Annotated in this window: 44 protein-coding genes; 25 read left to right on the top strand and 19 right to left on the bottom strand. The window is 43.8% G+C overall.

Annotation, left to right across the window (positions count from 1 at the left end; genetic code table 11):
- Positions 1–422: 422 nt before the first annotated feature.
- The 7 genes from AACT52_RS35775 to AACT52_RS35745 all read right to left on the bottom strand — a co-directional run bounded on the left by AACT52_RS35775 (position 423) and on the right by AACT52_RS35745 (position 5895).
- The gene (locus tag AACT52_RS35775; RefSeq protein ID WP_073635167.1) at positions 423–1820 is read right to left on the bottom strand and encodes an ATP-binding protein; all 1398 of its coding nucleotides are present in this window, start codon (positions 1818–1820) and stop codon (positions 423–425) included.
- A 130-nt stretch (positions 1821–1950) separates the two neighbouring features.
- The gene (locus AACT52_RS35770; RefSeq protein WP_073635166.1) at positions 1951–2832 is read right to left on the bottom strand and encodes an aspartoacylase; all 882 of its coding nucleotides are present in this window, start codon (positions 2830–2832) and stop codon (positions 1951–1953) included.
- Between the two features lie 119 nt (positions 2833–2951).
- Complete coding sequence (locus AACT52_RS35765) at positions 2952–3767, bottom strand: class I SAM-dependent methyltransferase (protein ID WP_073635165.1); 816 nt, start codon at positions 3765–3767, stop codon at positions 2952–2954.
- A gap of 26 nt (positions 3768–3793) precedes the next feature.
- Positions 3794–4123 (bottom strand): zinc-binding dehydrogenase, encoded by a 330-nt coding sequence (locus AACT52_RS35760; RefSeq protein ID WP_073635164.1) that lies wholly within the window; start codon positions 4121–4123, stop codon positions 3794–3796.
- Positions 4124–4317: 194 nt separating this feature from the next.
- Positions 4318–4959 carry an HAD-IA family hydrolase gene (locus AACT52_RS35755; RefSeq protein WP_083630734.1) on the bottom strand — a complete coding sequence of 214 codons (642 nt, stop codon included), beginning with the start codon at positions 4957–4959 and terminating at the stop codon, positions 4318–4320.
- Positions 4960–4981: 22 nt separating this feature from the next.
- Entirely contained in the window at positions 4982–5371 is a 390-nt protein-coding gene (locus tag AACT52_RS35750; RefSeq protein ID WP_073635162.1) for a VOC family protein, read from the bottom strand.
- Positions 5372–5391: 20 nt separating this feature from the next.
- The gene (locus AACT52_RS35745) at positions 5392–5895 is read right to left on the bottom strand and encodes a GNAT family acetyltransferase (RefSeq protein WP_073635161.1); all 504 of its coding nucleotides are present in this window, start codon (positions 5893–5895) and stop codon (positions 5392–5394) included.
- Between the two features lie 101 nt (positions 5896–5996).
- Between AACT52_RS35745 and AACT52_RS35740 the strand changes: the two genes are divergently transcribed.
- Together AACT52_RS35740 and AACT52_RS35735 are read left to right on the top strand one after the other, a co-directional pair.
- The gene (locus tag AACT52_RS35740; RefSeq protein WP_073635160.1) at positions 5997–6743 is read left to right on the top strand and encodes a dienelactone hydrolase family protein; all 747 of its coding nucleotides are present in this window, start codon (positions 5997–5999) and stop codon (positions 6741–6743) included.
- Between the two features lie 210 nt (positions 6744–6953).
- On the top strand, positions 6954–7646 hold the full coding sequence (locus tag AACT52_RS35735) for a class I SAM-dependent methyltransferase (RefSeq protein ID WP_073635159.1): 693 nt from the start codon (positions 6954–6956) through the stop codon (positions 7644–7646).
- Between the two features lie 44 nt (positions 7647–7690).
- Here the strand turns inward: AACT52_RS35735 and AACT52_RS35730 are convergent, their stop codons facing one another.
- A complete protein-coding gene (locus tag AACT52_RS35730; RefSeq protein WP_073635158.1) occupies positions 7691–8122 on the bottom strand; it encodes a VOC family protein in 432 nt (143 codons plus the stop codon).
- Positions 8123–8218: 96 nt separating this feature from the next.
- Positions 8219–9013: a class I SAM-dependent methyltransferase gene (locus tag AACT52_RS35725; protein ID WP_073635157.1), complete on the bottom strand. Its 795-nt coding sequence runs from the start codon at positions 9011–9013 to the stop codon at positions 8219–8221.
- Between the two features lie 104 nt (positions 9014–9117).
- On the opposite strand from AACT52_RS35725, the gene AACT52_RS35720 reads away from it, so the two are divergent.
- Complete coding sequence (locus AACT52_RS35720) at positions 9118–10077, top strand: LysR family transcriptional regulator (RefSeq protein WP_073635156.1); 960 nt, start codon at positions 9118–9120, stop codon at positions 10075–10077.
- 103 nt (positions 10078–10180) lie between these two features.
- On the opposite strand, the gene AACT52_RS35715 is transcribed toward AACT52_RS35720, so the two are convergent.
- Positions 10181–11569 (bottom strand): RNA-guided endonuclease InsQ/TnpB family protein, encoded by a 1389-nt coding sequence (locus AACT52_RS35715; RefSeq protein WP_073635171.1) that lies wholly within the window; start codon positions 11567–11569, stop codon positions 10181–10183.
- A 562-nt stretch (positions 11570–12131) separates the two neighbouring features.
- Between AACT52_RS35715 and AACT52_RS35710 the strand changes: the two genes are divergently transcribed.
- On the top strand, positions 12132–12935 hold the full coding sequence (locus AACT52_RS35710; RefSeq protein WP_073635154.1) for an SDR family NAD(P)-dependent oxidoreductase: 804 nt from the start codon (positions 12132–12134) through the stop codon (positions 12933–12935).
- A 75-nt stretch (positions 12936–13010) separates the two neighbouring features.
- Here AACT52_RS35710 and AACT52_RS35705 read toward each other — a convergent pair whose 3' ends face one another.
- Together AACT52_RS35705 and AACT52_RS35700 are read right to left on the bottom strand one after the other, a co-directional pair.
- Positions 13011–13709, bottom strand: coding sequence for a class I SAM-dependent methyltransferase (locus AACT52_RS35705; RefSeq protein WP_073635170.1), 699 nt, complete (start codon positions 13707–13709; stop codon positions 13011–13013).
- Between the two features lie 11 nt (positions 13710–13720).
- Complete coding sequence (locus tag AACT52_RS35700) at positions 13721–14458, bottom strand: class I SAM-dependent methyltransferase (RefSeq protein ID WP_073635153.1); 738 nt, start codon at positions 14456–14458, stop codon at positions 13721–13723.
- A gap of 199 nt (positions 14459–14657) precedes the next feature.
- On the opposite strand from AACT52_RS35700, the gene AACT52_RS35695 reads away from it, so the two are divergent.
- The 12 genes from AACT52_RS35695 (at position 14658) to AACT52_RS35640 (ending at position 24348) form a co-directional block, all read left to right on the top strand.
- A complete protein-coding gene (locus tag AACT52_RS35695; protein ID WP_073635169.1) occupies positions 14658–15737 on the top strand; it encodes a sulfonate ABC transporter substrate-binding protein in 1080 nt (359 codons plus the stop codon).
- Positions 15738–15867: 130 nt separating this feature from the next.
- Positions 15868–15990, top strand: a complete 123-nt coding sequence (locus AACT52_RS35690; RefSeq protein WP_272937131.1) for a hypothetical protein — start codon at positions 15868–15870, stop codon at positions 15988–15990.
- Entirely contained in the window at positions 15987–17696 is a 1710-nt protein-coding gene (locus tag AACT52_RS35685) for a fumarate reductase/succinate dehydrogenase flavoprotein subunit (protein WP_073635152.1), read from the top strand. The genes AACT52_RS35690 and AACT52_RS35685 overlap by 4 nt, the downstream gene beginning before the upstream one ends.
- Positions 17697–17823: 127 nt before the next feature.
- Positions 17824–18387, top strand: a complete 564-nt coding sequence (locus tag AACT52_RS35680; protein ID WP_073635151.1) for a histidine phosphatase family protein — start codon at positions 17824–17826, stop codon at positions 18385–18387.
- A 48-nt stretch (positions 18388–18435) separates the two neighbouring features.
- Positions 18436–18648: a hypothetical protein gene (locus AACT52_RS35675; RefSeq protein ID WP_073635150.1), complete on the top strand. Its 213-nt coding sequence runs from the start codon at positions 18436–18438 to the stop codon at positions 18646–18648.
- Between the two features lie 125 nt (positions 18649–18773).
- A complete protein-coding gene (maiA, locus tag AACT52_RS35670; RefSeq protein WP_073635149.1) occupies positions 18774–19445 on the top strand; it encodes a maleylacetoacetate isomerase in 672 nt (223 codons plus the stop codon).
- A 60-nt stretch (positions 19446–19505) separates the two neighbouring features.
- Positions 19506–19967: a GNAT family N-acetyltransferase gene (locus AACT52_RS35665; protein WP_073635148.1), complete on the top strand. Its 462-nt coding sequence runs from the start codon at positions 19506–19508 to the stop codon at positions 19965–19967.
- A gap of 21 nt (positions 19968–19988) precedes the next feature.
- On the top strand, positions 19989–20720 hold the full coding sequence (locus tag AACT52_RS35660) for a pyridoxine 5'-phosphate synthase (RefSeq protein WP_073635147.1): 732 nt from the start codon (positions 19989–19991) through the stop codon (positions 20718–20720).
- Positions 20721–20910: 190 nt separating this feature from the next.
- The gene (argJ, locus tag AACT52_RS35655; protein WP_073635146.1) at positions 20911–22074 is read left to right on the top strand and encodes a bifunctional glutamate N-acetyltransferase/amino-acid acetyltransferase ArgJ; all 1164 of its coding nucleotides are present in this window, start codon (positions 20911–20913) and stop codon (positions 22072–22074) included.
- Between the two features lie 24 nt (positions 22075–22098).
- The gene (locus tag AACT52_RS35650; protein WP_073635145.1) at positions 22099–22881 is read left to right on the top strand and encodes a class I SAM-dependent methyltransferase; all 783 of its coding nucleotides are present in this window, start codon (positions 22099–22101) and stop codon (positions 22879–22881) included.
- Between the two features lie 50 nt (positions 22882–22931).
- Positions 22932–23159 (top strand): 4Fe-4S dicluster domain-containing protein, encoded by a 228-nt coding sequence (locus AACT52_RS35645; RefSeq protein ID WP_073635144.1) that lies wholly within the window; start codon positions 22932–22934, stop codon positions 23157–23159.
- Positions 23160–23391: 232 nt separating this feature from the next.
- Positions 23392–24348, top strand: a complete 957-nt coding sequence (locus AACT52_RS35640; protein ID WP_073635143.1) for a HEAT repeat domain-containing protein — start codon at positions 23392–23394, stop codon at positions 24346–24348.
- 50 nt (positions 24349–24398) lie between these two features.
- Here AACT52_RS35640 and AACT52_RS35635 read toward each other — a convergent pair whose 3' ends face one another.
- A complete protein-coding gene (locus AACT52_RS35635) occupies positions 24399–28067 on the bottom strand; it encodes an NB-ARC domain-containing protein (RefSeq protein WP_073635142.1) in 3669 nt (1222 codons plus the stop codon).
- A 295-nt stretch (positions 28068–28362) separates the two neighbouring features.
- On the opposite strand from AACT52_RS35635, the gene pgr5 reads away from it, so the two are divergent.
- The 5 genes from pgr5 to AACT52_RS35610 all read left to right on the top strand — a co-directional run bounded on the left by pgr5 (position 28363) and on the right by AACT52_RS35610 (position 32834).
- Positions 28363–28560 carry a cyclic electron transport protein PGR5 gene (gene pgr5, locus AACT52_RS35630; protein WP_073635141.1) on the top strand — a complete coding sequence of 66 codons (198 nt, stop codon included), beginning with the start codon at positions 28363–28365 and terminating at the stop codon, positions 28558–28560.
- 423 nt (positions 28561–28983) lie between these two features.
- Positions 28984–29676 carry an NADH-quinone oxidoreductase subunit NuoB gene (gene nuoB / locus AACT52_RS35625; RefSeq protein ID WP_073635140.1) on the top strand — a complete coding sequence of 231 codons (693 nt, stop codon included), beginning with the start codon at positions 28984–28986 and terminating at the stop codon, positions 29674–29676.
- Between the two features lie 120 nt (positions 29677–29796).
- Complete coding sequence (locus tag AACT52_RS35620) at positions 29797–30744, top strand: hypothetical protein (protein ID WP_073635139.1); 948 nt, start codon at positions 29797–29799, stop codon at positions 30742–30744.
- 29 nt (positions 30745–30773) lie between these two features.
- Complete coding sequence (locus AACT52_RS35615; protein WP_073635138.1) at positions 30774–31415, top strand: Coq4 family protein; 642 nt, start codon at positions 30774–30776, stop codon at positions 31413–31415.
- A 36-nt stretch (positions 31416–31451) separates the two neighbouring features.
- Positions 31452–32834, top strand: coding sequence for a cytochrome P450 (locus AACT52_RS35610; protein ID WP_073635137.1), 1383 nt, complete (start codon positions 31452–31454; stop codon positions 32832–32834).
- Here the strand turns inward: AACT52_RS35610 and AACT52_RS35605 are convergent.
- Positions 32831–33322 carry a TIGR00725 family protein gene (locus AACT52_RS35605; RefSeq protein WP_073635136.1) on the bottom strand — a complete coding sequence of 164 codons (492 nt, stop codon included), beginning with the start codon at positions 33320–33322 and terminating at the stop codon, positions 32831–32833. The genes AACT52_RS35610 and AACT52_RS35605 overlap by 4 nt on opposite strands.
- A 134-nt stretch (positions 33323–33456) precedes the next feature.
- Positions 33457–34338 carry a 4-hydroxybenzoate solanesyltransferase gene (locus AACT52_RS35600; protein WP_073635135.1) on the bottom strand — a complete coding sequence of 294 codons (882 nt, stop codon included), beginning with the start codon at positions 34336–34338 and terminating at the stop codon, positions 33457–33459.
- A gap of 273 nt (positions 34339–34611) precedes the next feature.
- On the opposite strand from AACT52_RS35600, the gene AACT52_RS35595 reads away from it, so the two are divergent.
- Positions 34612–36258: a Ppx/GppA phosphatase family protein gene (locus tag AACT52_RS35595; RefSeq protein ID WP_073635134.1), complete on the top strand. Its 1647-nt coding sequence runs from the start codon at positions 34612–34614 to the stop codon at positions 36256–36258.
- A gap of 47 nt (positions 36259–36305) precedes the next feature.
- On the opposite strand, the gene AACT52_RS35590 is transcribed toward AACT52_RS35595, so the two are convergent.
- The 4 genes from AACT52_RS35590 to AACT52_RS35575 all read right to left on the bottom strand — a co-directional run bounded on the left by AACT52_RS35590 (position 36306) and on the right by AACT52_RS35575 (position 39915).
- On the bottom strand, positions 36306–37088 hold the full coding sequence (locus AACT52_RS35590) for an ATP-binding cassette domain-containing protein (RefSeq protein WP_073635133.1): 783 nt from the start codon (positions 37086–37088) through the stop codon (positions 36306–36308).
- Between the two features lie 55 nt (positions 37089–37143).
- Positions 37144–37926, bottom strand: coding sequence for an aliphatic sulfonate ABC transporter permease SsuC (gene ssuC / locus AACT52_RS35585; protein WP_073635132.1), 783 nt, complete (start codon positions 37924–37926; stop codon positions 37144–37146).
- 49 nt (positions 37927–37975) lie between these two features.
- The gene (locus AACT52_RS35580; RefSeq protein ID WP_083630733.1) at positions 37976–39070 is read right to left on the bottom strand and encodes a sulfonate ABC transporter substrate-binding protein; all 1095 of its coding nucleotides are present in this window, start codon (positions 39068–39070) and stop codon (positions 37976–37978) included.
- Between the two features lie 299 nt (positions 39071–39369).
- On the bottom strand, positions 39370–39915 hold the full coding sequence (locus AACT52_RS35575; RefSeq protein ID WP_073635131.1) for a GNAT family N-acetyltransferase: 546 nt from the start codon (positions 39913–39915) through the stop codon (positions 39370–39372).
- 324 nt (positions 39916–40239) lie between these two features.
- Between AACT52_RS35575 and AACT52_RS35570 the strand changes: the two genes are divergently transcribed.
- The 3 genes from AACT52_RS35570 to AACT52_RS35560 form a co-directional block, all read left to right on the top strand.
- Positions 40240–41322, top strand: a complete 1083-nt coding sequence (locus tag AACT52_RS35570; RefSeq protein ID WP_073635130.1) for a DMT family transporter — start codon at positions 40240–40242, stop codon at positions 41320–41322.
- 207 nt (positions 41323–41529) lie between these two features.
- Positions 41530–42696 (top strand): peptidoglycan-binding protein, encoded by a 1167-nt coding sequence (locus tag AACT52_RS35565; protein ID WP_073635129.1) that lies wholly within the window; start codon positions 41530–41532, stop codon positions 42694–42696.
- 286 nt (positions 42697–42982) lie between these two features.
- Positions 42983–45517 (top strand): NB-ARC domain-containing protein (locus tag AACT52_RS35560; protein ID WP_233154157.1); only part of this gene is annotated, 2535 nt, incomplete at its 3' end.

Below are 45517 nucleotides of genomic sequence, written 5' to 3'. Positions count from 1 at the left end.
CAAGGTTAGAAAATAACCGAGTGACTTGTGGGGTATCCGACTTCACAACAGCCTTCATATGGGTTTTACTAAGATACGCACATTCTGAAACAATATGAAACAGAATATAAACTAATGTAAATTATCTTATACCAATTCGGTATGAAGATGCACTTAATATTTTTAAACGAACCACAAAGACGCAAAGAACACGAAGGAAGAAGGAATAATTATTAAGTGCAAGTTTACGGAGAATTGGTATTAGCAAAAACTCTTTCAGGACTTCTGCCCTAAGTACAACTTTTCATAAATTCATAACGTTATCGTAAATTAGGGGGTTTAAGACCCCTTTGTCTATAGGTAATCTCAGTCTCAAACGGGGATTTCAACCCCGACTGAAACTGTCTTTAATTTTGAATTTTGAATGAGCGAATTTTGAATTGTTATTGGGTGGGCAACCAGACGGTAAAGCAAGTTCTTCCGGGGACAGACTCAACTAAAATGCTGCCGCGATGACGATTTTCTACAATTCGCCGGACAGTTTCTAAGCCAAGACCCGATCCCTTACCTACGGGTTTGGTCGTAAAGAATGGTTCAAAGATGCGGGATTGGATATCTGCTGGGATGCCTGAACCTGAATCGATAATTTCAACCCGGACATGATTTTTTTTAGAGAATGTGGTAATTTCCAAGGTGCCTTGACCGTTCATTGCGTCAATGGCGTTGTCAATGAGATTGGTCCAGACTTGGTTGAGTTCGCTGCCGTAGGCTAAAATTTTGGGAAGCGAAGGATCGTAGGAGCGATAGACCGTAATGCCGTATTTCAGCTTATGGCAGAATAACTGCAAGGTGTCTTCTAGTCCTTCATGAATGTTGACAATTTGTTGTGCGCCTTGATCTAGATAGGTATAGGATTTCATGGCACTGACAAGCGTAGCAATCCGTTCAGCTCCACGTAGTCCGCCACGAATCATAGACAAGACCTCAAAGGATAATGCCAGCCAGCGAAGTCCTTGATCACGCAGTTCTGTGGGGTCATTTTTCCAGGGCTGAGTTAGTTCCTCAAGGCTCTGAATTTCGATCCCTGCGGCTGCTAAAGGTGCTGCTAGTTTCCACGCTTGGTTAACTCCGTAGTTTTCTAGCCATTCCAACAGTTCCTCTTCGCGATCGCTTAAACTAATCAGGTCAACACGATTATTGGCAATAGCATCAAACCCAGCGTCTCGCACTGCTAGCCATCGCTGGCTATCTTCAGGCGCTACTTGGCGTTGCCCATAGATCAGGTTCATCCGCTCGAGTTCCCGTATAGCTGGAATGATCCCATTGAGCGATCGCACCAGGGCTGCTGCTGGATTGTTGAGTTCATGCGCTAATCCCGCAGCTAGAGTTCCCAGTGCAGCCATCTTCTCGCGAACGCGAATAAAGGACTCCAGACCCCGCAACCGTCGTTGAAAGGTGCGAAAGACAGCTCGCTCGAAATCGCGACACTCGTGCAGCAGCGTTAGGAAGTCAACAGCAGAAACTTCGTGAAGCTGACAGTCGGTTACGGCTCGCATGGTCACCAGCACTGGTTCTTCGGTCAACACCGGAACTTCCCCAAAATAATTAGGAGCATCCTGCTGTCCAATGGGCATTTCGACTCCATCCTGCAAACGAGTCATGCTCATTCGTCCTTTAGCCAAAATAAACACGCCTCTTGTACTTCTCTTGTCACCTTCTGGAAACAGTATTTCTCCTTGGAGCAAATGGATAGGTTTAACGCGATCGCACACCCATTCCAGTTGCGCTTGCGGAAGCTGCCGAAAGGCATCCAGTGTCAGCAAATCATCCACGCACAGCATTAGGTTATCTCCCTCTGAATATGAAGGCTTGAAGTCTTATCGCACATCACTAAGTACAAGATTGCACAAGTTCGTAACGATTTCCATCTCAATGCAATTGCGTTTCGTCATCAGCACTGACTAACAATTTTTACCCTGAGACTTGCTCTTTCCTTGTAAAACACATTGCTATGCCTTTTTCATAATAAGCAGCTTCATTAATAAACACGGGATAAACCGATGATTCTTCTTCATAGTAAATAGTTTTGCCATCAAAAGTGAGAAACAGAGGGTCTCCTGGTTTCAATTCTTCATAATCTCTACCTTGAAGCTGAGGATGAATCATACCTTGAATTTCCCCATTTTCATTTTTGGGATAATCCACGACTTTTAAGTGCTGATAAATAGTTACACTATGACTGACTTGTGGAATTTCGCCTTGATTATATTTTTCCAAATAATCCAGAATGGCATGAATAAGCTCTTCAGTTTTTTGAAACAGACTTGCTTGGAGAGTTCCCTGTGGGATGGGACCAACTTCAATACCAAAACCTTTGTCACATATAGAATTTAAAAAAGATGATTCTTTATCTGGTTCAATCCAACTATATATTTTCACTGTAGGTTCGATTGAATTCAAATAAGTTGCCAATTTTCTGTTAAATGGGTTGTCATCCAAAAGGACGATACTTAGTCCCATGTTAGCTGTAGAACTATGTAAATCCATGATAAAATCAACTTGAGGATTACCTTTTGGTCCTAAAAATTTATTGATAAATTTTGCTCTATTTTCTTCATAGGTAGACCCGAGAGAATTATTCAAGTCTTCTATAGAAAAGCAGCGGTTTAAGTCTTTGTCAAGATATCTCCTGTTCGCTTGAAAAGCCTGCGGATTAGCAAGCATTACCAGTGTTTCAAAGCTAGGTCTTTTAACAAGTTGTCGAAATGTCTCAAATTTTTTGATGAGATATGCACCTGTAAATTCATTTCCGTGGGTTCCTCCCACAATGGCAACCTGTCTGAATTTTTCCATGATTGTTGTAGAGGGCTTGGGGTAAATAAATGAAATACTTTAGATATTGTCCCAGCATTATAAGTAGATGGGCAGAAATAAACGCCCTAAATGTAGTAAGGGCTAATATTTTCGTCTCCCTACAGCAGCCGTAGCCGCACGACCAAAGCTGGGGGAATTTCTGTAATATACTTCCAAGAGAGACGTCCGTCTGGTGGCACTTCTGCGGCAAAAGCTGGTTCTTCAATTCCATCTAGGACAAAACCTGCTGCAAAGCAAGTGTTGAGAAGATGACTGACAGACCGATGAAAGTAGTAATGGGTAGTAGGCTGTCCTGGTATTCCAATTCCTTTTTCTGTACTTGGAGTCAAATACTCAGTTACTTTCACTGAGTACACAGTCGTCAGCGCTTCCTTTTTGATGACTTGCTCTGCCATCATGTGGCTACCATTGGAATTGAAACAAGGATGGAGAACTGAGAAGACAAAACGTCCACCTGTTTTTAATAATTGCGAAAGGGCGTTGAGCAAAGGTTTAATAGTTGGTATGTCCATCAGCGCCATGTTTGCAACAGCCGCATCAAACTGTCTGTGACCTAATGAGAGCAGTTGCGCTTCATTAGTCGCGTCGATATGCTGATAGACAATATTCATCTGCATCGGTGTGCGTTTACGGGCGCGTTCTAAAAAACTTTGTGAGAAATCGAACGCCACCACCTCAGCTCCCATCGCCGCTAAATGTCGGGAAAATTGACCGTTACCGCAAGCCACGTCCAATACTTTGTCACCAGGTTTTAGACCTAGTAAGCGCTCTGTCGCTGGAGCAATTAGAATCCGGTGAAAGTCATTACCATCTTCCCCCACTTGGTCATCCCACCAACCCCCAAGCTGATTCCAAATCTCTTGGCTCTCTTGTACCAATGCTTCTTGATCGGGCGCTGTATTATGATTGTTCATTTTTGTTATGTTCGCAACTACGACAACTACTTCGCTGTTGGGTCATCACTCACGTAAACAATTAGCTTGCCAAAGTTCTCACCGCGAAGCAAATCGGTAAAGGCACGCGGGGCGTTCTCCAAACCAACAACCACGTCTTCTCTGTACTTGAGCTTACCTTCTTTTAACCACTGGGAGACGTCACGCAAGAAATCTTCCTGCTGATGTTGGTAATGCCCTACAAGAAAACCTTTGATTGATGCACGCTTAATGAGCACTGGTCTTAAATTTGGACCAGCAGCAGGATTTACGGCGTTATACTCTGATATCAGACCCACCAGTGCAATCCTTGCCCCAAGATTAATCTGTTGCAACACAGCTTCTAAAATAGAACCAGCGGTGTTGTCAAACTAATATTGAATGTAAAGTCCCACTCCACATTCCCTCACGATAACCAAGCGTATTGTCAAAATCCCATAATAAATATTTCATTTTTTTTAATCATGGCAGCATAAGGTCAAAACTCTGTCGTAGGTTGGATTGAGGTAAGGAAACCCAACCTACAAACTTTCTAATGGTGTGACAGCAAAGAAGGTAGTTGGTACATGGAGTGGAAGACACGCGCTCCACATGCCTGAAGTGGAGTAGCCTCACTCTGCTTGGTGTAACCTAAAACTCTCATACCACCAGCAACACCTGCACGCACACCCAAAACGCTATCTTCTACAACAGTGCAAGAGGTCGCTTGAACTCCCATATTTTTAGCTGCATATAAGAATATGTCGGGTGCTGGCTTCCAGCTGCCAATTTCATACGAGCTAAAGATACGTCCTTCAAATCGAGGCAACAGGTTAGTGACACGCAGAGCTAACTTAATTTTTTCCACCGGACCACTGGAAGCAACGCAGATAGGTAAATTAATGTTGTCTAGAGCCGCCTCTATCCCGTCCACAGGACGTAGTTCACGCTCGAATGCTTCGGCAGTGCGGGCACGAAGCTGAGTCACAAAATCGTGCGGCATCTTTTTCCCAAGCCTTTGCTCAATAACAGCAACACAATCAGCCATTTTGCAACCTTTGAATAACAAAATGGCTTCTTCAAGTTCCAGTGCAAGTCCGAACTCTGCGACAAATTCGACAAGAACGCGATTGCCCAATGCCTCGCTGTCTACCAACACTCCATCACAATCAAAAATAACCAGTTCTGTTTGCACTTGTATTATTGTTCTTGATCAACTATGCTTTGACAACAAAATCCTGCGTAAACTCTGCTATCTCTATACGATTTCCAGCAGGATCACGGAGGAAAAACCTTTTGCATCCTGGAATGGGATTTTGATCGGGAAAGATTTCTACACCATGAGCTTCGATGTGCTGCCCAAAAGCATTCAAGTCATGGACTTGGTAACAAATGTGGCGTCTAGATGTTTCATTGTCAGGATTTTTCTCTACAGTGACGTGAATTTGGATGTCTCCTAACGAATACCATGCTCCTCCAAAAGCTTTGATAGGTTCTGGTTTGGGAATTTCCTCTAGTCCCAAAACTTTACTGTAGAAAAACACTGTTGCATCTTCCTTTTCGGGAGGCGATGTAATTTGAATATGATTAACTCCGTCGATCCACATTTTTTATCTCCTAGTTGGGGTTATACTGGCACGTCGGTTAATTTAGGCGGTAAAGATAGATATTCTAAGATTGACCAACAAGCTATTTGAGAAGCTTTCCCATGAGTAATGCGTTCTTCGGTGAAATAGCCAAGTTTTTTATAAAACGCTACTACCTCTGCATTAGAAGCACGAACCTGTAGATTAATTTTTGGACATTCCATTGCTATCAGTACACTTTCTGCGTGTTGCACTAGTTTGCTACCAATACCTTGACGCCGATGCTGGGGAGTAACTGCAACTGTGTACAGCCAACCGCGATGTCCGTCATATCCTGCCATTATCGTGCCAACGATTGCCCGAAGGGCAGTGCCCTCGTGCCCAATCGCACTATCTTTCTCAGCCACGAAAAACAATGGCTGTACTTTGAGCTTCTTTGTGATTACCAGTCTTGGGGCGTTGTGCGATGGGTTATCAGGAAATACCTGATTCCAAAGGTAACTGACAGATTTGGCATCGGATTCTTGGTAGAGTCTAATATTCATCGATTTTTTAATTGCTTTAAATCGATAGAATTACCGTAGTATTATACGAGAGATATCTTAAAAAATTTCGTTCTGCAATAAATTGCAAGCTAATTACTAAGATGACAAACGCCGGAATACGCACCCTCAACGTTAAAGTGCCTAACGGAAATTTGCAAATTCATGCTTATTTGGCTGAACCAGGAAATGAAGGGACTCATCCAGCCGTGATCGTGATTCAGGAAATCTTTGGAGTCAACATTCACATTCGAGACGTGACTGAACGACTTGCCAAAGAAGGGTATGTGGCGATCGCACCTGCTCTGTTTCAACGCACTGCACCTGGTTTCGAGGCTGGATACACGCCTGAAGATGTCCAGGTGGGTAGGAAATATAAAGACCAGACCAAAGCAGATGAATTGTTGAGCGATATTCAAGCGACCATCGCCTATTTGAGAACCTTACCATATGTGAAAGCAGATGCTATTGGTTCTATTGGTTTCTGCTTTGGCGGTCATGTCGTTTACCTAGCTGCGACACTTCCGGAAATCAAAGCCACAGCTTCTTTCTACGGCGGTGGGATTGTAACCTCAACTCCGGGTGGTGGTGCTCCTACCATTACTCGTACTTCAGAAATTAAGGGTCCGATTTACGCCTTCTTTGGCACCAAAGACACAGGAATCCCCATCGAGCAAACCGAGCAGGTTGAAGCGGAACTGCAAAAACATCAGATTCCCCATCAAGTCTTTCGCTATGAGGCAGAACACGGTTTCTTCTGCGATCGCCGCGCCAGCTACAACCCGGAAGCGGCTGCTGATGCATGGAAACACGTTCTGGAACTGTTCCAACAGAACCTTCAGAAAATCTAAATTCCTCATTAATTACTCCCTTTCCAGTCTAGAATTACCTAAATTTCTCTAACTCTTACCTCTGTGTCCTCTCTTGCCTCGTGCGGTTTTTTAATTAAGTAATCTTCGGGCGGGAAGGGAGTAGTTAATTCCATAAGCTAAAGATATTTAGAAGAAGTTTTCTGCCAAACAAAACTTAATTTGTCTGCCAGATAAGGCAAAAGGACACACATGAGTTTTGACACTATTGACTCTCAAGTAGAGTATTGGGATAATGTCGGTCTAACAAAAACCTTCCAGCATTCCGTTAATTTTGAGTGTTTGGATCAACTTCTCGACCAGGATGCCAAAATTCTAGATTACGGTTGCGGCTACGGTCGTATCACTCATGCTCTGACAGAACATGGTTATCAACGTGTAGAGGGTGTGGATTCCTCACAGCGCATGATTGAAAAGGCTTGTTGCATATATCCAAATCTCAATTTCAAATTCATCACATCGCCGCAGCTACCTTATGCAGATGGGGAATTTGATGCGGTACTGTTATTCACGGTTTTGACTTGTATTCCTCGCAATCAGGCTCAGATTGCATTAATCCAAGAGCTAAAACGCATCCTCAGAAGCGGAGGGTTACTTTATGTCAGCGATCTTTGTTTGCAGACCGATGAGCGTAACCTTAAACGCTATCGTGACTTCCAAGATAAGTATGGGATTTATGGCGTCTTTGAACTGTCGGAAGGTGTTATCCTGCGACATCATGATAGGACTTGGATTGAATCTCTCACATCAGACTTTGAGGAGATAAGGTTTGAGGAATTTGATGCTGTGACAATGAACAATAACTACGCCAAAGCATTTCAGTTGTTTGCGCGTAAACCTAAGACAGAATCGCTTGAAGCAGAATTTTCAAGGCTTAACATCTAATACAGTCATCGCGGTGATGCTTGCAACTAAGCAGACGAGGCGGGTTAAGCTGCGGTTGCTGAACACTCTTCCAAGTCTTCCATTTCCAAGGCGACAGATGGATTTCTGTATGCCTTTATTTCGATCACATTTCCACTCGGATCACTTAATAGCATCTTCGCTTGCTCTGCGTCAGTACCCACGCCAGAAACATTTGGCTTGACCTTGAACTGAACGCTCATTTCATCAAGGCGATTCGCAAGAGTTTCCCAATCACGCCACGCCAAAACCGCGCCAAAGTGACGCACGCCATGTTGTCCTGCTGGTAACACCTCAGAGGGTCGTTCGTGCAAAGTAATCTGACCTTCAAAGAGAAATATGTCGATCCACTTGTCACGGACACGACCGACCCTAGCATTGAAGGTGGTGACATAAAAGTTCTTGGCTTCTTCAAGGTCTCGGACGGGGAACGCAAGATGAAAAATTGGGCGAAACATTACGAGAGTTCCTTCTGGTCAAAGGGCTTGGGAGCTTTTAAGTAAGAAACTACCACCAAATATTGCCTACGTCAAAGCAATCAGGGGATTAAGCAGCTAACTTTTTTGACCTACTACTTCACACCAGCTTTGGGCAAAAAATCCATCTGGGTGCTGGCTCCATTCCCGCAAAGCCCTGCTCATCATCGTAATTGATTGCACATCAGCCCATCCCTTTTCCACCGCTTGCTCAACCTTTTGAGAAGCCTCAATTCGCAATGCCAGATATTCTGTAGCCAAACTTAACGGCTCATAGCACTGGTAGGAAGCAGAAACTTTGATTTGAGTAAACCCAGCTTGTCGTAGCAAAGCACGTAACTCTCTTCCCACATAGACATTACCGCCATTGTGCTGCTGAAGAAACTTGTAATACGAAAGTGCTTGCTCCAATTCCGGCGTAGAAGGCGCAATCAAAAAACCTCCCCAATCTGGACTGCGAATCCCCACCTCCCCTCCAGGTTTGAGAACTCGCAACAGTTCCCGCAGCGCCTGTAAAGGTTGTTGAAGATGCTCGAATAAAGCATGAGAAAAGACTGCATCAAAGGAATTATCAGGGAAGGGTAAGGTATAAACACTTGCCTCGATAAAATCAACATTATTAATCGCTTGCTTTGCAGCATTTTCGCGGGCAATGCAAATTTGAGAAGCTTCCTGATCAATTCCCGTTACTGTACCAGGAAAGATTGCTTGCGCCAAACCCAAAGTTATCGTACCAGGACCGCAACCGCAATCGAGCAATTTCATCCCCGGACGCAGATAAGGCATGAAAAACGCTCCATGAAATTGTGCTGTGCGATGCATCATAAACTCAGTTGCATTGGCTGAATAGCCTGGAGTGTAATTCTCGGGCATCGTTTTGATTCCTGAATTGTCCTTGTATGAGCATCATAGGTAGACGCTTTTCAGATGTCCAATATATATTTGTTTGTATTTGAAACTTTTAAAGTATCAAAATTATGGAACTGCGACACCTGCGCTACTTTATTGCTGTGGCTGAAGAACTGCACTTCAGTCGAGCTGCTGAGCGGGTGCATATAGCTCAACCACCCTTGAGTCAACAAATTCAGCAGTTGGAAGCAGAATTAGGAGTCGAATTATTTCATCGCAAAACTAAGCGACAGGTGCAGCTTACAGAGGCTGGACGGGTGTTTTTACGAGAAGCTTATCAACTGTTGGCGCATTTGGAGGTGGCAATTCAGGTGACTCAACGTACGGGACGAGGAGAAATCGGACAACTGCGGGTAGGGTTTATCAGTCCAGTCACTTATGATTTATTGCCTGGTATTCTGCAACAATTTCGGCAACAGTTTCCAGAGGTGGAATTGGTGTTGCAGGAGTTAACGACGGCTGAGCAGGAGCAAGCGCTTCGCGATCGCCGCATTCATGTTGGCTTTGTGCATCTACCTTTAGAAGATGACACCCTAAATTGGGAGTGCATTCAGCAAGAAACTCTGATTGTAGCGTTAGCCCAAACTCATCCTTTAGCGCAACAAGAGCGTATCGCAGTGCAATCTTTAGCGAATGAGCAGTTTATTTTATTTCCTCGTTATCTAGGAGTCGGACTTTATGACAAGATTATGGCTCTTTGTCAGCAAGGCAATTTCACTCCGAAGGTAGCACAAGAAGCAATCCAGATGCAGACAATTATTGGACTAGTTTCAGCCGGAATTGGAATTGCAATTGTGCCGTCCTCTTTGCAAAATCTTCAGCGTACTGGCGTAGTTTACCGAGCGATCGCGCAGAGCACAGTGCCATTCGCGCAGCGTCTCCGTCAGGAGAAGGCGATCGCACAAAAAACACCTTTAATCGAAACTGCGGTAGTGTGGCGAGGTGAGGAAGAAATACCAGTGTTGCGGGAATTCCTCAAAGTTGTTATGCCGTTTCCTGCAATCTCTCACCTTAAAGTAGATGATTGACATCTCCTTATCTGAGGAATCTGCGCTAGCAGCAACCATCCAAGCAATCTCTCACCTTAAAGTAGATGATTGACATCTCCCCCGGTTGGAAACACTGGGGATTCTAAACTGTTGTTGCTCCGAGGGCTTTTAGCCCATCTACGCAACGTTTACGATATGATTTATTTAATCGAGTAAACAAATCAATTCGTTGTGGCACTGTCAAAGATGCCCTACCCACCTCGACTAGGTTTAAACCTAGCTGTGTGGCTATTTTTCTCATGATGTTGGCGCTCCCATTGCAATCTGCATTAATGAGATGACCATCACGACTGCGGTACAGCCCGCGCTTCACCCTATCACCCGATGGTTTCCACCCCACGGGTTTTTCACCGTATTTAGGCAAAGAATCACCGTCAAGAAATGACGCTTTTGATGTGTACGCTTCTTCCGTAACTGTTAAGACTATTCCGTATTCTTTCGAGAGTTGTTTAAGTCGCTCAATTAACCGTCCTGTAGGGATGACAACAAAGTTTTGATTGTTGCGCTTGCCCATATTAGAACCACTTTTTTGTCCTTCGTTCCAACCAATGACAAGGTTCCCGACTCTGTCATTCAAGCACTGGTTGATGATGAACCGTGCTGCTTTGTTTACCGCGTCACGCATTTGGTTATTACGTTTACGCTGCACTCGGTCAAGGTTAGAATCCCAGTAAAGGTCTGCAAAACCTTGTTTGTACTTGGCGACAAGGCGACAGTACCCTTGGTTCATGTTCCTCAGCTTGCGCCCATCCAAAATTAAGCTTTTTCCACGAGTTGAGACACCTGTTAGCCAGTTTGTTCCACCATGATCAAACGACCATGCCTGGGTGTAGTCAAGATTGGGATTAATATCAATTGATTGCTTACCATCGTCAATAACCCAATCAATCCATAACTCGCCCAAATAAGGACGTACTGTCACTTCCTTGACCCAGTCCGAATCAATAAAATCAGGCAGATGCAAGCATACTTCAATTAACAGATGCGGCTTGGTTTCGCGGCTAATTGATGGGTAGAAGCAACTATCTCTATAGTTGAGCGCCTGACGTGGAAACGTTACTGCTGCAAGTCCTCCCTTTTTGCGGTATTTAGGCAACGAAGGCTTGTCAACTTCACCTTTGTAATAAGCGTTGACCAACCGGTTGTAACTAGTAATCGACTCGCCTACAGTCTTTAATGTTTGCTGGGCTGACTGTGCAGCCATTGATTTGTAATGCGGATTCTCTTTAAGGGCTTTGTCTAATTCTGGGTAGGCTGTACTGCACTTATATGTTTTCCACCCGTAGCGCAATTCATCACCACGCCAGTAAAGCGTAAATACCTCCCCTTGTTGTTCCTGCTTACTGTAATGGGTTTGACGGGTATGGTAGATTGCTGAATTTATCAGGCTATTAGCGTGTTCACACTGGTCAACCCAGAACGCTTTTTCCTCATCAGTAAACTTTGCTCTAACTGGAATTGTCCTGTACAGTTGACTCACCTCGTGTTGCTTTGTTAGTATACGCTCAGCTTACACTGCGCACCTAAAATATCTCAATAAGAAAAGGTCAAAAAGGACAAAAAAATATCCCGTACTTGCACGATGAAGTCAAAACAAAACGCACTGTTTTATTAACTCCAACTGCTTGGGACATACTAAAAACAAAAGCAAAAACCAAAAATATTAGTATCAGTGAATTAATGGAACAGTGGGCAAGAGACACTTTGGACTAAAGTCCTCTGTGTCGGGTTTCATCCCCTTCTTAAAAGGCTTGTCATTACCCACATTTTTCTCAAACAATGCGAGCACCAAAAATTTGATTCTAGACCGCTGATTCTGACGTTGTCATTCTCAATAATTTTGATTTAATGAGAATTCAAATAAATGACTTAAACAGAGTAAAACCAAGTTCTAGTAAAGCTTTCAAGAGATATGGGTAATGACAAGTCTTAAAAGGTAGGGGTTCTCACCCTCCCGCCCTTATATGATAGATCGAGGAAGTAACGCTCTACTTTTAATTAAATCAGGCATCAAAACCCTAAAGTGAAAGTCTATGACTAACAAAAAGGTCGCCCTAGTGACAGGAGCATCATCCGGGTTTGGGGAGTTAACAGCTCACCTACTGGCTCAAAAGGGATATCTTGTCTTCGGCACGAGTCGCAAGGAACATTCAGCATCTGAAGGGGTAGAAATGCTGACCTTGGATGTTAAATATGACTCCTCAGTGCAATCGTGCATCAAACAGTTGCTCGCACGGACTAACCACATTGATTTGCTCGTCAATAATGCTGGAGAAATACACGCCAGCATGCTTGAGGAAACTTCTTTAGAACAAGCCAAGGATATTTTTGAAACAAATTTTTGGGGTGTTGTCCGTCTCACTAATGCCGTTTTGCCAATCATGAGACAGCAACGTAGTGGGCATATTATCAATATGAGTTCAGTAGCGGGATTGATAGGCGCACCCGGTCAAGGTTTTTACTCAGCCAGTAAATTTGCACTCGAAGGTTATAGCGAAGCACTGAGCGTGGAACTAGATCCGTTCAATATCAAAGTCTCTTTAATTGAGCCTGGTTATTTCAAGACCAACTTCAACGACGCTATGTTGCAACCCACCTCCACTTATGCTGATTACGACACTGTACGTGATGTCATTCGCTCATCAGTCAGTCAGGCAATTGGACAGGGTGACAATCCTGAAAAAGTTGCACAGATGATTGTCTCGGTAGCACAAAACCAGTCGCCGCGATTACGGTATCGTGTTGGCTATGAGGCGCAATGGTTGCCTCGGCTGAAAGCGATACTACCAGATAAGCTGTTTCGATTTGGTGCCCGCAAGCGGTTGAACCTGCCATAACCACAAGTCTGATTTAAAAATCCCCTACGGGCTTATCCCCATAAATAGAATTTAGAGGCTTGCGCCCTCCGATTTTTAGTCAGGCGATCGCTTTATCGCATTTGCATAAATAAAATAATTATCCGTCACCTTCACCTCAGCATCAAATCCTACTTGCGTTAGCTTGTCGCGCAGTTCTTCCGGCTGATAAAAAATTTTAACTATCTTAAATTCTTGCTCATTATTTAACTTTCGTGTGATGTAAATATCGCCGTTGTTTTCTAGAATATGGTTCTTCGCTGTTGATGTTGGTTCAAAGCGAGAGTCAAGGATAAAAACTTGTCCACCAACGCGAACCGATTTATAGACTTTTGCTAAAAACGAATCAACTAATGTTGGTGGTACATGAGACAACCAAAAGGAGAAAAATACTAAATCATATTCAGCATCCGGTTCCCATGAGAATAAATCGACTTGTCGATATTCGATGTTAGCAGCACCTAACTTTCTGCGGTTAATTTCAATCACTTCTTGCGAAGCATCAAGCGCTGTAATTTTCTTGCCAATATTTAAAAGTTCCTGCGTCCAAATACCTGTCCCACACGCTAATTCTAAGATATTTTCTACCCCACCAATTTGGTATAATTCACTTTTGACTACAGCAGCTTCATTGAACCAACGCTGATTGATTTCCTCCCCACGGTCATAGCGTCCAGTTCTGTAGAACCATTCATCATATTCCTCGGCTCTGGCGCTATAATATTCAATTTGTTGTTGAATGATATTATTTGTCATGGGGTATTCCCTCATTTAGTTGTCCTAGAAGTCTTGTTCTTAATCCCTGCAATCAGTGTCCGATCCATCTGTAAATATAAACAGGATGCATGAAACCCAGCCTCTCGCAACCAAGTGAGAAGTTCTTCAAGGGTGGCGGGATAATCTGCTTTTTGTGGCAATCGCTGCAGATAATATTCCCCACTCCATCCACTCTTAATCTGAGCCTGTTGCTCTAAACGCTCCCAAAGAGTGATGTAAAGATGAGATAAGTGTGCTGTATCTATAGCAATCCGGTCTGAGAGTAGGAAGATTCCATCATCTTCAAGGATGCGATAAACATATTTGAACAGTTCCAGCTTGTTCTGATGTGGAATATGGTGCAAAGCTTGAACACTTATGGCAATTTGATACTGCCTTTGAGGCAAATAAAGCTTCTCTAAATCCCTAAAATCATGTTGAATGATCACACAGTGGTCTAAAAAGGAACCCAATCGTTTCTGTGCCAGTTCCAGCATGGCGGGAGAATAATCAACACCAACGATGTCTGCTTCAGGTCTTTGAGCAAAGATTGTCGCTTCAATTTGTCCTGAACCAATACCCAAGTCAAGAATCGTTTTTCCGGCTTGGTATTCTTTGCTCACAATAGATAATAAAATATCTAGATGTTCTGCTCGTGTATGATTGCCTGCAAGTGCTGTTTTATCCCATTGTTCAGCAAAGTCTCGATTGAACCACTCATCTGGAATAGAGCTTAATTTATCTGGCATAACGGCGGTAACTCCTAGTCTTGCACTCGTTATTGCTTACCTCACTTTTATATTTTCTTTAATATACGGTAGTTTGATAAAAATTGCGTAGTATAATCCGAATGATTTTATTAAAATTGCTTGCAATAGCAATATTTTCCTAGATTGACAAGCGATCGCCTTTGACGAGTTCAACATTGTGGGGTGTCAGTTGTATCCAATCCGAGTGTTAAGCGTTTTTAGAAACTTTTTTGGTATTTTCAGATGGCAAAGAATTCGCACCTTTTCCCTACTGTTTGCCGTGGGATTGGGCTTGAGTCTAGCTATCTCTGCTTATGCTCCAAGCGCAAACGGCAGTAGCAGTCATTCTGGAACAATACCGATACCCCAGACAAGACAAACATCTTATGAGACTTCTCAGACTGTAGCAGCAAATAATGTGGTTCGCATTGGCTATCAAAAGGCAGCGACTATCCTCAATGCGCTGAAGAATAGAGGGGAATTGGAGAAAGCTTTGGCAAGTTCCGGTTTTTCTGTGACGTGGAATGAATTTCCCTCAGGTCCCCCCTTGTTAGAAGCAATAAACTCTGGGAGCGTTGACTTTGGCTACACAGGAGAATCACCGCCCATCTTTGCCCAAGCTGCAGGCACTCCTTTAGTTTATGTTGCTTACGATCCCTGGAGTCCTAAAGCTGAAGCTATCCTTGTTCCCAAAAATTCACCCATCAAAACGATCGCTGACCTCAAAGGTAAAAAAGTTGCCTTTGCCAAAGGCTCAAACACCAACTATCTGGTGGTGAAAGCATTAGAAAAGGCAGGATTACAGTATAGTGACATCAAACCAGCATTTCTCCAACCGGCTGATGCTCGTGCCGCGTTTGAGGGAGGAAACGTTGATGCTTGGGCAATTTGGGACCCGTACTTAGCCGTAGCAGAGAAAGCAACAGGCGCACGTATCCTAACCGATGCAACAGGACTGGCTCCCAATCGCGGATATTATCTTGCTGCGAAATCTTTTGTGCAAGCTCATCCTGACACCTTGAAAAAGCTTCTAGAACAGGTCAGAAAAACGACCGACTGGGCGAAGAAGAATTCTGCAGAAGTGGCAAAATTTCTCTCTTCTGAGTTAAAGATTGATGCTGGTGCATTGGAAGTTGCAGAAAAGCGACGCGACTATGGAGTGCTTCCCATCACTAATGAAGTGATTGCTGCACAGCAAAAGATTGCTGATACCTTCTACAAAATCAAACTGGTGCCGAAACAAGTCAGTATCAAGGAAATTGTTTGGAAAAGCAGTTGAACACAGATAGAGGCACGGCATTGTGCCTCTACATAAATTTTGGCTTGGTGCAATTAATCTCGTTTCCAGGTTCCACCTGGAAATGCCCTTCAAGCGGCTTTGCCGCAAGTAAGGCAGGCAGAGCCTCCCAATGGTATTCCCAGCCAGAGACTGGGAACAAGGCAATGTCTTAAAGCAAGGAGTGGAACTAGATGAGGGAGTGAGGAAGCGAGAAATCGTTTGTTTGGTAAGGCTTTTGGGAAGAGAAACATGAACATAAATACTCAGTTAATCAAAACAGATGTGCTGGTCATTGGGGGCGGTACAGCAGGGACAATGGCAGGGATCAAGGCAAAACAGGCGAATCCTGATGCAGACGTGTTGATTTTGGAAAAAGCAAATATTCGTCGCAGTGGTGCGATCGCCATGGGAATGGATGGGGTCAACACAGCCGTGATTCCCGGTCATTCCACGCCAGAACAGTACGTCCGCGAAGTCACAATTGCCAACGATGGCATTCTCAACCAAAAAACCGTCTATCAAACAGCAAAGCTAGGTTACGAAACCATTCAAGAACTGGAAAGTTGGGGCGTTCAGTTCCAAAAAGACGCTCAAGGCAACTACGATGTGAAACAGGTGCATCGGGTAGGAAAGTACGTGCTACCCATGCCAGAAGGTAAAGACCTTAAACCAATTCTCACGCGACAAGTCAAGCGGCATAAAGTCAATGTGACCAATCGCGTTATGGCAACTCGCGTTTTGGTAAAAGACGGACGAGCAATTGGTGCAGTTGGGTTTGATGGGCGCAGTGGTGATTTTGTTGTCATCCAAGCAAAAGCAGTCATCCTCTGCACAGGGGCTTGCGGGCGGTTGGGACTTCCTGCATCCGGCTACCTGTACGGCACTTACGAAAACCCCACCAATGCGGGGGATGGTTACTCAATGGCGTACCATGCGGGGGCAGAACTGACTAACATCGAATGCTTCCAAATTAACCCCCTGATTAAGGACTATAACGGTCCCGCCTGTGCATACGTTGCAGGTCCCTTTGGCGCATACACCGCCAACGCTGAAGGATACCGCTTCATTAATTGTGATTATTGGAGCGGTCAAATGATGCTAGAAGTGTGGAAGGAATTAAATTCCGGCAGAGGTCCAATTCAACTGAAAATGACTCATTTGGATGAAGATACAATTTCTGAAATTGAGTCGATTTTATGGTCAAACGAGCGACCTAGCCGAGAACGCTTTCACGAAGGTAGGGGCGAAGATTACCGCACCCACGGCATTGAGATGAATATCTCAGAGATTGGGTTATGCAGTGGACATAGTGCTTCTGGTGTTTGGGTGAATGAGAAAGCCGAAACGAGTGTACCGGGACTGTATGCAGCGGGAGACATGGCAAGTGTTCCCCACAATTATATGATTGGGGCATTTGTGTTTGGCAGGATAGCAGGAACTCATGCTGTTGAGTACATCAAAGACTTAGAGCATACCGAACCCGATCCCGAGTTTTTAGAAGCAGAAAAAGCTCGCATCTATGCACCCCTGAACCAACCCAATGGCATTCCCCACACACAAGTAGAGTATAAGCTGCGACGACTGGTGAATGATTATCTGCAACCGCCGAAATCTGGTCACAAGATGGAAATTGGGTTAAGGCATTTTGTTCGCTATCATGAAACTCTGGCTCAAATGGGGGCGCGTGATCCTCATGAACTTATGCGCTGCATAGAGGTGCATTTCATTCGCGACTGCGCTGAAATGGCAGCAAAAGCATCACTTTATCGTCGCGAAAGTCGTTGGGGTCTTTATCACTATCGTCTGGATTTTCCAGAGAAGAACAACGATGAATGGTTTTGCCATGTCAATTTGAGAAAGGATGAGTCTGGGGAGATGGTGCTGTTTAAGCGTCCCGTTGAGCCTTATGTTGTGGAGGTGGATTTAGATAAAGAAGTTTATAATGTGGCGGTTCAGTGAAGTTAATTTGTAAAAAGTTTCTTGTTCAACTCGAATTTAATAAGCAAAAAGGCATATTGCTTTCTCAAAATGCTTGATTGATTTCTCATTTGAGTCGTTCACGCATTATTCACTTGGAGATAGCTTAATGAGTAAGACATTGTATTTAGTGCGACATTGCCAAGCAATGGGGCAAGAACCCGATGCTACATTGACAGCACAAGGACATCAGCAAGCGATCGCGTTAGTTGATCTGCTGTACAATCGCAACATTGAGCGAATTATTTCTAGTCCGTTTGTCAGAGCCTGTCAATCCATCGCTCCCCTTGCAGAACGTCTGGGTTTGCACATTGAGATTGATGAACGGCTTACCGAACGGGTACTGGCTTCAACTCCACGAGCTGATTGGCGGGAACGATTGGCTGAGACATTTGTCGATCTGGATTTGTATTTGGAAGGTGGTGAGTCAAGTCGAACTGCAATGATGCGTGGAGTTGCTGTGGTTAGTGAAGTATTGCAACAGGCAGCAAGCACAATCGTCATCGTTACCCATGGCAATTTAATGACATTAGTCTTAAAGTATTTTGACGATCGCATTGGCTATGCCGAATGGGAGCAATTGAGCAATCCAGATGTGTACCGCGTGTATATTCTTGCTGCTGAAACGCACATAGAGCGATTGAGTCAATCGTTATCATCTGTGAACTTTTAACTCGCTAGGATAACTACGGTGAACACCCAACCCGTGAAGAACCCAACTATGAAAGCAAAAGAATGGATACTGCTGTTCATCCTGTCTTTATTGTGGGGTGCTTCTTTCTTTTTCAGCAAGATTCTTCTTAGTGCGCTTTTTCTCGGTGTATTTGTCCTCGGTGAAAGGTTGGATTCGACTGATTTTGCAGGTATGGCACTTATTTTCACAGGTCTTGCCGCCATTGATGGAAGGCTCTTTTCCCGAATTTGGCGGCGTTAGCAAACTTCCGTTCAGTTAAGATGCCATTGCTTTGGTACTTATGACATTTTTAACCAGCTAAAAGTTTCTTGTATCAGGCATTAGACTTCTGTGACAACTGTAACAATTCCTCAAAAAAGGTATCTGTGTTAGAACTTTACAGTTATTATCGTTCAACGGCTTCATACAGAGTGCGAATTGCACTAGAGTTGAAGAAAATTACCTACCTTTACAAAAGTGTCTCCAACTTAAGAAAAGGTGAGTTGCAATTCACAGATGAATACTACAAAATTAACCCTCAAAAAATGGTTCCTACCCTGATTGATGGTGAAGCTGTTATCAGTCAGTCTTTAGCTATCATCGAGTATCTTGAAGAACGTTATCCTCAACCTGCACTCTTACCAAAGCATAGTTTTGCAAGAGCTTATTCACGCCAAATTGCGCTTTTGGTAGCATGCGATATTCATCCTTTAAATATTAAGAGAGTCCGGCAGTATTTGACTTCACCAATGGGTCATAATCACTCTGAGAAAATGGATTGGTATCGCCACTGGGTAGACGAAGGCTTAACAGCGATAGAGTACCTTCTCACCAACAGTAAATTTCGTGGCAGTTTCTGTTATGGTAATGAGCCAACAATAGCAGATTTGTTCCTTGTCCCTCAAGTTTATAATGCCGAGCGATTTGGATGTCCACTACAGCCATATCCAACTATTTACAAAATTTACGAAGTATGTATGAATCATCCAGCGTTTATTGCAGCACAACCACACTTGCAACCTGATGTTTCAGAGTACAGTCCTGACGATGAATATTAAGAATAAATGCTGTCACAGTTGAATGATATCAAAACTTAAATTAGAAGCTGAGTTAGTTGCATGATTACTGAATTGACTACTCATCCTCAAGTTAAAATCAGACCAGCCGAGAGCCAAGATGCACAGCGGATTGCTATCCTTTGCGAGCAACTCGGGTATTCTGCCACGCAACAACAAATACAGCAACGCCTCGCCCAAATTCAACACAATGTAGCTCACGTTGTCTATGTCGCAACCTTAGCAAATGATTATGTTATTGGCTGGGCACACGCCCATACTTGTGACCTAATAATTATGCCCACCCAGGCGATACTCTTTGGGTTAGTTGTGGACGAGGATCATCGTCACAGTGGGATTGGACGTCTTTTGATGGAACACATTGAACAGTGGGCTTCTCTGCTTGGTTGTCAAGGAGTTCTCTTCCGTTCTAATGTTAAACGTAAAGAAGCTCATTCTTTTTATGAAAAAATTGGCTACACCAATATAAAACAATCGCTGACATTTTATAAAACATTGATTTAGAAAAACAAAGAATGAAATCTGATGACTAATCTTAGCGTTAACCTTAACAAAGTCGCTCTACTTAGAAATTCTCGAAATTTTGGCATACCGAGTGTTATCGAGGCGGCTTCTACCTGTATTCAAGCAGGCGCACAGGGCATTACAGTTCACCCACGTCCAGATCAGCGACATATTAAGCCTGAAGATGTTTATGAACTGGCACAAATACTGAGTGTAGAGTTCAATATAGAAGGTAATCCATCACCTCAATTCTTAGAGATCATACGAGAAGTCAAGCCAACGCAATGTACCTTAGTTCCCGATGCACCTGATGCTTTTACATCAGATCATGGATGGGATCTGGCTGCAAATGGTTCTTGGCTTAGACCAATTATCCAAGAACTAAAAGACCTCGGAGTTCGAGTGAGTCTGTTCATGGACGCCGACTTAATTCAAATTGAACGTGCCAAAGAGATTGGCGCAGATCGCATAGAGTTATATACAGAACCTTATGCTACAGCTTTTCGTAACGGCGATGTAGAGCCAGTGTTTCAGCAGTATCAAAAAGCAGCGCAGAAGGCTCAAGAAATTGGTTTAGGAGTGAATGCTGGACACGATTTAAACTTGCAAAACTTAGAAAAATTTTGTTCAATTCCCGGCATACTTGAAGTTTCTATTGGTCATGCTCTGATTGCAGATGCTTTGGATGTGGGGTTATTTAACGCTGTGCAAGAGTATTTAAGAGTTCTTGGTGGGAGCATCCCAAATGTTTGAGTTTCTTTTTAAACGCAAAGGGTCGCAGAGGTTGGCGCAAAGGAACGCAAAGTGTGAATTAAAGTTACTTTATTTTGCGTTTTGAAAAAATTGGTATGCTCCCTTCTTGCTCGTCATTAATTATGAGTTCTAGGAAAATTGTATCCTTTAGTATTCTAAAAACAGAAAGTAATTTCTCAATAACCACAATATGCAAATAACAGCATCTTCCATGCCTCAAGGATTTAGCACATTTACTGCCAACCTGGGAATACGAGATACTAGTGAAGACTTCTTATTTGTTAAATCGGATGTTCCTAGTGTTGCTGATGGAGTCTTCACTCAAAGTATTTTTGCAGGACCAAGTGTGACGATTAGCCGTCAGAATTTAAAGGACTCACAAGCACAAGGAATTATTGTTATATCGAAAAATGCAAATGTCGCTAATGGTTCTGTTGGTAAAGCTGATGCAGAAGAGGTTATTCAACTTGTTTCTACCGAGACTGGGGTTCCTGCTCATGATATTTTGATAGCTTCTACAGGTGTCATTGGCAGACGTTACCCTATGGAAAAAATCCGCTCAGGTTTATTAGGAATGGGAGAAAAACTCGCTGCTGCGGATTTTCATTTAGCATCTCGTGCTATCATGACCACCGACACTGTATCTAAGCTGGCGACACGGCAAGTTGGAAATGCCAAGCTGGTAGGAATTGCTAAAGGTGTCGGCATGATTGAGCCTAATATGGCTACGCTGCTCACTTTCTTTTTTACTGACGCTGCAATTCCAAAAGATGTACTTCGTTCTATTTTTCGACCTACGATAGATAATACTTTTAATTGCTTAAGTATAGACACTGATACTTCTACGAGTGACACCGCTATCATTCTTGCAAATGGTTTAGCTGGTGAAGTCGAAGAATACGAGTTTTCTCGTGCATTGTATGAAATTTCCCATGAGTTAATGCTGAAGGTTGCCCGAGATGCAGAAGGCGCTACCAAATTGATTGAGGTGACAGTAGATTCTGCAATCAACTATGCACAAGCTAAACGAGTTGCTAAGGCAATTGTGAATTCTCCATTGGTAAAAACTGCTGTCTATGGAGCAGATCCCAATTGGGGAAGAGTCGCTATGGCTATAGGCAAATGTGAAAATGATAGAGAGATAAATCCAGACAATGTTGTGATTAGGTTTGATGAGATTCAAGTTTATCCTAATAGTTCAAGCGAGGACAATCTTGAGAAATTGCAGAAAATTATGTCCAAAGATAAGGTAAAGATTCATGTCAGTCTTAATATTGGTGAAGCTTCGGCAACTGTATGGGGTTGTGATTTGTCAGAAGGTTATGTAGATATTAATGCCAAATATTCAACCTAATTAATAATTTCATTTTGGGTGCTAATGCCTACTTACGATTTAATTGGTCAAAAATATTCAAGAACTCGTGTTCCTGATTCTCGCATTGTGAATGCGTTAATCGAGTTGCTCAATTTGCCAAAAGGTAGTACGATCGCTGATGTTGGGGCTGGTACTGGTGGTTACAGTCGATCGCTTGCCAACCAAGGATTTTCAGTCTATGCTGTAGAACCTTCTTCAGTGATGCGAAAGCAAGCACAAGAACATCCACAAGTTGAATGGTTCACTGGCTATGCAGAAGCTCTCCCTTTGCCAGATAATTCTGTTGATGGAGTCGTAAGTATCCTGACTATTCATCACTTTTCCAACCTCAAAAAAGCCTTTCAAGAAATGCATCGAGTTGTCAAAGATGGGGCAATTGTTGTCCTGACTTTTGATATCAGACTGGCTGAGAAAATATGGCTGTATGATTATTTTCCTTGGCTTTGGGAAGATGCAGCGCGCTTTTTACCACTCAACGAACTTACAGAGTTGATTCAGGCAAATACCACTAGACGTGTTGAAGCTATCCCATTAATGTTGCCTTATGATTTATCCGATTTGTTTGCAGCCGCAGCTTGGAGACGCCCTGAAATGTATTTACAATCAGAGGTGCGTGCAGGGATATCATCTTTTGCTTTAGCTGATCCCAATTTAATACAGCAAGGAGTCAATTCACTTGCAGCAGATTTAAGTAGTGGTGCATGGGATGCCAAGTATGGAGAGATTCGTAAATTCAGAGAAATAGATGTAGGTTATCGTTTCCTGAAGGGAACTATAGCTGTTTAAGATAAACCTCATAAAGAGTTAAACCTGTCACAAATCAAAGGAGTAACGTTATGGCTTTAGCAAACCAAAGAGTAGATGTAGCCGTTATCGTTGATGAATCTAGATGCTTGGAAAAATGTAACGCCTGCATCGAAGTTTGTCCTCTAGATGTCCTTGCAAAGAATCCAGAAACAGGGAAAGCTTATATGAAATACGACGAGTGTTGGTTCTGTCTGCCTTGTCAGAAGGAATGTCCTACAAACGCGATTACAGTCCAGATTCCTTTTTTGTTGCGGTGAGTTAATTTTGGATTTTGATACCAAGTTGCGGCTCAATTACCTCACCCCCAGCCCCTCTCCGCGAGTTCGGAGAGGGGTGCCCGTGAGGGCGGGGTGAGGTGTAAGTCATGAATGCAACTTAGTATGAACCCCAGATGGACGCCGAAGTAGATGGACGCAGATAATTTTTTGTTCTATCTGCGTGTATCTGCTATAGGTTGCGGTTGCAATTTTAAATCTTAAATTGGGAAATATGGCTGCGGATACAGATTCTGAGTTAAATCAATGGTTGGAAATGTTGCGATCGCCCGACGTTAGCGATCGCCTGGTTGCTGTCAAAACGTTGCAACATTTGGGCGATGAAGCGGCAATTGATGCGCTGATTGCAGCCTTAAAAGACGAGAGTACTGCTGTGCAAAAAATTGCGGTAGCAGCCCTTTGGGAACTTGCTCATCCTGTCGCTGTTCCTGCTTTACTCGAATGTCTCGCTTCACCCGAGGAAGAAATTCGCAGCGAGGCTTTATCAGCTTTGGGTGAGTTAATCTCCTCTGAACATTTGCTATTGTTGCTCGATGCTTTACATCAGGAGGATGTTCACCTTCAACTCAACGTGCTGATTCTTTTACGGAAGATTCACGATGCCCAGTCTTTGCCTGCGGTGTTAAGTTTCTTTGAGTCAGAACATCCGCAATTGCGAGAGGCGGCTGTAACGACTCTGCGCTATCTCAATCAAGTCAAGCGATGCCCACCTGCTCTACTTTTTCTAAATGATCCCGATAACGGCGTGCGTCGTGAGGCTGCTCTCACTCTAGGACATTTAGCAGATGAGGGGGTTGTGGCGTTACTGAGTCAAGCCCTGACTTCTGATCCAGACTGGCAAGTGCGTCGTAATGCTGCCAAGTCTCTGGCAATTCACGCTAACTCGGACGCAATTCCTGCAGTCCTTTCGGCGCTCAAGGATGAACACTGGCAGGTGCGAAAATTTGCTATACAAGTGTTGCAAAAAGTACCAAATGAGCAGTGCTTACCCGCACTTATTGAAGCGTTGGCAGATGAGTTTTCGGATGTGAGGAAAGAAGCGGCGATCGCCCTTGGCAACTTAGGCAATCCCAATGCCCTCAATGCCTTACAGCAAGCGCTAGATGACCCGGATCGAGATGTTGTTATCTACTCCCAACGGGCGATTCAGAAAATTCAGAAACGTGCATAGATAGTTCACTGTAGGGATAAGCTTATTTGTAGTTTGGTTGTAAAGAAATGTTAAGTAGCATCCACTGCACCAAGAGCCAACAAGGTTGCTTTCTGCGCTTCTGTCAAACCTGTTACTCCGTAAATATTCATGCTCTCATAAAGGCATTCTACTCTCAGAGTCTTGATGCACTCCTTTGTCTGCATATCCCATATCTTGATAGCACCATTGCCATCGCCACTAACTAAGATATGACCTTCAGGACTAAAGGCAATAGACATCACCCAAATATGATGGTCTTCCAAGGTAGCAATGCACTCAGCTGTGGCTACATCCCAGAGTTTGATGGTGCCGTCACTGCTGCCACTTGCAAGGATATCACCTTGAGGACTAAAGGCGATCGCCCACACCCAATTTTTATGTGCTTGGACTATATGAATACACTTTCCTGTTTGCACATCCCATAGCCGCACAGTGCCATCTGCACTACCAGTCGCAAGCATATCACCTTGAGGACTAAAGGCAACCCACCAAACCCAACTGCAGTGTCCTTTGAATGTTTGATAGCATTGCCAGGTTTCTAAATCCCAAATTCTGGCGACATCATCAAAACTGCCGACTGCCAGCTTTTTGCCATCTGGGCTGAAGGAGATAGACATAGCGACATGTTCCGGGTGACTGTGCAGAATTTCACCTGTTGCTATATCCCAGAATTTGATAGTACGGTCATAGCTGCTACTTGCCAACAGACAACCATCTGGACTGAAAGCAACCCCTGTCACCAGACTTGTATGTCCCTGCAAGACTTTGATGCACTTACCTTCCAGCACATCCCACAACCTGATAGAATGGTCAGCACTTGTGCTTGCCAAAGTGCGACCGTCAGGACTATAAACAACTAAATAGATGAAATCAGTGTGTCCAATCAAACTTTGGCACTCACCGTCTAAATTCCAAAGTCTTACAATTCGGTCATAGCTACCACTGGCGATCAGGAAAGATTTTTCAAAAGGGGTAGGATTAAAGGCAACGGATGCAACCCAGTTATGCATTCCCCTGAATATTCTCACGCACTCTCCACTTGCGACATCCCATAGTTTCATCGTGAAGTCATCACCACCAGTGACAAGCAGAGTGCCTTGGGGGTTAGTGGCAAGCGCGTAGACTGCGTTAGTATGTCCTTGGAATGTTCTGATGCATTGCTTTGTTGCGGTATCCCAAAGTCGAACTGTTCCATCTAAACCACTGCTAGCAAGGGTATTGTCGTCGTCCACAAAAGTCACCGAATGCACGCCGTTACTATGCCCCTGCAAAGTTCCGACACAATGACCTTCATCTATGTCCCAAAGCCAAATGTTGGGGTCTAAACCGCTAGTAGCAAGCATTCCTGAAGCGCTGAAGGCAACAGACCTAATCCAATCACTATATCCTTGCAAGGTTTTGATACAGCAACCTGTAGTCAAATCCCAAAGCCTGACAGTTTTGTCATCACTGCCACTGGCGAAGATACAACCATCTGGACTCAAAGCTAGAGAGAAGATTGCACTATTATGTCCATGCAAGACTTGGGTACATTTTCCTGTGTCAACATTCCAAACCCTGATAGTACAGTCTGCACTACTACTGATTAATATTTTACCATCGAGTGCAAAGATAACGGAGAAAACGCACCCTTTATGACCTTGCAGAGTTTTCAAGCATTGTCCCGTTGTGACATCCCATAGCTTAATTTTTTCATCTTGCGCTCCACTTGCCAGAATGCTGCCATCTGGACTAAAGGCAACACACCAAACAGAACCGAAATGACCCTGACAACTCATGAGTTGTTGACCAGTGGCGACATCCCACAAGCAAATTTGACCTTCAGAGTGAGCTGTTGCCAAAATTTTACCATTCGGACTGAACACAGCAGACATGGGGCTTGAAAAAGTTTTGGCAAATACAGATTTAGATAAGTCGCTATGGGCAAAGTTTACTTGTCTAAGGGGGGTGTCTTGGAGATAAGCTTGCCAAATCGTTAGGTAAGAGAAGTCGTAGCCAGTTAAATCAGTTTGCAGTTGACACAGCAGGTTTATGAGGTTGCCAACTGTATACCCAGGTTCTAATTCGAGTGTGGGGAGGTGCGCGTATCTTTTGAGAGATTGCTCGCGTAATTCATGTACAATCTGAGTCAAATGAGTTGCGATCGCCGCTTTGCTTCGCAGCTTCAGCAGTAATTGCTCAATCACAGGCTGGAGAATAAGTTTAGTTTGAGCAACCCGAATATAGTCTTTAGCTGTAGCTTTGATCAACGCATGGCTGTTGAAAAGGATAAACAGATCAGGAGAACTTGCGGTTTCGCTTGTCCTGTTACCCATCTGTTCAATCTCGGTACACACCTGTTGAACAATATAATCGGTGACATATTCCATCACCACTGGTTGGAGAGTAAATTGCACAGGGGTTTGTGGAACTGATTTTTTTTCGATTAAACTACGCCGATTAAGCGACTCCAACGCTTCCAAAAGCTTCATTGAAGAAACAGGTAAGACTAAATCAGCACGCAACTCTGTAAGAGTGACTGGTTCGCGATTGATTGCTAGCCAGCACATTAGGTCTTTTTCCAAAGGTGAAATCCTGTGATATTGCTGTGCTAACAAGTCATAAATACTACCAAAAACAGTCGTACCTTGAGCGCGAAATTCTGTAATATCGCCATCAAATAATTCTTGGATTGTGGTAGCAATAATCTTGAGAGCGAGGGGATTACCTGCGTAATGTGCAATTAGGTCTTGCCAATCTGCATCAGAACCGCAGAAAAAGCTTTTGGTTCGCACCAGTTCTAGCGCTGCACTAGCACTTAAACCCGTTAAGTGTAATGACCGAACTGGTAAAGTTTCACCTTCGAGGGCTGCAATTTCCTGGGGCTTTTCCCGACTTGTAAGCACCACACAGCTTTGGTGAGCCGTTTCTCCGATTTGCTTAAGGAGTTGTCCGTAGTCTTCATAACCAGTTTGGTAGTGTCCAGAGGAGTCTAACTCTGCTAATATCGATTCTGCATTGTCTAGCACAACCAAACAGCGGTGCGATCGCAAATGTGCTATCAACTGCGATATACGCTTGCCAATGTTCTCTGATAAATCTATTGGTTGACCGTTAGCGAAAAATTGCAGCAAGTTTGCGAGCAAGTCTTTGAGAGGCGGACTGTTGCGGAGACTTCGCCAGACTACAAACTCAAACTGCTCTTGAATTTGAGTAGCCAGTTTCACTGACAGGGAAGATTTACCAATTCCACCCATCCCCAGCAAAGTAATCAGCCGACAACGGTCGTGGAGTATCCAATACTCTAACTTACTCAGTTCGTCTGTGCGACCGAAGAAGATGGAGACATCAACAGCATCACCCCAGTCTTGGTTATGTGATGATGGGCTTGCTTCTAGCAATGATGGGGAAGGGGCAATATTTTCTCCAATTCTGGCAACTTCGCCAGTGATTGGCTTGCAATAATCGTTTTTAGCCAACTCCAAACCGAAAGCTCGGAAGAAATACTCAAGGCTTTGCTTGTCAACTCCTTCTTCTCGCGCCAACACTTTAGACACCGTAAAAGGGGCTAACTGCGTGCGGTAACTCAATTCTTCCAGAGTAAATCTGGCTCCATCATTTTCTTGGATTTCTAAGAGATGCTTAGCCTCCTGAAGCTTCTGCAATCCTTGGAGACTAAGAATAACACCGCGCCTGCGTGTTTGCTTGTACTTTTCCATTGAGTAGGACAAAGCTAAGGCTAAGTTGAGAATAATTTTACAGGCTTAAAAGCAATATCTTGGAATCCTTTAGGTTTTATACATCTTAAGCATCGTTATCTTGAGCATTTCCCAATTGCCAAATACTCCAAAGCTTATCAGAACTCACTTAGATCTTCATTCTTTACAAAAGTTAACTTAGCGGTTAACGCCTTTATCTTTACTGGTGCAAACAGAACAGAAAAGACAAACTGAAATTGTCAGAACTTAACAACTAGACATAAATCTAAACATTCTACAAAGGAGTTCACCTATCATGTTTGCACCACTTATCGTTCTTATTCGCAAATATTTTGGTCAGAAAAAACTCAATCAAGTTCGCGGTCAATTGATTGCACTGCATATTCAGACGATGACTCGCTTTTGCGATCGCTTCGGTATTGAGCGTACTACCCGTCAGCATCTTATCCGTATGGCTCGGGATAATGGTAAGCGGTTGGGTTTACTTGCGTAGGCAGAGTTTCGTCCGGAAAATAAACATAAGATGATGGCGACTAAGTACAGCATTTCATTAATTCGTAACGTTTTTAAACGCTGAGGAGCGCTGAGGTAAAGGCAAAGGTACACAGAGCCTTCATTCAAGTTTTCGCTATGAACTTATGGAATCATGTACTAAGAAACCGGGTTTTTGGGTGTTGAACTTCTGGAAGTGCAACCTTAACACCGAGCTTAAGTTAGCGACTTAAGACCTTTATCTTTACTGGTACAGATTCAAACGTTATCAGAAACTGTAGTTATCGACGGTGTAGTGAATTGTGAGTGGAAGAGCTTGCAGGAGAGCTTCCTACAAAACAAAAACTGCTCTTCCAAGCGCTTAATTAATACATAGAAAGCGCAATTTGTCAAACAATATTCATAATTATGGGAGATTCAACCCATGACTAATGTTATTAATCCAATTGAGCGTCCCGAAGTAACGCAACAACTGTCTGAAAATATTATTCTCACAACTTTGGATGACTTGTACAACTGGGCAAAAATGTCCAGTTTGTATCCGATGATGTTTGGCACAGCCTGCTGTTTTATGGAGTTTATGGCTGCCTATGCTTCTCGGTTCGACATGGAGCGATATGGGATGATTCCCCGTGCGACTCCCCGACAAGCAGACTTGATGATTACCGCAGGTACAATCACGATGAAGTACGCCCCTAACTTGGTGCGGCTTTATGAACAAATGGCAGAACCTAAGTATGTCATTGCAATGGGAGCTTGCACAATTACGGGTGGGATGTTTTGTACAGATTCTCCAACCACTGTTCGAGGGGTAGACAAGTTAATTCCAGTCGATGTGTACATACCAGGATGTCCTCCCCGACCTGAAGCTGTTATCGATGCGATTATTAAATTGCGTAAGAAGATTGCTAATCAAAGCATTCAGGAACTGCCGCAACTCCAACAATCTCACCGCTACTACAGCATCACACACAAGATGAAAGCTGTGCCTCCCATCAATGATGGGAAATACCTAAAAAGCCCTACACGGGAAACTCCATCCAAGGAAATTGCTGAGGCAACAGGATTGCCTTTACCTTTGGCGCTTCAACAGCAGAAAATAGAGACTAATCGCTGAAACGGTCATTTTCTCAGATAATTCTGGTTTTTGCGTAGCTCTTAATCCGCGTTTGCTATTACGGGCGCAAGCCGCCGCGCCCGTACCTCCTGACATCCTGTCCCTGAAGGGAGATGTGAGATGGATATCGCTGTCTTTTCTTCTCAAGAACTGCCGTTCGTGTTGCAAACTCTAACAACAGTAGCGGCTAAACCAGAGGCATTAACACCACTTGAACATCAGTTTTTACAGGTAGTGAACCAGCTACATCAAGCCTCAGTTGTAGTTGATGACTTATCTCCTATCACGCCAACACAAATTGCTAAAGCCATCACCGATCCACACCACCGCAAACGCTTGCTTCAAATGGCTATGGTGATGGCGATGGTAGATAACGAGATTACGCCTAGCCAGCAAAAAGCACTGAAATCTCTTGCAGAAGCCCTTTCTAGTAACGAGCAAAGTTTACGAGTGCTGCACAAAGCCGCTAGAGAACATAAGCTGCTAGCGCAGATGGACATGACACGAAAGTCAATGGGCATATTTATGAGTGCATCCTATGCACAACAAGGTACTATCGGTCTTAAAAAGATACTGGCTCCACTGTTTTACGGCGGCGAAGATCCAGATGTAGCATGGAAGTATCGACAGTTAGGGCTATTACCAGAGGGAACTTTGGGACGCGCTTTTTGGGAATACTACACCCAAAAACGTTTTAGCTTTCCTGGTGAGGTGGGGAGCATTCCAGAGCGCATGGTGTTTCACGATTTTGCGCATATTTTATCTGGTTACGACACTGACCCTCAAGGAGAAATTCAGCAGGGAGCCTTTCAGGCGGGTTTTATCTGCGAAAACGGTTTTGTATTTCTGCTGTTCGTCATTCTGTATTTTCATTGGGGTTTTCACATCACGCCTTATGCGGATACGGCGATGGGACTTTTTGATATCTCACGAGTCATACACGCCCTACAGCGGGGTGCAGCTTGTAACGTAGACCTTTCAGATAACTGGAACTTCTGGGAAGTTGTGGATGTACCAGTAGAAGAATTACGCGATCGCTACACCATTCCACCCCTGAGCCAATTTTAGATTTTCAATTCCAGATTTTGGATGCGTCTATGTGGAACAAACTCAAACAAATCAAAGCGCTTCAAGCTTATAAAAACTCTGAAAATTACGGCGATTTTGCCATTCTCAAATCTGATTTATTAGGAGCAAAAGTTAATCCGACAGTAGAGGCGAAACTGCAACACGTTGTCGGATATCATCCGCACATCAATTTAGAAGAATTGAGCAAATATCCTCAAGGTACCTTTGGGCGAGAATATGCCGAACATATGCGCGAAAATAACCTGAAACCATTTAACATCAGTCCCGAACTTGAGGACATTGCTAGACGCAATGTGTTTGCCTTGCGATACGTTGTCACTCACGATATTTTTCATCTCTTGCTTGGCTTTGATACCAGCTACGCCGGAGAAATTGGGGTGCTTGCCTTCGCCGCTGCCCAAAATTACAGCAAATCGCTAAAAATTAGCCTTTGGTTAGCGAAATTCCTCTATCCAATCATTGCTCCTAAACAACGTCAAGCTATTTTTGCTAATCTTGAAAAAGGACTTGAACTTGGAAAAAAAGCACAATTTTTATTAGGCTACCGCTTTGAAGAACATTGGAAAGAACCAATCAACGAAATCATAAGTCGATTAGGATTACCACAAATTCATAACCCTCAATATTCCCTAACATTTATCCAATTTTAGATTTTTTCTAATAACAAAAAGGCAGGAGAACCACAGATGATTGCGCTCAAAGAAAACTCTTTACAGCAGACTGCAAATAAATTACCAAATAGAACCCGCGAACCAGGATTGCTCCAGACGATATGGGCAATTGTACGACCGTTGGATTATCTTGAAACAATGCAAGAACGGTATGGAGATATCTTTTCTACTGACATTCCTGGCTTTCGTCCCCAAGTGATTATCAGCAATCCCCAAGCGATTCAAGAAATTTTTACCGCTGATTCCAAGTTATTTGAATCAGGTTCAGGAAGCGAGGTTATAGAACCGTTGTTGGGGTCAAACTCTTTAATATTGCTAGACGGTGAGCGTCATATGCAACAACGCAAGCTGTTGATGCCTCCTTTTCATGGTGAGAGAATGCGGGCTTACGGTCAGCTCATTTCTGACATTGCCAAGCAAGTTATCAGCCAGTGGAAGATTGGGGATGTATTTAAAGCACGTTCCAGTATGCAAGAGATTAGCCTGACAGTTATTTTACGCGCTGTTTTTGGGCTGAAGGAAGGAGAGCGTTACCAACAAATCAGGAAAACCTTAACAGCAATGTTGGATAGTTTTGAGTCTCCTTTAAGTGCGACTCTACTATTTTTTAAAACACTGCAACATGATTTAGGACCTTTGAGTCCTTGGGGAAATTTTGTACGGCAAAGAGAGCTACTTGATAAATTACTTTACCAAGAAATTCGCGAACGTCGCGCCCAATCTGAGTCTTTAGGTGAAGATATTCTGAGCTTATTACTATCAGTTCGGGATGAAGCAGGTCAACCGATGACAGATATTGAGCTACGCGATGAATTAATGACCATGCTTTTCGCTGGGCATGAAACCACAGCAACCGCTTTAGCCTGGGCTTTGTACTGGGTTCACTACATACCAGAAGTGCGCGAAAAACTCTTGCAAGAACTTAACTCCATTAACGTCGCAAATGCAGATCCGATGGAAATTTCTCGGCTGCCCTATTTGAATGCAGTTTGTTCAGAAACCTTGAGAATTTATCCTGTTGTTTTCTTTGCCTTACCACGAATTTTACAAGCTCCTATGCAATTGATGGGTTACGATTTACCAAAAGGGATGTTAATTTCGCCTTGTATCTATTTGACTCACCATCGTCCAGATATTTACCCAGAACCCAAGCAATTTAAGCCTGAACGCTTTCTTGAGCGTCAATTTTATCCTTATGAATATTTACCTTTTGGAGGTGGGAACCGTCGCTGCCTTGGCTTGGCATTTGCCATGTTTGAGATGAAATTGGTACTAGCAACCGTCTTATCTGATTACTCACTAGAACTAGCAGAACGGCGTCCTTTGCTACCTGTACGTCGCGGTATAACATTTGCACCTCCAGGAGGAGTACCTTTGGTGGTCAAGGGGCGTAATTAACGACTTAAAATTGCCTTTGTTGTTGCGATCGCCTTTCCTACCCCATTGACAACATAAACGTTTTCTGGGGACAGCTTTTTGAAGAAAACTTTGCTTTGTTCCTCGTCAGTCAGCAAAATAACTTTCTTATTACCTTTCAACGCCAAAGCAATTTCTGAAGCTGTCCCAGCACCCATCCCACAGGCAATCACTACATCACTCGAGAGGACATTAATATTATTGCGAGCATTTCCCATGTCAGTGAAAATCGCAATATCAACTGCTTCAGAAATGCCCTTGCTATCCTCACTAGGAAGAATGCCAATAGTTAAACCATTGGCAGATTTTGCTCCCTGATTTGCGGCTTCCATTACCCCAACATTTCTACCGCCAGTGAGCAAAACCCATCCTTCTTGTGCAATGACTTTCCCAAGTTCATAGGCATTTTGCACATCAATTGAGGTAGCCTTTTCTCCTGGTCCCATCACTCCAATAACGATTTTTCTCATTGTAATTGAGTCATGAGTTATGAGTAGTTATTTGCTGAGAGGGTCATCGGATATAGCGCTAAATGTTTTTATAAAAAATTCATGAAGTTTCAGTATAAACCCGGTTTCTAGAAGAAACCGAGTCTTAAAAAACACTATAAACTCCCAACAATCATCCCAGCAAGTACGATAAAACCAATCCACACGTTTTGCCGGAACATTTCTCCATAAGCAGAGTTAGGCAGGTTTGGCTGTCTTAAGCGTGTGTACTGCCAAGCCCAGGCTATAGTAGCAATAGCAAGACTGATCCAAAAGGTAGGGTGCAGGTGCATAAGGACACCTTGCCAACCGAGTAAAAAGACAGTACCAGCAAAGAAAATCCCAATCGCAACAGGCGCGTAATCACCAAAGAATAAGGCGCTAGAGTTCACACCAATTCGGCGGTCATCTTCCTTGTCGCTCATAGCATAAACAGTATCAAATCCCAATGTCCACAGTACAGTTGCACCCCAAAGTAGCCAGGTGGGAAGTGAAAGGTTATGCGTCACCGCACTCCAGCTAATCAAAACGCCAAAACCCCAAGCGATGGAAAGGACTAACTGCGGGATGGGAAACACCCGCTTTGCCCCTGGATAAAGCAAAATGACTGGAACGGCTGCCACACACAACCAAAATGAGAGTGGGTTAAGATAAAAAGCAAGAACCGCAGCACATCCCATTGCCACTATGGCAACGATGATGCCGACTTTTATAGAAAGGGCACGGGAAGCAATAGGGCGATCGCGAGTTCTTTCTACTTGTGGATCTATATCTCTATCCCACAAATCATTGACAACACACCCAGCGGCACTTGTGGCGAGAGTACCCAGGATGATAACGCCAACCAAGGGTAAAGGTGGTTTTCCAGCAGCTGCCAAAAACACAGCCCAAAGAGCGGGAATCATCAAAATTAACCGTCCTTCTGGTTTATGCCACCGCAAAAGCCGGATAATGACAAACAACATGGATTCAGTGTTGCGTTCTTTTGTAGTTAGCATAGGCAGCAAAACAATAACTAGAGATAGATTTATTCACATATAGTTACATCTATAGAATATCTTTATTTGATATTTATAAAATCAAACCACAAGTAACAACTTTGGATACACTTAATGAGTTAATTTAGTTGTGTGAACATGGTGCATCTCCTGACTCAGTCAGGTTCACTTATACATTCCGCTTGAGAATAATTTTGTTTTCCAAAATACATTGTCTTGCCAATACCGTCTGTATTGCCAGCTTTTACCATCCTTAACAGAGAGAAACGATAGATGGTGAATTTAGTTTCAGCTAGCTGGGAGAGTCTTCCAACTCAAACAGTTGAGCAACATCGGATTATTGCTGCTATCGACTTAGGGACAAATTCACTACACATGGTAGTTGTGCAAATTGAACCTAGACTACCATCTTTTAGCATCATCGCCAGAGAAAAAGAAACAGTGAGACTTGGCGATCGCGAGATTGAAACAGGGAATTTGAAACCAGAAGTGATGGAACGGGCGATCGCCACCTTGGGACGCTTCCAAGAGATCGCAAAAACTCTCAACGCCGAAACAGTCATTGCTGTAGCAACCAGCGCCGTGCGAGAAGCCCCCAATGGCAAAGATTTTTTGCAAAGGGTAGACGACGAGTTGGGTTTAAGCGTTGACCTAATTTCTGGTCAAGAAGAAGCGCGGCGGATTTATCTTGGTGTGCTGTCAGGGATGGAACTCAACAACCAGCCCCACATCATTATAGATATTGGTGGCGGTTCCACAGAAATAATTTTGGGCGACTCTCATGAAGCGCGAGTTCTCACCAGTACAAAAGTTGGCGCAGTTAGACTCACCAGCGAGTTAATCACCACTGATCCTATCAGCAACGCTGAGTTTAAGTATTTGCAAGCATACGCACGCGGAATGTTAGAACGTTCCGTGGAAGACGTGCAGGCGAACCTCAAATCAGGGGAATTTCCCCGTTTGGTAGGAACTTCCGGCACAATTGAAACTCTGGTGATGATCCATGCACGAGAGCAACTGGGTTCTGTTCCTTCCACACTCAATGGTTATGAACTGAGTCTAAAAGACTTGCAGGAGTGGGTCAATCGCTTGCGGAAAATAAGTAACTCAGAACGAGCTGCAATTCCCGGTATGCCCGAGAAACGGTCTGAAGTGATACTTGCAGGTGCAGTCATTCTACAAGAAGCAATGAACCTTTTGGGGGTTGAGTCGGTCACGGTGTGCGAACGTTCCCTCAGGGAAGGTGTCATTGTAGACTGGATGCTTGCCCACGGCTTAATTGAAGACCGGCTGCGTTATCAAGGTAGCGTGCGTCAGCGGAGTGTTCTGAAAATTGCCAATAAGTACCATGTCAATTTAGAACACAGCGATAGGATAGCAGTCTTTGCCCTGAGCCTATTTGACCAAACAAAAGGGACGCTCCACAACTGGGGAGCAGAAGAACGGCAGATCCTTCAGGCTGCGGCGCTATTACACAATTGTGGTCATTATGTCAGCCATTCTTCTCACCACAAACACTCTTACTATCTCATTCGCAATAGTGAATTACTAGGCTACAACGAAACTGAGGTAGAAATTATTGCCAATTTAGCGCGTTATCATCGCAAATCTCCACCCAAGAAAAAGCACGAGAATTATCGCAACTTGGTGAGCAAAAATCATCGACAAATTGTTAATCATTTAAGTGCTATTTTAAGATTGGCGGTTGCTTTGGATAGGCGGCAAATTGGAGCAATTACACGAGTGCAATGTGAATATTTGCCGGAACAGCAGGAATTTCATTTAAAAGTTTTTCCATCTCGCGCTGATGATGACTGTGCCTTAGAACTTTGGAGTTTGGATTACAACAAAGGAGTGTTTGAGGCAGAATTTGGTGTGAAATTAGTGACGAATTTAGAGCCTATAGCTGTGCTTACTTAGATGAAGTGGGGTGTGTTAACGCAGTGTAACACACCCTAAATTTGTATCTAGGCGTTTGCCAGTTCTTTAATTGCTTTTTCTTCCCCATTAATTAGACCCGCTTCATCACCCATCAAACGCTCTAAAACTTTTTCTGCCAAAGTAACGAACTCTTGGTCTTTTCGTTTGCGGGGGCGCGGTAGTGTCACTCGGGTATCCATCGTTATCTGACCGTTGTCAATAAGCAAGATGCGATCGCCTAGCATCACCGCTTCGTCTACATCATGGGTAATCAGGAATGCCGTAAATTTTTTTTCCTGCCAAATTGTTTCAATCAGTCGCTGCATCTCAATTCGTGTCAGGGCATCCAAGGCTCCCAGCGGTTCATCCAACATCAATAAGCGCGGCTCCCTCACTAAAGCTCTGGCGAGTGCTACCCGCTGCTTTTGCCCTCCTGAAAGCACAGCAGGCCAATCTAGCGCCCGTTGGGCAAGACCAACTTGCTTCAGCGCCTTTTCGGCTTTCTGCCGCCAGTCTTTCTTGTTCAATCCCAATCCTACATTCTCCACAACAGTTTCCCACGGTAAGAGGCGGGGATTCTGGAACATGACTCGCGCACAGCGGTTACGCCCTTTCAACGGTTCCCCGTCCATTAAAACTCCACCGTCAGTAGGACGTTCAAACCCGGCTACAATCCGCAAAAGTGTACTCTTACCGCCACCACTGCGTCCAACAACGACAACAAACTCTCCCGGCGCAATCTCTAAATCGAGGCTCTGCAATACCTGATTGCTACCATAGGTCTTTGTCAGACCCATCACCTTTACCTCTGCGCCTAATTGTGATTCCATTTTGAAAACCTCGTTGAATATTGCAAGAAAAATTTCAATCGGGAATTAATAAACTTTAGGCAGATTCGTAGTTGGGATTCCACTTCAGCCATTTTGCTTCTAACGCTTTAGTGGCAACATCTGCAAGCTTACCCAGCAAGGCATAAAGCAAAATACTCAAGACAACGACATCAGTTCGCATAAACTCACGAGCGTTCATCGCCATATATCCAACGCCTGAATCCAATGTGATGGTTTCGGCAACAATCAGGGTGAGCCACATGATTCCCAGTGCATAGCGCACGCCAACCAGGATTGAACCTAGTGCGCTCTTAAAAATGACTCGCCTAAACAAAGACCAGCCATGCAAACCATAGGATTTTGCCATCTCAATCAGTTCTGGATCAACACTACGAACTCCGTAATAGGTATTTAAGTAGATGGGAAAGAACACTCCCAACGCGACGAGAAAGATTTTGGCTTCCTCTCCAATACCAAACCACAGAATGACCAGTGGAATTAGGGCTAAATGAGGAATATTCCGGAGCATCTGAACCGATGTGTCTAACAGTTCTTCTGCTACTGGAAACATCCCATTCAGCAATCCTAAGACAAAACCAATACTGCCCCCAATTAAGAACCCAATCGCGGCACGTATTGTGCTAATGCAAAGATTTCGTGACAGTTCTCCTGTAGTCGCTAGACGAATCCCTGCAACTAAAACATCTGATGGTGCAGGCAAAACTCTTGTAGAGAGCCAGCCCAATTTTACGGCTACTTGCCAAACAATAATCAGAAGAATCGGCACAATCCAAGGTCTTAGCTGCCGAAGCACTAATTTAGAAGATTGCTTTTTCATTTTATTTGTTGAAAAATCTGTGGAACTAGAAGCTAATAATTATTTGATGTTAACGTTGCAGGCTTTGAGCCAACTGCTTACTTTCTTCCACATTGGCTACTTTCTTGACATCGATTTTTTTAGGAATCAATTTTAGTTCGTGGAATGTATCGGCAAGCTTTTGTTGGTAGGCTACGACTTCTTCGGTAATGGGTTGCACGCCATAAGTTTTTCTCTTTGCTACCTCCTCTAAAATTGGAGCCTCAATACCAATTAAAGGTGAGAGGATATTGGCAACTTCACGAGGTCTGGATTTCGCCCATTTATCTACCTCATTGATGCTTTCTAGAACGACTTTAAGACGATCAGGATACTTTTTAGCAAAATTTTGGTTAGCAAAAAAGAACTCTCGATTGGCTACGATATTTTGAGCATTTGTGAGGATACGAGCACCGGTGGCTTGTTGTGCAGCGGCAAAATAGGGGTCCCAAATTGCCCAGGCGTCTACCTCTTTCTGCTCAAATGCTGCTCGGGCGTCTGCAGGTGGCAGAAAGACTGGTTTAATATCGGTATATTTCAATCCAGCTTTTTCCAATGCCTGTACCAACAGGTAATGCACATTCGAGCCTTTATTCAGGGCGACTTTTTTGCCTTTTAAATCAGCTATGTTGCGAATTGGAGAATCTTTTTGGACTAAAATTGCTTCTCCTTGTGGATTGGGAGGTTCGCTGGCTACGTACAGTAGGGGAGCTCCAGCAGCTTGAGCAGATATAGGCGGTGTCTCTCCAGCATGTCCAAAGTCCAGGCGATCGGCATTTAAAGCTTCTAGAAGTTGTGGTCCTGCTGGAAATTGACTCCACCGCACCGTAATACCGAGTGGTTCCAATCGTTTCTCTAAATCTCCTCGCGCTTTAACGATGCTGAGAGCTCCGAATTTCTGATGACCAATACGAACTACTTTTTCTTTTTCTAAACCGATGCTAAATTGTGGGACAGCCACATATTTGGCTAAGCTACTTCCAGCACAAGCAGAAAGTATGAAATTCAAGCTGAATCCAAGAGCAAACAGCAAGGCAAAGGTTTTGGTTGAACGTTGCTTGACTCGCCTGAAAACACTTTGCAATCTGGCTATAAGCGCAGGCAATTTGAGCTGAGTCAGAAACATTGAATCCTCTACTCAATTTATAAAATCTCAAGTTTAAAACGGCTGATAGCTCAGCTTGTTATGTATTCAATTGTTTGAATTCATTAAAATACAGTAAACTAATCAATTTACCGTACGAATCTCACATAAGGATGATATTGTTAGAGATAATCTGAAAAAAGCACATCCATTTTTTCTAACAAAAGACGTAGCAGGCGGACATTTATCATCAACCCGAGGTGGTTGCAAGAACCAGGATAACCCACCTTTGAAACTTCTGAGTCAGGATGTATTAGAGAAGAAGCGATATTTTCCTGCCACTATTGTTCTGTTTTGTTCAGCCACTCATCCTTTGAAATCCCAAAAATCAAAGTATCCCACAAGCGTCCCTTAAACCTCTCATTCTCCGGCAATCTTTGCTCAAGCTGCATTCCAATTTTTTCCAGCACCCTAACCGAACCAGTGTTTTCAGCAATGCACCAAGAATAGACACGGTGCAACTTTAACTCCTCAAAGCCAAATTTAAGAATAGTGGCTGCTGCTTCTGTTGCATATCCTTTGCCCCAGTAGTCTGGTGCAATCTCATAACCAAGGGAAGCTTCATGCGATTCTGGCTCTTGTTTGCGGATACCGCAATTTCCGATTAATTTTCTTTCATATTTTAATTCCACTGCCAACTGAAATTTTATTCCTGGCACTTGTTGCTGCTTCAAAAACATTTCTACAAATGCCCGCACATCAGCTTCACTGCGGGTTTCCCATCCAGAAAATTTCAGGTATCGGCTGTCAGCTTGATAGGCTAGAACTGCTTGCCAATCTTCAGGCATGAATTCCCTTAAGATGAGTCGCTTGGTGGAAAGAAACATCATATCTACATAGCGGCAAAGTGATTGTTAGTTTTTAGCTGCAAACTCCAGAAATTTAAGTTTTTTAGCCTGCTTGCGCAGGCTTTGTTTGTATAGCTTTAGGCTAAGGGGGATCTTATCCGAACCGTATTGCAACCGTTCCCTCTCACAACGGCAAGCACCACCCAACCTGTCAATTCAACCACCCTTTGGACAAGACAGCTATCATAGCTGCTGGTGTACGCAGTTCATAACTAAGTATTCATTCCTTCACAAAACGACATAATTAGGTAAAATTAGTTAAAGCGATTTTCGCGTTTGTAAAACAAAGGCTTCAGCAATCCCATGCAACTGAAACTCAGTGCATCTCGACTACCCTTGGCAACAATACTCTTGATAGCCCCCTTTTTCCTATGGGGTACGGCTATGGTGGCGATGAAAGGAGTGATACCCCACACCACACCATTGTTTATGGCGGGAGTACGTTTGATACCCGCTGGGGTACTCATTTTGATAGCAGCAGCATTGATGGGTAAACCTCAGCCCAAGGGTTGGCTAGCATGGCTGTGGATTGCTTTATTTGCCTTGGTGGATGGAACGCTGTTTCAAGGCTTTTTGGCAGAGGGATTACTCAGAACAGGTGCTGGTTTAGGATCTGTGATGATTGACTCTCAACCCCTGGCTGTAGCATTGTTGTCTTTGTGGTTATTCCAAGAACACATCGGTTTTTGGGGATGGCTGGGACTAGCATTTGGAGTCACAGGTATTAGTTTAATTGGCTTACCTCACGAGTGGATTCTCCATTTTCTAGACTCAGGCACAATTGTAAAGACTTTGGATGCAACGTCTCTACTACAACAACTGTTTGACAGCGGCGAGTGGTTGATGCTGTTAGCGGCGTTGAGTATGGCAGTGGGAACAGTGTTGATCCGGTTTGTTTGCCGCCATGCTGATCCTGTGATGGCTACGGGATGGCACATGATTATAGGTGGCTTGCCATTGTGGGGAATTTCGTCAGTTGCAGAATCTGGACAGTTGCAGAACATTGTCCCATCTGACTGGATAGCATTGGGTTACGCTACTGTGTTTGGGAGTGCGATCGCCTACGGATTGTTTTTCTATTTTGCCTCTAGCGGCAATCTCACCAGTCTCAGTTCCCTCACCTTCCTTACACCTGTATTTGCTTTGCTATTTGGCAATTTGTTACTCCAAGAAGTTCTTAATCCAGTACAGTGGGTAGGAGTCAGCCTGACTTTAGTGAGTATCTATCTGATCAACCAGCGCGAAAAGCTGTCAGGGGAAAGCAACAAGCTTGCTACCAGTGAGAAAACCATGACGCCGCAACAACAAGTTTTAGAAGCATCTGCAAAGAAAATGAACCAAGTCACCCTACCTGTGAGAGAATCTGAACCAGAAATGTTGCCTTAAATCACAAAAACCAGCGAAACAAAATATCTATCTAAAAAATAAATAACTCATTCAGGGTAACAACGGTCAGTAATGTGCTTGAATTTTAGTAGCGGTCAGGGTGTGTTCGATTTGCTGAAGCCAAGAAAAAACATTTAAGATTTATATAGCTTATAGTTATTGTGGTATCAATGGCTTCCAACGCACGTTCTGGCTGAGACTTGCTCTATGAGGCTACGCTATTCCTCAATTGTTTTTATCACTTGCCTTGCTTGCTTAGGATTTGACCAACGTCAAGCAAGCACACTGACACCTGAGCCAGTTTTCAGAAATTTAGAACTTGCTCAAGCACTGAACGAAGACACTATCCCGCAGTCTCTTCTTAGACTTGGCAGCACAGGTGCACAAGTGAAGTCATTACAAACCCTACTTAAGAAGTTAGGATACTATAATGGTCAGATAGATGGGCAGTATGGCGCGGATACAAGGGTTGCCGTTACTAAATTTCAACAAGCAAAAGGTTTAACAGTAGACGGTATTTTTGGTAACGCAACCAAGCAGAGTCTTCAAACAGCAATCAACGCAAAACCACTGACTTCTTCGCTTGCTATTAATCCTACCGCTGAAGCCACTCCTAAGGGAGAGGCAGATAGAGGTATAGTTTGGTGGTCACTCGTAGGTATTGGTGTTTTGGGAAGTATTGGCGCATTGCTGTATGTGGTGAGAAGGCTTCCTCAAGGTAAAAAAGTTGCAACATATCCAGAAAGTTATAGTCAGGTGAATACCAGTCCAGTTCAGCCAACGATACAAAAATTTGATACTACAAACGACAGGCAATCTAATGGTGCTGGTGTCATTAATACACAAGAAACAACGGTACCACCTTCTACACAAATTTTACCTATGGAAACAACTTCTCGCCTTGCCAAAGTCAATATTATTGACCAATTGATTGAAGACTTACGCAGCCCAGACTCAACACAGCGACGTAAAGCTATTTGGGATTTAGGTCAAAAAGGAGACTCGCGGGCAATTCAGCCGTTGGTTGACTTGATGATGGATGCAGATTCTCAGCAACGCAGCTTGATTTTAGCAGCCTTATCGGAAATTAGCACCCGCGCACTCAAACCGATGAACCGCGCTTTGGCAGTCTCACTCCAAGATGAAAGTCCACAAGTGCGACAAAATGCCATTCGCGACTTGACTCGCGTATATGACATGATGGCTCAAATGAGTCAAATGTTATCTCATGCTATGCAAGATCCAGATGCAGATGTGCAAGCAACAGCAAAGTATGCTCTTTCACAGATGAATCGTATCCGTGCTTTGCCTGGTGATACAAGTGAGGAAGAGGATACAGACGAGGAGGAAGAGGAAGAAGAGGAGAATTTTTAAGCGTCTGGTAATTCGCCAAAGCATTGGCGATCGCCCTCAAGTCAGTCTGTTATGTATGAAATAATACTCTGCTTGGGCAAAAATCAGCTAACACAGGTTATTGCTGCATAAGTTAACCTCGGTTTCACTTATTAAATATAAAAGTTAAATATAAAAGTAAAAAATCATGTGTGTAGAGACGCGCCATGGCGCGTCTCTACATTGTCTTCCTGATAAGGGTTCTGGTCTTATCAGCAAGCGTATTGCTATATCAACGCGTAAATACTAACGCTTTCTCCAAGCTCTTATGAGTCACAGCACGGGTGTCAAAACAATCCTGATTCTGACTGCAATTCCCCACGGATTGCGCTTGGATAAGGAAATTCGCTCAATTGAAGAAGCTATCCGACGTGCTGTCAAGCGGGATTTATTCAAGATTACACTTAGAACTGCTGTCCGCCCTCAGGATATTCGCCGCGCTATTGCAGAAGAACAACCGCAAATCGTCCACTTTTGCGGACACGGGCTGGAAGATGGCAGCTTGCTGTTAGAAGACGACGGGGGAGAAAACAAGCCCGTCCCAGCATCCGGACTAGCATCACTGTTTCAGTTGCACACAGATTATGTGGAATGCGTACTGCTTAATGCGTGTCATTCTGCCAAACCAGCTATTGCAATCAGTGAATATATTAATTATGCGATTGGGATGAATCAGCCGATTGGGGATAAGGCTGCGATCGCATTTGCTCAAGGTTTTTACGATGGATTGGGCTACGCAACTCCAGATAATCAGGATGTATTTCAAAGAGCCTTTGAGGAAGGTCAGGTTGCAATTCAATTAGAACATTTTTCTGAAGGGCAAATTCCAGTTATTAAAATAAAAACTAAAGATAAACCGTCTAAACCAATCTATAAAAATCGTTTACCGAAAGGTGTTCCTTTTCAAGCACCACCCCTGCCAGCTTACTTTGTAGAGCGCCCAGAATACAGCCAAGGCTTAAAAAATCGTCTGCTTACAGAATTATCAGATACTCGCACTTTGGTAATTACTGCTATTCACGGCTTAGGTTCTGTGGGTAAATCGACTCTAGCAGCTGCTTTGGCACATGATGAAGATGTGCAAGCTCACTTTTGTGATGGCATTCTTTGGGCAACTTTAGGTCAGCAACCGGATGTCCTCCCACTACTCAGTGGTTGGGTGCAGGCTTTGGGTGACTATGAGTTTAAACCAACCAGTATAGAAGCTGCTACCAATCATCTCCGGACTCTACTTTATGACAAAGCTGTTTTGTTGGTAGTAGATGATGCTTGGAATACCAAAGACGCACAAGCATTTAACGTTGGTGGTTCTCGTTGTCAGGTGCTGGTTACAACTCGTGAGGGTATGATCGCAGATGCATTAGGAGCCAGCACTTATAGCTTGGATGTCATGAAGCCAGAACAAGCTATGGAATTGCTGACAAAGAAGCTAGGGCGTAACCTACAAGATGCAGAACGTCAGCCAGCAGCAGATTTAGCTGCATCGCTTGGTTATCTACCTCTGGCGCTTGAACTGGCTGCGGCTCAGGTTATGAGCGGTCAATCCTGGGCAATTCTGTTAAAAGATATTCAGGGGGAAATTGCCCGGTTAAAATCATTTGACAGACCGGGAGGTGGGGGAAATAGTGATGAAGCTTCTTTAAAAAAGCTCAGTTTAACTGCATCATTCAACTTAAGTATACAGCGTCTGGAAGAATTTGAACGCGAGAATTTTATATGGCTGGGGGTGTTACCTGAAGATGCTTCCATGACTCAGAAAATGGCGGTAACACTTTGGGATATGGATGATGAACGCGATGCTTCTGATATATTGGAATGTTTACGAAGTAAAGCGTTACTATTACCAGGTGTTTCTCTGGTTGAGGGAACACGCACATATCGTTTACACGATTTATTGCATGACCTAGCACGTAATTTGTTAACTGCTCCTGAAAAACCAAAACGTCGTGGGGATTTGCCCGGATTGGGTTTGAAGTTGGTTGATGCTCATGTCACTTTTTTGGAGCGGTATCGAGAAAAAACCGAAAATGGTCTATGGCATACCCTACCTAATGATGGTTATATACATCAGCGCCTGAGTTGGCATTTAGAAAAGGCGGGTAAAACAGAGGAAATTCACTCCTTGTTGCAAGAGGAAACAGAGACAGGAGGCAATGGGTGGTATGAGGCATGCGATCGCTTAGGGCAAAATGCCATTTTTGTGACTGATGTAGCACGTGCTTGGAAATTAGCAGAAGAGATGTTTAAGGAAAAACCTTCGCAGTTAATAGCACTACAGTGTCGTTATGCTCTGATGACTGCATCCCTTAATAGTCTGACTGCTAATGTACCAGTAAAATTGCTGCAAGCGTTGGTGAAAAAAAATGTATGGACTCCTGAACAAGCATTAGCTTATACCTTACAAGGCTCCAATCCAGAACAAAAAGCGGGTAAGCTGACAGAGCTAGTTAATTGTTTGCCACCAAACCTAAAAGAACTAGCGCTCTCAAAAGCACTGGCTGCGGCAAAACTGATTCAGGATGAGAGATATCGCGCCACGGCACTAGCTGCCTTAGCCGACAAACTGCCAAGGGATTTATTACCCGAAGCACTGGCTGCGGCAAAACTGATTCAGGATGAGAGATATCGCGCCACGGCACTAGCAGCCTTAGCCGACAAACTGCCAAGGGATTTATTACCCGAAGCACTGGCTGCCGCAAAACTGATTCAGGATGAGAAATATCGCGCCACGGCACTAGCAGCCTTAGCCGACAAACTGCCATCCGTATTACCCGAAGCACTGGCTGCCGCAAAACTGATTCAG

The organism is Scytonema sp. HK-05 (assembly GCF_963872035.1).
Lineage (GTDB): Bacteria > Cyanobacteriota > Cyanobacteriia > Cyanobacteriales > Nostocaceae > Kalymmatonema.
Note: the sequence above shows the minus strand (reverse complement) of the source record. Positions and strands in the feature narration are given on the sequence as shown.

Bases quoted from the DNA above. Each gene is read 5' to 3' on its own strand.
- AACT52_RS35775 (WP_073635167.1), bottom strand. From the start codon at position 1,820: ATGCTGTGCGTGGATGATTTGCTGACACTGGATGCCTTTCGGCAGCTT.
- AACT52_RS35770 (WP_073635166.1), bottom strand. From the start codon at position 2,832: ATGGAAAAATTCAGACAGGTTGCCATTGTGGGAGGAACCCACGGAAAT.
- AACT52_RS35765 (WP_073635165.1), bottom strand. From the start codon at position 3,767: ATGAACAATCATAATACAGCGCCCGATCAAGAAGCATTGGTACAAGAG.
- AACT52_RS35750 (WP_073635162.1), bottom strand. From the start codon at position 5,371: ATGTGGATCGACGGAGTTAATCATATTCAAATTACATCGCCTCCCGAA.
- AACT52_RS35745 (WP_073635161.1), bottom strand. From the start codon at position 5,895: ATGAATATTAGACTCTACCAAGAATCCGATGCCAAATCTGTCAGTTAC.
- AACT52_RS35740 (WP_073635160.1), top strand. From the start codon at position 5,997: ATGACAAACGCCGGAATACGCACCCTCAACGTTAAAGTGCCTAACGGA.
- AACT52_RS35735 (WP_073635159.1), top strand. From the start codon at position 6,954: ATGAGTTTTGACACTATTGACTCTCAAGTAGAGTATTGGGATAATGTC.
- AACT52_RS35730 (WP_073635158.1), bottom strand. From the start codon at position 8,122: ATGTTTCGCCCAATTTTTCATCTTGCGTTCCCCGTCCGAGACCTTGAA.
- AACT52_RS35725 (WP_073635157.1), bottom strand. From the start codon at position 9,013: ATGCCCGAGAATTACACTCCAGGCTATTCAGCCAATGCAACTGAGTTT.
- AACT52_RS35720 (WP_073635156.1), top strand. From the start codon at position 9,118: ATGGAACTGCGACACCTGCGCTACTTTATTGCTGTGGCTGAAGAACTG.
- AACT52_RS35710 (WP_073635154.1), top strand. From the start codon at position 12,132: ATGACTAACAAAAAGGTCGCCCTAGTGACAGGAGCATCATCCGGGTTT.
- AACT52_RS35705 (WP_073635170.1), bottom strand. From the start codon at position 13,709: ATGACAAATAATATCATTCAACAACAAATTGAATATTATAGCGCCAGA.
- AACT52_RS35700 (WP_073635153.1), bottom strand. From the start codon at position 14,458: ATGCCAGATAAATTAAGCTCTATTCCAGATGAGTGGTTCAATCGAGAC.
- AACT52_RS35690 (WP_272937131.1), top strand. From the start codon at position 15,868: ATGGTATTCCCAGCCAGAGACTGGGAACAAGGCAATGTCTTAAAGCAA.
- AACT52_RS35685 (WP_073635152.1), top strand. From the start codon at position 15,987: ATGAACATAAATACTCAGTTAATCAAAACAGATGTGCTGGTCATTGGG.
- AACT52_RS35680 (WP_073635151.1), top strand. From the start codon at position 17,824: ATGAGTAAGACATTGTATTTAGTGCGACATTGCCAAGCAATGGGGCAA.
- AACT52_RS35675 (WP_073635150.1), top strand. From the start codon at position 18,436: ATGAAAGCAAAAGAATGGATACTGCTGTTCATCCTGTCTTTATTGTGG.
- AACT52_RS35665 (WP_073635148.1), top strand. From the start codon at position 19,506: ATGATTACTGAATTGACTACTCATCCTCAAGTTAAAATCAGACCAGCC.
- AACT52_RS35660 (WP_073635147.1), top strand. From the start codon at position 19,989: ATGACTAATCTTAGCGTTAACCTTAACAAAGTCGCTCTACTTAGAAAT.
- argJ (WP_073635146.1), top strand. From the start codon at position 20,911: ATGCAAATAACAGCATCTTCCATGCCTCAAGGATTTAGCACATTTACT.
- AACT52_RS35650 (WP_073635145.1), top strand. From the start codon at position 22,099: ATGCCTACTTACGATTTAATTGGTCAAAAATATTCAAGAACTCGTGTT.
- AACT52_RS35645 (WP_073635144.1), top strand. From the start codon at position 22,932: ATGGCTTTAGCAAACCAAAGAGTAGATGTAGCCGTTATCGTTGATGAA.
- AACT52_RS35640 (WP_073635143.1), top strand. From the start codon at position 23,392: ATGGCTGCGGATACAGATTCTGAGTTAAATCAATGGTTGGAAATGTTG.
- AACT52_RS35635 (WP_073635142.1), bottom strand. From the start codon at position 28,067: ATGGAAAAGTACAAGCAAACACGCAGGCGCGGTGTTATTCTTAGTCTC.
- pgr5 (WP_073635141.1), top strand. From the start codon at position 28,363: ATGTTTGCACCACTTATCGTTCTTATTCGCAAATATTTTGGTCAGAAA.
- nuoB (WP_073635140.1), top strand. From the start codon at position 28,984: ATGACTAATGTTATTAATCCAATTGAGCGTCCCGAAGTAACGCAACAA.
- AACT52_RS35620 (WP_073635139.1), top strand. From the start codon at position 29,797: ATGGATATCGCTGTCTTTTCTTCTCAAGAACTGCCGTTCGTGTTGCAA.
- AACT52_RS35615 (WP_073635138.1), top strand. From the start codon at position 30,774: ATGTGGAACAAACTCAAACAAATCAAAGCGCTTCAAGCTTATAAAAAC.
- AACT52_RS35610 (WP_073635137.1), top strand. From the start codon at position 31,452: ATGATTGCGCTCAAAGAAAACTCTTTACAGCAGACTGCAAATAAATTA.
- AACT52_RS35605 (WP_073635136.1), bottom strand. From the start codon at position 33,322: ATGAGAAAAATCGTTATTGGAGTGATGGGACCAGGAGAAAAGGCTACC.
- AACT52_RS35600 (WP_073635135.1), bottom strand. From the start codon at position 34,338: ATGCTAACTACAAAAGAACGCAACACTGAATCCATGTTGTTTGTCATT.
- AACT52_RS35595 (WP_073635134.1), top strand. From the start codon at position 34,612: ATGGTGAATTTAGTTTCAGCTAGCTGGGAGAGTCTTCCAACTCAAACA.
- AACT52_RS35590 (WP_073635133.1), bottom strand. From the start codon at position 37,088: ATGGAATCACAATTAGGCGCAGAGGTAAAGGTGATGGGTCTGACAAAG.
- ssuC (WP_073635132.1), bottom strand. From the start codon at position 37,926: ATGAAAAAGCAATCTTCTAAATTAGTGCTTCGGCAGCTAAGACCTTGG.
- AACT52_RS35580 (WP_083630733.1), bottom strand. From the start codon at position 39,070: ATGTTTCTGACTCAGCTCAAATTGCCTGCGCTTATAGCCAGATTGCAA.
- AACT52_RS35575 (WP_073635131.1), bottom strand. From the start codon at position 39,915: ATGTTTCTTTCCACCAAGCGACTCATCTTAAGGGAATTCATGCCTGAA.
- AACT52_RS35570 (WP_073635130.1), top strand. From the start codon at position 40,240: ATGCAACTGAAACTCAGTGCATCTCGACTACCCTTGGCAACAATACTC.
- AACT52_RS35565 (WP_073635129.1), top strand. From the start codon at position 41,530: ATGAGGCTACGCTATTCCTCAATTGTTTTTATCACTTGCCTTGCTTGC.